We start from the raw sequence: 56,181 nt of genomic DNA, 5'->3' as shown, positions 1-56,181 counted from the left end.
CTGCGTTTTGCCGTGGCGGGTCCGCAGTACCCGGACGATATCGACTGGCCCGCGAACGTCGAACGGATCGAGCACCTGCCCCCTGCCGAACACGCCGCCTTCTACAATGCCTCGCGCATGACGCTCAACGTCACCCGCGCGGATATGATTGCTGCCGGCTGGTCCCCGTCGGTCCGGCTCTTCGAGGCGGCAGCCTGCGGCACGCCGATCCTGTCGGACCGCTGGGATGGTATCGAAAGCCTGTTCGTGCCCGGCAGCGAGATCGTTCTTGCCGATACGACGGAAGATGCCCTTGCCGCTTTGGACGCAGACCAGCGCCGCGTCGGCACGGCGGCACGGCAGCGCGTGCTGGAAGCGCACACGGCGGCCCATCGCGCAGCCGAACTCGAGGCGCATCTGCAGGAAGCCAGCCAGAAGAAAAAAGGTCGAGCCAAGGAGACGATGACCATGAAGACTGCCGATCATCAGCCGCTCACGCTCGTCGCCGGGGGAGCCGGCTTCATCGGCTCACACCTGTGCGCCGAACTCCTGGCGCGAGGTCACCGCGTCCTGTGCCTCGACAACCTTCAGACGGCTCGACCCTCGAACCTCCGGCTGCTGGAAGGCCACCCCAACTTCGCGTTCATCGAAGGCGACATCGTCAACCCGCTGCCGGCCGCAGTGATCGAGCGTACGAACGAGATCGGGCGGATCTACAATCTCGCCTGCGCCGCTTCGCCGCCGCAGTACCAGGCCGATCCGGAGCACACGATGCTGACCTGCGTGGTCGGCACGGACCACCTCCTCCGCCTGGCCGAAGCTTCGGGCGCGCGCTTCCTGCTGACCTCAACGAGCGAAGTCTACGGCGACCCCGAAGTCCATCCCCAGCGCGAGGACTATCGCGGATGGGTAAACTGCACCGGCCCGCGCGCCTGCTACGACGAAGGAAAGCGCGCCGCCGAAGCCATGGCTTTCGACTTCGCGCGCATGGGCCGCGCCCAGGTTCGCGTCGCGCGGATCTTCAACACTTTCGGCCCGCACATGCATCCCGACGATGGCCGCGTGGTATCGAACCTCATCTGCCAGGCGCTGTCGGGCCGGGATGTCACGATCTACGGCGACGGCACACAGACGCGCAGCTTCTGCTATGTCTCTGACATGGTCGAAGGGCTGATCGCGCTGATGGAGAGCGACATCGACGGCCTGGAGCCGATCAACCTGGGCAACCCGGAAGAACGTACGGTCTCCGAACTGCTGGAGGCGATCGTCGATCTGGTCGATCGGCCGGTCACGGTCACGCATCTGCCCCTGCCGGTCGATGACCCCCGCCGCCGCCGCCCGGACATCTCCCGCGCCCAAGCACAGCTGGGCTGGACGCCGCGGACGCCCCTTCACGAAGGCCTCGCCCTCACCTGCGCCTGGTTCGCCGAGGAGATCGGCGCTACGCCTTCGGAAGACCAGCCGACCATCTCGGTCGCCGCCGAGTAAGCGGCACCTGCCGCCTTCACCTGGCGGCGGAGATGAACGGGATATTCAACGCCCTGCCACCCCGGTGTGCGGGGCGTTCCTGCGCAAGGATCAGGCATTCGCGCCGCGTCCGCTGGGGCGATACTTGCAGCAGGTTAGCATCGGTGCCGCGACATGGCTCCGCGCGCTGCGCTAGCCAGACCCCGTACTTGATTCGGGGAGAAGAGCACCAATGAAGATCGACAACAGCCTGGCCGCAGTCGTCACCGGCGGCGCATCGGGCCTCGGCCGCGCGAGCGCGCAGGCGCTGGCCGCCGCAGGCGTCAAGGTCGCCATCTTCGACATCAGCGAAGAAGCCGGTGAGGCCTTCGCCAAGGAAATCGGCGGTGTCTTCTGCAATGTCGACATCACCAACGAGGAAAGTGTCGAAGCCGGCTTCGCCAAGGCCCGGGAAGCTCACGGTCAGGAGCGCATCGTCGTGCATTGCGCCATCGTGGCGGGCGGTGGCAAGACTGTCTCTTTCGACAAGAAGACCGGCGGCTACAAGCGTACTCCGACCGAGCAGATCGCCAAGTCTGCGGAAGGCATCTTCACCGCGTCCTACCGCATCGCTTCCATCGCGGCTCTGGGCATGGCCACCGCCGACCCTCTGAACGAAGACGGCGAACGCGGCACGATCATCCTGACGTCGTCCGCTGCGGCCGAGGACGGCCAGATCGGCCAGGTGGCCTACGGTGGTGGCAAGGGCGCCGTGAACGCCATGGTCCTGCCCATGGCCCGCGACCTCATGGATCTCGGCATCCGCGTGAACGCCATCATGCCCGGCACCTTCGCGACCCCGCCGATGCTGCGCGTCAAGGAACACGCCCCCGAAGTGTACGAAAACCTCGGCAAGGCGGTCCCCTTCCCGCGTCGTCTGGGCAACCCGGAGGAGTTCGGTTCTCTGGTGCTGGAGCTGGTGCGCAACATCTACTTCAACGGCCAGTGCATCCGCCTCGACGGCGCGATCCGCATGCCGCCCAAGTAAGCGCGCTTCACCACACCGCCTGAAGTATCAGGGCCGCGCAAGATAAAGTGCGTGGCCCTTCTTTTCGGGTCGGCTCCGCGTCGGCGCGGTCAGGCCGTCAGCTCCTCGCCGATCGCACGGGCCAGGATGACCATGAACTTCTCCGACCCGTCGCAGAAGCGCTGCAACGGCTCCCACCCTCCGGCGAGAAGCAGCGTATCGGCGCTTCGCGGATCGTACTTGTGGCTGTTTTCCGTGTGGATCGTTTCGCCCGCCCGCATCGTGAAACGGCGGCCACAGACGTCGAACGCGATGTCGCGGGTGGTCTCGATGTGCATCTCGATCCGGGCCCGGGCATCGTTCCAGATGGCACGGTGAACCAGCGCGTCCAGCGGTATGGTGCCGCCCAGTTCCTGATTGATCCGCGCCGCCAGGTTCAGGTTGAACGCGGCAGTCACTCCTTGCGCATCGTCATAGGCGGCGACGAGTTCCCGCTCGTCCTTGATGCGATCGAAGCCGATGAGCAGCAGGCTGTCCGAACCCAGAGTCCGGCGCATGGAACGCAGGAGGTCCGTTGCCGCCATCGGCTCCATGTTGCCGATGGTGGAACCGGGGAAGAAGCCGAGGCGGGGATGCGCTCCGACTTGCGGTGGCAGTGTGGCGCCTTCCATGAAGTCCGCCTCGACCGGATAGATCGGCAGGTCCGGGTAGCGCTGCGCCAGGGTCTCGCAGGACTCGCTCAGGAACTCGCCCGAGATGTCGATGGGCACGTAAGCCGCTGTCCAGATCGCATCCAGCAAGAGCGGCGTCTTGGTCGCGCTGCCCGCGCCGAACTCCACCACCACGTGATGCCTCGCGCCGATGAGCCTGCCCAGCCGCGTGGCGTGCGCCATGAGAATGCTCGTCTCGGTGCGTGTCGGATAGTATTCGGGAAGTCGGGTGATCTCCTCGAACAGCTCGCTGCCTCGGTGATCGTAGAACCAGCGCGCCGGGATCGCCTTCGTCGGCTGGGAAAGGCCGGTCAGGACGTCGCGGCGGAACTGCGCACGCAGCGCGTCGCGATCCGTATCGACAAGGTCGTGGATTGCCGTTGCCATGCTCTAGAGATCCTTTGCAAGCCGCACGCCGGTAAACTGCCAACGCTTCTCGGGAGGAAAGAAGTTCCGGTACGTTGCCCGGGCATGGCCGCGCGGGGTCGCGCAGCTGGCTCCCTTGAGAACGCACTGGCCCGACATGAACTTGCCGTTGTATTCACCCACTGCGCCCGCCGCCGGCCGAAACCGCGGGTAGGGAAGATAGGCCGAACGGGTCCACTGCCAACCGTCGCCGAACAGGCTCTGCGAGCCGGATGGATGTACGGCCGCCGCTTCGTCCAGCTGGACGCCACCGGCCGGATCGTGCCCACGCGCGGCGGTTTCCCACTCGAATTCGGTTGGCAGGCGATGGCCGGCCCAGGTGGCGAAAGCGTCCGCCTCGTAGAAGGAGACGTGCGTGACCGGGGCGTCCGGCTCCCGGTGCTGCATCCCGGCCAGCGTGAAAGCCTCGTCCTCCCGCCAGTACAGCGGCGCATCTATGGCGCTTGCCTGAACCCAAGCCCAGCCGTCCGACAGCCACAGGGAGGGATCGCGATAGCCGCCGTCGGCGATGAAATCGGCCCACTCCTGATTGGTGACCAATCCGGACGCCAGCGCGAACGGCTCCACCACGACCTCGTGGCTTGGCCCTTCGTTGTCGAAAGCAAATCCCTCTCCCGCATGACCGATCCGCATGACGCCGCCTTCGCACGTGTGCCAGCCGCTCGATCCTCGCGTCGTCGGACGCCGGACGGGCGCGCTGTAGGCGGGCTTCAGCGGATTGAGGGAGAGCGCGTGCTTCAGGTCCGTCAGCAACAGTTCCTGATGCTGCTGCTCATGGTTCAGGCCAAGCTCGATCAGTGCTGCCAGGTCGGCCCGGCCCAGCACCCGCTCGACATGGCTGTCCACATGCCGGCGGTAGGCCAGCACGTCCTTGAGCGAGGGACGCGAAAGCATGCCCCGCATCGGCCGGGCGTGGCGCGGGCCTTCCGCTTCGTAGTACGAATTGAAAAGGAACGGCCAGCTCTCGTTGAAGAGGCGGTAGCCGGGACAATTATCACGCAGGACGAAGGTTTCGAAGAACCAGGTCGTATGCGCCAGATGCCACTTCGCCGGAGAGGCATCTGGCATGGACTGGAGCGTGGCGTCGGCATCGGAAAGAGGAGCGACGAGCTGTTCCGACAGTTCCCGAATAGAGCGGTATCGCTCCTCCGTCAGCGTGACGGGCCGCGCGGGTGGACGGTCGCTCGTGGTGGCCATGCCGTCCTAACGAGCCGAAGCCCGTCAGGATGCATGGTCCCGTCAAATATAATCGCTCACGCCGCCTGCTTGTGCCGCTCGGTGGCTTCGAGGTTGAGGAGGTCGGCCATTTCAAACGCCAGCTCGATTGACTGCGCCCCGTTGAGACGCGGGTCGCAGTGAGTGTGATAGCGATCGGCCAGCGCCTCATCGGTGATGGCAATCGCGCCGCCGGTGCACTCCGTCACGTCCTGGCCGGTCATCTCGATATGGATGCCGCCCGCGTGAGTCCCTTCGGCCCGGTGGACCGCGAAGAAGCCTCGCACTTCGGCAAGGATGCGGTCGAACGGGCGGGTCTTGAAGCCGCTTTCCGACTTGATGACGTTGCCGTGCATCGGGTCGCACGACCAGACCACGGGATGACCTTCGCGCTTGACCGCCCGCACCAGCTTGGGCAGCCCTGCTTCCACCTTGTCGTGGCCGTAGCGGCTGATGAGCGTCATGCGGCCCGGTTCGCGACCCGGGTTCAGCGTGTCGAGCATGCGCAGCAGCGCATCCGGCTCCAGGCTGGGGCCGCACTTCATGCCGATCGGGTTGCCGACGCCGCGCAGGTATTCGACGTGCGCCGAACCTTCGAAGCGCGTACGGTCCCCGATCCAGAGCATGTGGGCCGAACAGTCGTACCAGTCGCCCGTCAGGGAATCGCGGCGGGTCAGCGCCTGCTCGTAAGGAAGCAGCAGCGCTTCATGGCTGGTGTAGAAGTCCGTGCCCTGCAGCTGCGGAACGCTGGTAGGGTCGACGCCGCAGGCGGCCATGAAGTCCAGCGCCTCACCGATGCGGTCCGCCATCTGCGCGAACCTCTCGCCCCAGGGGCTGCGGCCGATGTGGTCCAGCGTCCACTGGTGGACCTGCCGCAGGTTCGCGTAACCGCCATGCGCGAAGGCGCGCAGCAGGTTCAGCGTGGCGGAAGACTGCGTATAGGCGCGCAGCATCCGCTCCGGGTCGTTCCGACGGGCAGCGGCGTCGCCTTCGATCCCGTTGATGATGTCGCCGAAGTAACTCGGCATTTCGACGCCGCCGACAACTTCGGTCGGAGCGGAACGGGGCTTGGCGAACTGCCCGGCCATGCGGCCCACCTTCACCACCGGCTGCTTGCTGGCGAACGTCAGGACGACCGCCATCTGCAGCAGGACACGGAACGTGTCGCGGATGTTGTCGGCGCTGAATTCGGCGAAGCTTTCCGCGCAGTCGCCACCCTGCAGCAGGAAACCCCGCCCGGCCGCCACTTCGGCAAGGTCGGATTTCAGCCCGCGAGCTTCACCGGCAAAGACGAGCGGCGGAAACTTCGCAAGCGTGGCCTCGACCTCACCCAGTTTCGCCTGATCGCCATATACCGGGAGATGGCGCGCCTCATGCGTCTTCCAGCTCTCCGGTGTCCAGTTGCTCGCCACGTCATGTACTCCTATCGCCGCACCCCGCGTGCGGACTTTCCATGCGCCGCAAGTCCTCCAGGCGGCGCAAGCAAGAGGCGGCCCATAGCCGCTTCAAGCAACTTTTGCAAAAGCAGGTTTAGCGTTCAGTGTAATCGGTTGCGCCGGACACGTCCGGCGCCTGCCGGAAATTGCCCGCTTAACGAGTTCCGGGCTTCTCCTTAGCTTCCGGCATGACCTCAAGCCGCCACGAGTGATCGCGGCCGAGATATCGCGCCGCCAGCGCCTGCATCGCCTGCGGCGTGGTGACGGTGTAATCGGTGAGAACCGAACGTACCGTCCCGATGCGTGAAGGATCGGTCGTGGCGCCCTCAAGCTGGCTCATGAAAAAGGCCGTGCTGGACGCTGCGCGCGTCACCTGCTGGCGCAGCGGCTCCGTCACCAGTGCCAGTTCGTCCATCGAAGGCGGATTGGCGATAAGGTCCTGGGCTATGTCGTCCGCCGTCTGGAAGAATATAGGCACTGACTTGGGGTCGAGCTGCGCCATCGCCGTGATCGAGCCGCCAGCGGCCAGGTCGACCGGCCAGGTGGAATAGACGTAGGGTGCATACGACACGCCCAGCTTCTCACGCACGGCGTTCATCAGACGGTTGGTGAAAAGCTGCGTCAGTATTTCCAGCTGACGCGACTCGGGTATGCCCATGGTGCCGCCGCCGGTTGGCCAGGACACCACCGCAGCGGCCTGATCGGCATCGCCATGGTGGATCAGATGGATCGGCTGGTCCGAGGGGGGCAGCGTGTTGATCCGCGTTGCTGCGGCAGTAACCGGCGCAGGCTGGCGCGACTTCAGTGCGCCAAAGGTCCTTTCCAGTGCCGCGATCGCGCTTGCCTTGTCGAAGTCGCCGAAGATCTGAACCTCGACCGGCCCTTCTTTCAGGGCCTTGCCCCAGACGCGCTTGAAGCCTTCAGGCGTCGTCGCCTCCAGCTGGTCCGGCGTCGGGGTGGCGAAACGCGGATCCTTACCGCGTTGATAGTATTGCAGGTCCCGACTCAACACGCCCTGGGGCGATGTGGAGAACGTGGCGTACTGGATCGCGGCTGCCGCCTTGGCGCGCGCGATCGGCTGCGGATCCCATCGTGGAAGATCGAGCTTCGCTGCGAAGAGATAGAGCTGGTCCGCCAGATCCTGCGGCCGCGTCTCCGCCGAGAACTCGAAGGAGGCATCCTGGACTTCGAAGTTGAAGCCCATCTTCCGGCCGGTCGATATGCGATCGAGATCGTCCTGACCCAATGTCGCCAGACCCGACCCGACAAGCGCGTAGTTGCCCAACGTGATGTAAGCGGCGTCCTTCGGATCGATCGAGCGATAGCCGCCGCCGAAGCGCGCCTTCACCATGACGCGGCCCGGCTCCTCGGCCACCGGCCAGAGCATGCCCTTGACGCCGTTGGCGAAGGTGAGCTGCTCGATTTCCAGCAGCCCGGTAGAGGCGGTCTCCACCGGCTTCTGCGGCGCGCCAATGGCTGGCAGCTTCTCGAACGACACGGGCGCAGGCACCTGACGCACGCTGGCATCAGCCTCGACCGGCTCGGCAAGCGCCCGCCGGAGAGCCTCGTCGGTAGCCACCCCCGGCTTCTGCACGGTGAACAGGGCACGGGTGACGGTGCCGGTGAACAGCTTGCGCGTATGTTCGAGCACCGCTTCGGGCGTGAACAGCGGCTTCGATTCCTGGAAGATCCTCAAGACATCCTGTGGTGCCGCCACCGTCTCGCGGATGTCGAGGGCGTTGACGAGATCGTCCGCGATCTTGCTGCCGGGCAGAATCCGCTGCTGCTCGACCGGCACCTGGAAGGCGACCTCCATCTCGGCGATTTCGCGGTCGATCTCCGCCTGGCTCGGCGCGCGCGTCAGGGCATCCGCGATGACGGCCCGCACATCGCGAAGGGCCGCCTGCCAGTCATCGCCGAGCGGCGTCACGGAAACGAAAGTCGCATCGGCCGACCGGGCCACGTCGTCCTGGTTCACCGATGCCGACAGGAAGCTTCCCCCTGCCCGCGCCTTCGATTCAAGACGACGGTTGATGATCGCCTGGCCCAGAGCGTCGGTCATAAGCCCCTGGTTGTAGGCGATGTTGTCTGTAACCTGCTGCCACGGGCGCAGGACGGCGTACATGAGCGAGGGCGGCAGGTCCGGTTCGACCAGGACCCGGGTCTGCCCGACGGGGTTCTTCAAATCCGCATCCGGCGGCGCCACCGGATCGCCGAAGTCGGGAGCGGCCGGCTTCTGCCCCTTGGCCGACCAGTCGGAGAACCACTTCTTCACATAGCCTTCCAGCATCGCCGGATCGGCGTCTCCCGCAACGATCACGGCGACGTTATCCGGCCGGTACCAGCGCGAATAGAAGGCCCGGACGCTTTGCGGCGTGGCCGCCGTCAGGGATTCCTGTGTGCCGATCGGCTCACGGTCAGCCAGCAGCAAGCCGGAATAGAGCGTTTGCTGCATTGCGTCCTGCACCCGCTTGGCGGCGCCCCCCCGCTCCCGCATCTCGGCCAGGACGATCGGCAGGTCGGCCTTGAGGTTCGAGGCGGAAAGCGTCGGCGCGGTCACCATGCCGCTCATCAGCTTGAACGTCTCGTCCAGTGTGGCTGCGGTGGCGTTCGGCAGATCGAGCTTGAACACGGTCTGCGTGGTCGACGTGACGGCATTCGTGTCACTGCCGAACGTTGCCCCAAGGCGCTGGAAGGCCGCGATGGCCGTGCCTTCGGGCAGGTACTTCGACTGGCGGAACAACATGTGCTCCAGAAGGTGCGCATATCCCCGCTCCTTGTCAGTCTCGTAGAGAGAGCCGGCATCTACGCGGATGCGAATGGACACCTGCCCGGGCGGCACGCCATTTTTGCGCACGGCATACTTCAGACCGTTCGCAAGTTCGCCGAAGTGCCACTCCGGATCACGCGGAATGTCGCTGCCACGGTACAGCCACGGATCCGTCTGACCTATGGTCGGCGCGACGATGGGGGAGCCCACAGGCGCCGGGGCGGCTTGAACCCTGGCCTCCTGCGCAAGCAGGGGCGGGATCGGTGCCTGGGCAAGAAGGAGCAGGCAGGCGAGCGAGCGGGCGGCGCGCGTGGGGGTCGTCATTACGCAAGATATAGGGAGGCGAAGGATGAAGGGCTAGTGAATAGCAGCAAACACATGTCCAGAAATGAACGCACGGAGGATGCACGGCAATTTCATGCTCCCTTGCGCAGGCAAGGTGGTCTTCGCAGGCTTGACCCTCCCGAGACTTCACCTACATCGCGACCATCATGTTCATCGAAACCGAAACGACGCCCAATCCCGCGACGCTCAAGTTCCTGCCCGGCCGGCAGGTCATGCCGTCCGGCACGCGCGAATTCACCTCGCCGGAAGATGCAGCGGCATCGCCCCTGGCCGAAGCTCTCTTCGATCTCGGCGACGTGACCGGTGTGTTCTTCGGCACCGGGTTCATCTCGGTTACCGCAGCGCCAGGGGTAGAGTGGGCGTCGCTTCGGCCGCAGGTCGTCTCGATCCTGCTCGATCACTTCGTCTCGGAAGCGCCGCTGTTCAAGGGCGGCGACGCCAGTGGGATTTCCGTCCCGCCGGAGGAAGACAACTTCGGGGACGACCCGGCCGACGCCGATATCGTCGACCAGATCAAGGATCTGATCGAAAGCCGCGTGCGGCCGGCCGTCGCCAACGATGGCGGCGATATCATCTACCGTGGCTTCCGTGACGGTGTCGTGTACCTCTCCATGCAGGGCGCCTGCTCCGGCTGCCCTTCGTCCTCGGCAACCCTGAAGCACGGCATCGAAAGCCTTCTGAAGCACTACGTTCCCGAAGTGACCGAAGTGCGCGCGGCCTGAGCTACGCCATGATCATGCGAAGCGGGTGCTCCCGTGATGGCTGACGCCGGTTCGGATCGCAGCGCCGCCTCCCCGGTCGAGACGACGACCCTCGTAATCGATAGCGCCACCGATGCCTGTTCGGTGGCGCTCTTCGCAGGTGACGCGTGCGTTGCCGGGGACTACCGGATGCTCGGCCGAGGCCACGCCGAAGCGCTTGTGCCGATGATCGCGGCGCTGCCGGACAAGGGCCGCGCCGACCGGATCGCCGTCGCGCTTGGGCCGGGCAGCTTCACTGGCGTCCGGGTCGGCCTCGCGGCGGCACGCGCGCTTGCCCTTGCCTGGGGGGCGACGCTGGTCGGCTACCCCACCCTCGCGCTGATCGCCGCCATGGCGCGCGAGAGCGAAGGGCCGCAAGGACTCGGCGTCGCGACGACAGGCGGCCACGGCGAGTGGTTCGTCGAGAGCTTCGACGCGGACGGCGCGACGCGCTCCGCCCTGGCATCGCTGCGCCCGGATGCGGCAGCGGCCGCCGTAACTTGCGAACTCGTGGCCGGCAACCAGGCGCAGGCTCTGGTGGCGGCGCGTGGCCACGGGCGCGCCCTGCCCCTGTGGCCGGACGCACGCGCCTTCGGGCTGCTTTCTTCCAGCATCTTGATGCCCGAGGCCCTGCCACTCTATGGCCGTGGTCCTGACGCGAAGTTGCCTGCGGGAGCCGCATGAACGACGATATCGACCTGATCATGGCCGTCATGACCGCAGCGTTCGACCCGATCTACGGAGAGGCGTGGAACCGCCGGCAAGTCGAAGATGCGCTCGGCTTCGGAAACTGCCACTACTGCGTGCTGTCATCACAAGGCCAACTTCCGGCGGACAGCGAACAGGGCGCCGGGTTCTTCCTTTCGCGCACCGGTTACGAGGAAGAGGAACTCCTGCTTCTCGCAGTCTGCCCGGAATACCGAGGAAAGGGCCTCGGCCGCATCTTGCTCGACCGGCTTCGGCTCGGCGCTTCCAGTCGCGGAGCGCGACGACTTCTTCTGGAAATGAGAAGAGGAAATCCGGCAGAAGCACTCTATACCAACTTCGGCTTCTACCCCATTGGCGAGCGGCGCGAGTATTACCGCACCCCAAGCGGACGCCGGCTCGACGCGGTTACTTTTGCCTGTGACATAGCTTAAAGCGTAATCGTTATTTTTCCGATTACTGCAATTGGAAGTGCTTTTTGATCACAACGCCCCAATCAACTTGCACTTGTGACCGAAATCGTCCAATGGACCGACCAGAAGGCCTACAGGCCTCCCGGCTTTCAAAAAAACTGGTCGCACCTAAGGACAAGACAGAACAATGGAAAATATCCAGACCGACATGAACGAGACGCTGATTACGCTGACCTCCGACATTGTCGCCGCTCACGTCAGCAACAACAACGTCACGGTCGAGGATCTGCCTTCGCTCATCACCAATGTCTATGGCGCACTTGCCGGCCTTGGCGGAGCTCCGGTTGTCGAAGAAGAAAAGCCTGAGCCGGCCGTGTCGGTCCGCGCTTCGGTGAAGCCGGACTACATTGTCTGCCTTGAGGACGGCAAGAAGCTCAAGATGCTGAAGCGCCACCTCATGACGCACTACAACATGACCCCGGAAGAGTACCGCGCGCGCTGGAACCTGCCGGCCGACTACCCGATGGTCGCACCGAACTACGCCGAGAAGCGTCGTGAACTGGCCAAGAAGATCGGCCTGGGTCGCAAAGCGGACACCCGCCGTGGCCGCAAGCCCAAGGTGGCCGCCGCCTGATCGGCGCGGCACTTTCGGAGACATGATCCGGGCCGGCGATGACGCCGGACGGTGATAGCGGGAAAGCCGTTTTTCCGGGGACAAGTCACGCGCTTGCCTGCCGTGCCCCCCGGACGAATCCCCATCGCTGTTGTGATCGCAGGCGCGCCACCTTATCTAGGCGGCGCGCCTTTCTCTTTCTACTTACAGGTCCATCGTGAGCCAACCAATCGACATCGAAGCCCTTTGCGCCGAGCGCGGACTGCGGATCACCGAACAGCGCCGCACCATCGCGAAAGTGCTTTCGGAGAGCACGGACCATCCGGACGTCGAAAAGCTGCACGAGCGCGCGACGGCCATCGACCCCGGCATTTCCATCGCGACGGTCTACCGCACCGTGCGCCTGTTCGAGGAAGCGGGCATCCTCGACCGGCATGACTTCGGTGACGGCCGCGCCCGCTACGAGGCGGCTCCCGAAGCGCATCATGACCACATGATCGACGTGGAAAGCGGCCAGGTCATCGAATTCGTCGATCCCGAACTGGAAGCCCTTCAGCGGCAGATCGCGGAACGCCTCGGCTTCCGTCTCGTCGACCACCGCATGGAACTGTTCGGCGTGAAGCTCGAACGCGAAGATGGTGAGCCCGTCACCCGTCGCTGAGGCGCCGGTGGCAGCAGAAGCCTTGCGAACCGACCAGCGGATCAGCCCATGGGGCTGGCCGCTGATCGCGGTCCGGCTCACCGTGCTGCTAACGTGGCTGATCGGCTGTCTGCTGCTCCATCATCTTGTTGCCCTCTTTTCTCCCTCCAGCCCAATCCCGCGCCTGTTTCTACGCGGGGCGGGCATGATTGCGGGGCTGCGGGTGCGGACACATGGGAAGCGCACCGATGAACGCACGTTCCTGCTTTCCAATCACGTGAGCTGGCTGGACATCCCCGCACTTGCGGGCAGCACCGGCACAGCGTTCGTCGCGCATGAGGGCCTTGCCCGCGTCACCCTTCTCCGCTGGCTGTGCAAACTGAACGATACGGTGTTCGTAGCGCGCGAGCGGCGCACCAGCGTTGCCGAACAGGTCAGGCAAGTGCGCGATGCCCTGACCGAGAGCGGGGCGCTCACGATCTTTCCGGAGGGCACGACGTCCGACGGCACGGGCACCCTGCCGTTCAAGTCCTCACTGCTTTCAGCCCTCGAAGGCGACGCGGGCGTCGCTGTCCAGCCCGTCTGGCTTGATTACGGGACCGAGACGCCCGGCATCGCCTGGATCGGTGAGGAGAGCGGCCTTCATAACGCGCTGCGCCTTCTCGCCCGCGTCAGGCCGATACATCTTGATGTCCATCTGCTGACGCCGCTTTCGCCTGACGAACGGGCGGACCGCAAGCGCATGGCCAGGGCCGCGCATTCCGCAATCGCACGCGCTCGCGCCGGGCAGCACCGGACGCCACCCGTCACCGAGTGACGCAAGGCGGGGATCCTCCGTCCGCCCGCTTCTGAAGGGCGAGACGGAGGTCTGCATCAACGGGTGGCGTTGTAAGCCAGCTGACCGTCGTCGAGCTGGAAGCCGACCAGCACCTCGAACGAGGCTCGTGCAAGGGCCGCCTTCACTTCAGGATCGGCCAGCGGGTCCAGGGCGGCGTCGGTGTCGCCGGCCTTGCGCTTGCGGGTGATACGGTCGCGAATCTCCTGCGGCAGCGTTGCCGCGCCGCGATCAATGAAGGCGTTGCCCGTGACGGTCGCCTGCGCGCGCGGCTCTCCATCCGCGAAATTGAGAGTCACCGTGCCGACGCGCTTGCTCACCACCGAATTGCCGCCCTGCAGCACGCTCACGAAGTAAGGCAGCGTAACCTGCCGCGCGCCCGAGGTGTCGCTCCGGCGACCGAGAACCTGGAATGTCACGGTCGAAGTCACCTTGTCGCCGGCAGCCGCGGCAATGTCCGCCTCGTTGCACTGCGCGCGCACACCGGTGAGAGCGGCCACGACATCGATGTTGTCCGCCGTTTTCGCCCCGGCGTTGCGGAAGGTCGTCACGTCGCCGGTGTATTCGGGGATGCCGACGGCCGGGCACGTCGAGCGCACCGCCGTGATGCCGACTCCCTGGTCAACCACGATCTCGCCCTTGGTCTTGCACCCGCTGAGCGCAGCGAGCGCAGCGGCGGAGCACAGGACAGTTGCGGTCAGGCGGCGTGCATTCATCGTGAACTTCCTCGAATGGCGTGCGCTTGCCCTAGCGATGCGCGCGGCAAAGCGCTAGAGGGCCGTTCATGAACGCGCCCTTTCAGTCCACGCCGCCGATCAGCCCGGACCAGCCGATCCGCCTCCTGATTGCCGCTCCCCGAGGCTTCTGCGCCGGCGTCGACCGCGCGATCGAGATCGTCGAGCGGGCGATCGAAATCTACGGCGCGCCGGTCTACGTGCGGCACGAGATCGTTCACAACAAGTTCGTGGTGGACAATCTCAAGGCCAAGGGCGCGATCTTCGTCGAGGAGCTGGACGAAGTGCCTGACGGTGTGCCCGTGATCTTCAGCGCGCACGGCGTTCCGAAGTCCGTTCCGGCTGCCGCCACGGCACGCGGGCTCGACTGGCTCGACGCCACCTGCCCGCTTGTCAGCAAGGTTCACCGGCAGGCCGAACGCCAGATCGAGGCGGGCCGCCACATCATCTTTATCGGCCACGCCGGTCATCCCGAGGTGATCGGCACGTTCGGCCAGGTGCCGGAAGGGAACATGACCCTGGTGGAGACGGTCGACGACGTCGCGCAGCTGGACTTCGCGCCGGGGACCCAACTGTCCTACCTGTCGCAGACCACGCTTTCGGTCGACGACACGCACGCCATCATCAAGGCCCTCGAAGCCCGCTTCCCGGAAGTCGCCGCCCCCAAGGCCGAGGACATCTGTTACGCGACATCGAACCGGCAGGCGGCGGTCAAGCAGATCGCGTCCGAATGCGATGTCGTGCTCGTCATCGGATCGCCCAAGAGCTCGAACTCGCTGCGGCTGGTGGAGGTCGCGCAACGGGCGGGTGTCGCCGCTCACATGATCCAGCGCGCGAACGAAATCGATCCCGAATGGCTGGTGGGCGCGCGGACGGTGGGTCTGACCGCCGGTGCTTCGGCGCCTGAAGAGCTCGTCAACGAAGTCGTCGCTCACATCCGGACGATCCGCGAGGTGGCGATGGAAGAGATTGTGACGACCGAGGAGCGCATGACGTTCAAGCTGCCGCGCCAACTGGTGCGCTGAGCCCATGGCGGTCTACACACGCCTCGGCGCCGAAGAGATGGCCGGCATCATCGCCGCATTCGATGTAGGCACGCTCATTTCGGCCAAGGGCATCGCGGAAGGGGTTTCGAACAGCAACTGGCTCATCGAGACGGAGCAGGACGGCACCGGACGGCGCTTCATCCTCACGATCTACGAAAGCCGGACCGAAGTGGCGGAACTGCCGTTCTTCCTCGACCTGCTGGACCATCTGGCGGCACGCGGCGCACCTGTTCCGCGCACCATGCACGACACCACCGGCGCCAGCCACCGCCTGCACCGAACTGCGGAAGGCGACAAGGCGCTGGCGCTGATCGAATTCCTGCCCGGCGTCTCGGTTTCCGAACCTACCCCAGGCCAAGCCGAGGCCGTGGGCGGCGCACTGGCGCAGATCCACCTGGCCGCCGCGGATTTCCCCGGCACCCGCGCCAACACGATGGCGCTGCCCGCCTGGCAGCAGCTCCTGAAGGATTGCGGGCGCGAAGGCCTGGAATCGCTGCACCCCGACCTTGGCGCGCTTGTCGAACGGGAACTGGCGCAGCTTGCACAGTCCTGGCCGGCGGATCTGCCCCGGGGCGTGATCCATGCCGACCTCTTTCCCGACAATGTCCTGATGCTGGGCGAGAAGGTCACCGGCCTCATCGACTTCTACTTCGCCTGCACGGATCTGTTCGCGTACGACGTGGCGGTCACGCACGCCGCGTGGTGCTTCGGCGCCGACGGCTCCCGGTTCGACCCTGCCCTCTCCGAAGCGTTGCTGCGCGGCTATATGGCGGTCCGCCCGATGAGCGAAAGCGAACGCCGTGCGCTTCCCCTCCTCGCCCGCGGCGCGGCGCTGCGCTTTCTGGCGACGCGCGCGTACGACTGGCTCAACACCCCGGCGGATGCGCTCGTCACGCCCAAGGACCCCATGGCCTTCGCACGCCGGCTCCAGTTCTATGCGGACCCCGCGAATGCCGACCTGTTCGCACAGAAGATGCCGGTATGAAGCAGGTGGAAATCTTCACGGACGGCGCCTGCAAGGGCAATCCCGGCCCCGGCGGCTGGGGCGTCCTGCTGCGCATGGGCCCGCACGAGAAGGAAATGGCCGGCAGCGAAGCCGACACGACCAACAACCGCATGGAGATGACGGCCGCGATCAAGGGTCTGAACGCGCTGATCGAGCCTTGCGAGGTCACCCTTTTCACAGACAGCAAGTACGTGATCGACGGCATCACCAAGTGGGTCCACGGCTGGAAGAAGAAGGGGTGGGTCAACTCCAGCCGGCAACCTGTGCGCAACGCCGATCTTTGGCACGAACTGATCGAAGCCGCAGGGCGCCACAAGGTCACCTGGCAATGGGTTCGGGGACACAACGGTCACGTCGAGAACGAACGCGTGGACAAGCTGGCCAGCGACGCCGCAAAGGCCGCCGCCTGAGGGTGCCCCTCCGTTCCCCGGCCGCGAGCCTCGTTGGAGGCCCGCGCCAGTGACGGTCTCCCGCTCGCCCGGTGCCGCGCGAACGCTGCGCGGGGAACTGCGCGCCCTCGTCACGCCAGGGCCGCGCATGGCGGACGAATGGGCCTGTGTCGCTTCGGTGCTCCTCGCCATCCTGCTGGCGCACATGCTCGGCGCCACGATGGTGGCATGGGCGGCCTTTACCGCATTCGTCCTGCTGAAGAGCGACGTCGGCGAAACGCTGCTGCGCGGCGTCATGCGCATGACCGGCACGCTGATAGGATCGCTGCTGGCGCTGGCGGTGGTGCCTTATGCATCGGGTTCCGTGGCCGTGTCGATGACGGCGGCCGCGCTGGTCGGCGCGGTCGGTCTCTATGGGATGATCACAGCCCGGCGCGCCTACGCCTGGCTGCTGTTCGGCCTGACGTTCGAGATGATCCTGCTGGACAAGATCGCCCGGCCCGACCTCGACACCCTTGATTTTGCGCGCACGCGGCTGCTGGAGGTGGCGGCGGGAACGATTGCCTGCACCCTGGTCAGCCTTGCGGTCGGCGCCATGGCCGGGAAGCGCTGGTGGATGGATCGCAAGCCGCCGCCCGACAGGATGCGCTGGCATCCACAAGCCGCCCGCCACGCGGCCCAGGCCGGGCTCGCCATCGCGACGCTGCCCCTCCTGCACGCGCTGTTCCGCATTCCCGAGCTGCCGCAGGCCGCGGTGACGATCATGGCGGTGATGATCGTGCCTGTAGCGGGGATCGGCAAGAGCGGCTTCGTTCCGGTCACACGCCGCCTTCTGCACCGGGCGGTCGGCTGCCTGGCGGGGGGCGCACTTGCTCTGGCGGTCCTGCTGCTTGCCCAGGGCAGCGTCCCGGTCCTCGTCGCCGGAACTTGCCTCGGCATCGTCATCGGCCGCCACATCGAGAACGGCTTGCCCGAGGTGACGTACCTGGGGCTCCAGTTCACCCTGACGGTGCTCGTCGTCCTCGTGCCCGACAGCTACGCCGATGCGCAGATCTGGCCCGCCATCCAGCGCCTGATCAGCGGTCTCGTTGGCATGGCGGTGCTGGAACCCGTCCTCCTCGCCTGGCATCTGCTCGTGCCAAGGCACAAGACCGACGCCCGTGCGGCGGATGCACCGAACAACGAGTGAGACGGCGTCTCAGGCGCCGCTGAACCGTCCAGGCGCGTAAGGCGTGGGATCCACCACCCCCGGTCCCTCGCCCAGCAGCAGCCGTGCGGCAAGGTCCGCCGCAGCCGGCGCCGTCTGGATGCCGAAGCCGCCCTGCCCCGCGAACCAGAAGAACGAAGGATCTCCCTGCGCGAAGCCATAGACCGGCAAGCGGTCGGGCGCGAAGGAGCGCAGGCCGGCCCAGCGATGCTCCACGCGTTCAACCTTCGTGTCCAGCACCTGCTCAAGCCGGTCGATGGCGAGAGCCACATCGAACTCTTCAGGCGCGGCGTCGCAGGGGGCGCTTGGCGTCTCGTCATGGGGGCTCAGCCAGAGGCGGCCGTTCTCGGGCTTGAAGTAGAACTGTCCGGCAATGTCGAGCACCAGCGGCAGATCATCCGGAACGTCGCTACCGATGGCGACCTGCGCGATGGTGCGGCGATAGGGCGCTATCCCCAGAGGGGAATGGCCCGCGAGCCGCGCAACTCCGTCAGCCCAGGCGCCTGCGGCGTTGACGAGGACGGCCGCGGCCACGTGCCGCCCGTCCGCCAGCTCCAGCCGCCATGCCCCGCCCTCGCGCCGCGCGGCGGCAAGACCCGCCCGGCACCGGATCTCCGCGCCCGCCCGCCGCGCCTCTTTCAGATAATGCTGGTGCAGCCGCGCCACGTCGATGTCACAGGTGCTGGGCTCGAAGGCGCCGCAGGTCCACATTTCACGGAGGCCGGGCACACGCTCCACCAGCGCCTCGCGGCCGAGAAGGTGCATCTCCACGCCGATGGCACGAAATTGCTCCGCGAAGTGCGCTATTTCCAGTTCCTGACCGGCGCGCCCCAGCGTCAGGGCTCCGCGGGCTCTCAGGACACCCAGATCCTTCAGCCGTGGTCCCGATGCCGTGGTCAGCGGCTGCACGCCCGGCCCGCCGTAGCTTTCCGTCCAGAACGCGGCCGACCGCCCCGTTGCGTGATAACCGGGCCTTTCTTCTGCCTCCAGCACGAGAACCCGCGCGCGCCCGGCGATCGTGGCGGCAAGCGAGGCTCCGGCCATGCCGGCACCGGCGATGACGATATCGTACGCTGCTTCCATCCTGCTCACGCCCTAGCGGCGGCGTGACGATCGAGGAAGTCCCTGATGGCCGCCAAGGCCCGATTGCGCACGGGATCGGCCTCGCGAAGGATCTCGTGCCGGCATTCCGCACCGAAGGAGACGAGCTCGCCCAAGGGCAACCGTTCGGCTGCGCGGCGGATCGCCGGCCAGGAGACGAGCCCGTCGATGCTCGTGCCCAGCAGGAGGCACGGCGTCATGATGGCCTCCAGCGTCCCAGGCTGCTCGAGCCTGCAGATCGAGGCCAGAGCGCGCTCGACCCAGCCCCAACTGGCAGGGCCCATCCCGAGGGCCGGCCGCTTCTGCCGCCACCACTGCTCATCCTCATAGCGGCTGTCGTCGTGCGTCAGCAGCAGGCTGCGCGCCTGCGGAGCGAGCGATCCCGGCAGGCTCGGCCTCTCGCTCGCCTTCCATGCGGGACGGCGCGGATCGCCCAACCGGACGATACCACGCGCCATCCGGTGCAGCAGGCGGGAAGGAAGCCAGCTCGGATGAAGGCCGAGCATGGGCGCGGACAGCACGATCGCGTCCGGAACAACCAATCCTTCAGCCACCGCGCGCAGCACGATCTGCCCGCCCATCGAATGGGCGATGGCGACGTGCGGCCCGGGGGTGGATGCGGCCCATGACGCATAGAGGGCGGCGTAGTCCTCCACCCAGAGACCGAAGTCAGGCACATGCCCGGTGGTGGCATCACGCCCCATCCGCCCCGAACCGGCCTGTCCGCGCCAGTCCGCCGACACAACTCCCCAGCCTTCCTCATGCCAGCCGTCCAGCGTCTCCAGCCATTTCTCGTAAGCGTCGCCCCGGCCCGGCATGAAGAGGATCGAGCCCCGCCCGCGCCCCGACCAGTCGATGCGGCGGAGCAGATGCCCGTCGGGCAGTGCCCAGCGCGTTTCCGCTGCCGTAGGCGGTATCGCCCGACGCGCGGGGGATCGACGCAGGGTTTCAAGGGAAGAGGTCATCGCCGGGAGAGCCTCGGATGGTGGTTACTGTTTGGTAGCGGTTGGCAGGCTAGACCGCTTCAATCGAATGGGACGAAGCATGACGGGCGCTGTATTTTCCTACGCACTGCTGGCCGCATTGGCAACGGCGCTGCTGATCGCGGCGCTGACCGATCTTCGCGCCCGCCATATCGGCAACCGCCTCACCGCGGCGGTCGCGCTCGCCGCGCCGCTGTGGTGGCTGGCTTCGGGGCTCACGCCGCAGGACATGGCGCTGCAGGTTGCCCTCGCCGGCGCAACTCTGGGCGTCGCCAGCCTCCTGTTCGCCATCGGCCAGATGGGCGGCGGAGACGTGAAGCTGCTGTCGGCGCTGGCCCTCTGGTTTCCTCCCGTACCCTTCCTGCAGGTGATCATCCTGATGGCGGTTCTGGGCGGCGGCGCATCCGTAGCGATGGCGGCGCTCAACATGACCACCGGACGCAGCGAACGGTTTCGCGACATTCTCGCCGCGCTCGCCGCGCTCGCCTGGATCTGGTGCGCTGGCGCCGTGCTCTTCGCCCTCGCCTTCGACCGGCCGATCGTCTCGCCCTCGGGCGCACAGGCTCTCGTCACCATGGTGCCCGCCTTCTGGATCATCCCGGTCGCGGGGTTGGCGGCGCTCATCGTGGTCTTTATCGGCCTTCGCCACATGATGGGCCGGCAGAAGTCGAGGATCGAGGTGCCCTACGGCATCGCAATCACGACAGCATCGCTCTGGGTCCTGGGCTCAGTCGTTCTGCCAACCGTCCGATTCGCGCCTCTCGCCACGTGAAGCACGCGCCGAAACCTCGTCTGCGCCCATTGGGAGGGTGCCAAAATGCCCCGAAATCCGGCTTGAACCCGATGTTAACCATTTCGGCTCACAACGCTGAACAACAGGGATTTTCAGAGGGCCTTCAATAGCCATGGACAGGAAGAAAGTGGTGCTGCTCGCGGTCGCACTGCTCGTCGCGGCCTTCACCGCGTTCGTTGCAAGGACGATGCTGGCGGGAGGTTCTGCACCGCAAGCCGGGGCGGTTCCGGCTGCCAATCCCACCGGCCCCAAGGTGCTTGTCGCTCAACGCGCCCTCCCCGTCGGCACGATCATCACCGCCGATTCGGTCGCCTTCCAGAGCTGGCCGGACAATCTCGTGCAGGACGCCTACTACATCGACGGCCAGGCAGACATGTCCAAGCTGCTGGGCACGGTCGTGCGCTTCCCGATCACGGCCGGGCAGCCGCTGACGCAGGGTGCGCTGGTGGCGCCGGGAGACCGGGGCTTCCTTGCGGCCGCGCTCGGCGCGGGCATGCGCGCCGTCACCATCTCCGTCTCGGCTGACGCCGGGGTCGGCGGCTTCGTCTTCCCGGGCGACCGCGTGGACCTGGTCCTCACGCAGGATGTGAAGGGCGACGGCGACCCGCTGCGCACGGCCGAGACGATCCTGCGCAACCTGCGCGTGCTCGCCACCGATCAGGCCACCACGAGCCAGGTCGAGGACGGCAAGACCGTTGTCCAGGGCTTCCGCACCGTCACTCTCGAAGTTACCCCGCGCATCGCCGAGAAGGTCGCCGTCGCTCAGCAGATCGGCCAGATCAGCCTCTCACTGCGCTCCATCGCCGACAACCAGGGCGAGTTCGATCGCGTCCTCGCCAGCGGTGACGTGAAGCTTCCCGAGGGCGCGACCCGCGAACAGGAAGAGAAGTTCATGAGCCAGGCCATGAACCAGCCGCTCGACGGGGCCACGACGTACGTGACCGGGGCCGACGTCTCGCGTTTCCAGCGGGCGACTCGCCCGCCGCAGAACACCGGCGGCTCGATGCCTTCGGCCGCTCCGATGGCTGCGCCGCAGCCGCAGACGGCGGGCGGAGCACCGGCCGCGCCGGTCTTCCGCGGCCCCGTGGTCCGCGTCACCCGCGGCAACGAAACCACCATCGAACCTGCGGGCAAGCACTGATGCGCGCGTCCGCCGCACGTCCTTCACTCTTCGGGGGCACCACGATGAAGTTCAGCCTTCTCAAATCCATGCTGATCGGAGCGACCGCGCTTGCGCCGCTGGCAGCCCTGAGCACCTCGGCCGATGCGCAGACGGGCAGCTCGGTGTCGCGGCCGGCGCAGGAACTGGTCCTGTCGATCGGCAATGGCCAGCTTGTCACCGTTCCCGGCAACATGGCCGACGTCTTCATCTCGAACGACGCGGTGGCGGACGTCCAGGTGAAGTCCCCCAAGCAATTCTACGTGTTCGGCAAGGCCGGCGGCACCACGACGGTCTATGCCAGCAACGCGGCCGGGACGATCCTCTGGTCGGGTACCGTGCGGGTGGGCTCCAACCTCGACAGCGTCGACGCGATGCTGCGCCTCGCGATGCCTGAGGCGAGCATCGGCGTGTCAACGATGGGGGCGAATACCTTCCTCCTGACCGGCACGATCAAGAATCCCGAGGATGCCGCCGAAGCCGAGCGTCTCGTGCAGGCCTACGCCGGAGCCGAGGCGAACGTCATCAGCCGCCTGCGGATCGCTACCCCGCTTCAGGTGAACCTGCAGGTCCGCATTGCGGAAGTCAGCCGCACGCTCGTCAAGTCGCTGAACTCCCGCCTGTCCACGCTCGACAACACCGGGGGCTTCAAGTTCGGCATCGGTCAGCGCCCAACCACCGGCGCCTTCGTACCGGGGCGCGTCCTTGGTGTGGGAACAGGGGCCACCACTCAGATCGGCATTGACCCTGTCACGGGCGAAATCGCCGAGCTTGGCGGGTCGAACATCGCTGCCACCGCCACCGGCACCACGCTCGGCTTCGCGGGGCGCCTGCTTGGCCTCGACATCCTCGGCGCTCTGGATGCCGGTGAGACGGTCGGCCTCGTCAGCACGCTGGCCCAGCCGAACCTCACGGCGCTTTCGGGCGAAACCGCGGACTTCCTGGCCGGCGGCGAATACCCGATCCCAATCAGCGAAGGTCTCGGCACCACGTCGATCGAGTACAAGCGCTACGGCGTGAGCCTCAGCTACACGCCCACGGTGCTGACCAGCGGCCGCATTTCCATGCGCGTGCGCCCCGAAGTTTCGGAACTTTCGAGCGAAGGCGCCGTAACCCTCAACGGGTACGAGATCCCGGCCCTCACCGTGCGCCGCACGGAGACGACCATCGAACTCGGCTCCGGCCAGAGCTTCATGATCGCGGGCCTTCTCAGCACGAACGCGCAAAACACGATCCAGAAGATGCCGGGCGCGGGCGATCTGCCGATCCTGGGCTCGCTGTTCCGGTCCACCGGCTACCGGCGGGGCGAAACGGAACTCGTGATTATCGTGACACCGTACATCGTGCAGCCCATGAACTCGTCGTCGAAGGTCGTCCTGCCCACCGATGGCTTCAATGCGCCTAACGAACTCCAGCGCCTGCTTGGCAACATGTCGAACGATGGCGTGAGCGGGGAGAAGCGGCCCGGTCCGACCACTTCGAACCCGGCACCCGCACCCGCCCCGCTACCCGGGCCGGGGCTCGGCGCGGGCGAAGCGCCGGCCAAGGGCAAGAAGTCGAAGCGCGCCGCCTCCGACGAATCTGCCAAGCCCGGCTTCAGCCTCTAAGTGTTCAAGGTGATTTCCATGCGCAATCTGCCTTTCGCCACCGCTGCTCTTGCTGCAACGCTCGGCGCTGTCCTTTCGGGTTGCGCCGGCGTGCCGACCAACCGCTCGATGTACTCGGTTCATCAGCCGGTAGTCGAGAAGACCAGCTATTCCCTGGACCTGACCACGGCCGGCGGTGGCCTCGCCTATGGCGAACAGGCCCGTCTCGCCGGCTGGTTCGAGACGCTCGGCCTCAAGTACGGTGACCGCATCCTCGTGGACGATCCGGACATGGACCCGACCACCCGCAACGCCGTGGCCATGGCCGCACAGCAGTTCGGACTGGTCATCGACGATGCCTCCGCGCCGACCGGCACCGTGCCCTCGGGCGTCGCCCGCATCACCGTCTCGCGCGCGATCGCGACGGTGCCGGGATGCCCGGACTGGTCCGTCAAGAGCGATGGCAATCCCAACAATGGCCTGTCGTCGAACTATGGCTGCGCGACGAATTCTAACCTCGCGGCGATGGTCGCGGACCCCGAGGATCTGGTGCGCGGCCAGAACGACACGGGCTCGACCGCGGCGATGACGTCGAACCGCGCGATCAGCGCGTACCGCACCGCTCCGGCCACGGGCCAGGGCAACACGGTCTCACAGACCTCCACTTCCAGCACCGGCGGAGGGAACTGACGCCATGAATGCCCCCTGGAAATCCGGTGGTTCCGCCGGTCGCGACCAGTTCGCCTCCTTCATGTGCGACGAAGCCTCGCTCGAGGTTCTGCGTCCCATCGTCGAGGAGATGGGCTGGCAGCCGGAGAAGTGCTTCAAGGGCGGCCTGCGCAACGCCGTGCAGACGCTGTCGGTGACCGCGAGCCCCAATATTCTGCTCGTCGACCTTTCCGAAAGCGGCGACCCGCTGAGCGACATCAACGCTCTGGCCGAAGTCTGCGAGCCGGGCACGGTTGTCGTCGCTGTGGGCCAGGTCAACGACGTGCGCCTCTACCGCGACCTCGTTGCCAGCGGCATCCACGACTACCTGCTGAAGCCGCTGCAGCCCGCGACCGTTCGCGACGCGCTGGCACAGGCGCAGGCCGTGTTCGCAGCACCGCGCACGGTGGACCCCTCCGCGGCCAAGAACCACGTGGCCGCCGCCATCATCGGAACGCGCGGCGGCGTCGGCGCTTCGACCCTCGCTACCTCGCTCGCCTGGCTGTTCAGCACCGATAACAAGCTGGCGACCTCGCTGCTCGACCTCGACATTCATTTCGGCACCGGCGCCCTCACCATGGATCTGGAGCCCGGGCGCGGCCTGACGGACGCAATCGAGAACCCCAGCCGTATCGACGGCCTGTTCCTCGAGCGCGCGATGGTCAGGGTGAACGACCATCTGGCCATCCTCTCTGCCGAGGCGCCGATCAGTTCGCCGCTCCTCACGGACGGCTCCGCCTTCGTCCAGCTGGAGACCGAGTTCCGCCAGGCGTTCGAAGTGACAGTGCTCGACCTGCCGCGCAACATGCTGATCAACTTCCCGCAGCTTGCGCCCAGCCTGAGCGTGGCCGTGCTGGTGACGGAGCTGACGCTGGCCTCAGCGCGGGACACCATCCGCCTGCTGTCGTGGTTCAAGTCCCAGGCCCCGCAGGCCCGGTTGATCATCGTCGCGAACAAGGTGCAGCCCAACTTCACCGAGATCAGCAAGGCCGACTTTGAGGCGTCGATCGAAACGCCGATCGACTTCACGATTCCCTACGATCTCAAGGCCGCATCCATGGCCGCGAAGCTGGGGCAGACCTTTGCCGAGGCGAACACGGCCACCAAGGGCGCCAGCGTCATTCGCGAGATCGCCCGCGAGATCATCGATGTCGGCGTTGACGTGGTCCCGCCCAAGCCATCGCTTCTGGGCAAGTTCGATCTGAAGGCGATGATGCCAAGAGCGAAGAAGAAGGCCCAGGCGCCTTCGTAAGGTCGGGTAAGGACTATGAACTACCTGCAGGTCATCATAGTCGCGGCCGGTCTCTCCGGCGTCGCGCTGCTCCTTTGGGCGCTCTTCTCCGGACCTTCGCCGAGGAAGGAGGCCACCCGGCGCCTCAAATCGGTGCGCTATCGCCACGCCTCCAGCGCCACCGATCGGCTGGAAGCCCAGATGCGGCGCGCCGTCGCCGCGCGCAAGCCCCGCATCCATCAGATCGCCGGCTCGGCCTCCCGCGCGGAAGCCCTTGCCGTCCGGCTGGACCGCTCAGGCCTGAAATGGACGATCCCGCAGTACGTCTACGGTTCGCTGGGTCTCGGCGCATTCGTGACGCTGCTGGTTTTCCTGCAGACCGGAGCCTTGCTCCTTGCGCTGGCCTTCGGCATCTTCGTCGGCGCGGGATTGCCGCACTTCGTGGTGAACACCTTCATCAAGCGCCGCAACAACGCCTTCACCGCCAAGTTCGCCGATGCCATCGACCTTCTGGTGCGCGGCCTGCGCTCGGGGCTTCCGGTGTCGGAGACGCTCGCCCTCGTCTCCCAGGAGGTGCCGGGCCCGGTCGGTGAGGAGTTCAAGCTTGTCACGGATCGCATGAAAGTGGGCAAGACCATGGAAGACGCGCTCCAGGCCACGGCGGACCGGCTGGCGATGCCCGAGTTCAACTTCTTCGTCATCACGCTTGCCATCCAGCGCGAGACCGGCGGCAATCTGGCCGAGACTCTCGCCAATCTGTCGGACGTGCTGCGCAAGCGCGCGCAGATGAAGCTCAAGATCCGCGCCATGAGCTCGGAATCCAAGGCATCCGCCTATATCGTCGGCTCCCTGCCGTTCATCGTCTTTGCCATGATCTACTGGATCAATCCCGAGTATATCGGGGAGTTCTTCATCGACGAGCGCCTGATGGTGGCCGGGGTCGGAGGTGCCATCTGGATGGGCATCGGCGCTTTCATCATGGCCAAGATGGTCAGCTTCGAGATCTGAGGACCGCACATGCTCAACCAACCCGCCGGTCCCACCCTCCTCGGTTTCGACGTCACAACCGTCGGAACGCTGCTCTCCGTCATCGCCGCTCTGGCGGTCTTCGTCGCGATCTACTCGGCCGTCACGATCCGCGACCCCATGCAGAAGCGGGTCAAGGCACTCAACGATCGCCGTGAGCAGCTCAAGGCCGGCATCATCAACGCGCCCCGCAAGCGCCAGAGCGTCGTGCGTCGCAACGATGCAACCGACAAGATGGGTGCATTCCTCGGCCGTGCGCGGATGCTGCAGGACAGCCAGATCACGGAGATCCAGCAGAAGCTGGCGCAGGCCGGCATCCGCAACAAGGAATGGGCCGTCGCAGTGGTCCTCGCGCGGCTCGTGACGCCGATCGTGCTCGGCGGCATCGCAGGGCTGGTCATCTACGGCATCGACTATTTCCCGGACTGGTCCGCGCTCAAGAAATTCATGGCCTTCGCCGTCGCCGTGCTGGTCGGCTACAAAGGACCCGACATCTATATCCAGAACCTGGTTACCAAGCGCACGGACGCCATCCGCAAGGGGCTACCCGATGCGCTGGATCTTCTGGTCATCTGCGCGGAAGCAGGTCTGACAGTCGACGCGGCGTTCGATCGGGTCGCGCGCGAACTGGGACGGGCCTATCCCGAACTGGGGGACGAGTTCTCGCTGACCGCGATCGAACTCTCGTTCCTCACCGAGCGCCGACACGCCTTTGAAAATCTCGCCTATCGCGTGAACCTCGATGCCGTGCGCGGCGTCGTCACCATGATGATCCAGACCGAACGCTACGGTACGCCCCTCGCCTCCTCGCTGCGCGTCCTTTCGGCCGAGTTCCGCAACGAGCGCATGATGCGCGCCGAGGAGAAGGCCGCGCGCCTTCCCGCGATCATGACCGTGCCGCTGATCCTCTTCATCCTGCCGACGCTGTTCGTCGTCATCCTTGGACCGGCCGCCTGTTCCATCGCCGACGCCTTTTCGGGCGGCGATCCGCAGCCGCCGAACGGCTGACGGGCAGTCCCGCTCAGGCCGGAAGGCATCCCGCCGGTTCGAGGAAGGGCATGACGACCGCTTTCGCCCGCTCCACATAAAGCGCCTTTTCGCCTACTGGCGCGACGTAGTGCATCGCCTCGAGCGCGTCAGGCAGCGAAGCGCCTCGTGCGATCATCCAGGTCGCCAGATACTGCGAGGCAAGGCAGCCCCCCGCCGTCGCCACGTTGCCGTGGGCGACGAACGGCGCATCGATGACGTTCACGCCCGCCTCGATCACCCAGGGCTTAGTGGTGAGGTCGGTACAGGCCGGAAGATCGCCGATCAGCCCCAGCCGGGCAAGCAGGAGCGTTCCCGAGCATTGGGCCCCGATCAACTGGCGCGAAGGATCCAGACGGATGCGCGTCAGCAGATCGCCGTCCCCTGCGATCTCGCGCGTTCTGACGCCGCTCCCGATCAGCACCGCATCAGCCTCTGCCGCGAATTCAAGCGGACGTTGCCGCTGAACGGTCACGCCGTTCATCGAAGTCACCTGTTCGGTGGGAGACGTGATGAAGGCCGCCCATCCCCTCGTCTTCATGCGATTGAGGATCGCCGCCGCGACGAACGAATCCAGCTCATTGAAGCCGTCAAACGTCAGAACCGCGATGTGCATGAATGCCTCCAAGGCCAAATGGTATGCGGCCATAGCGCAAGTGCGCGGCTTTGGCAGCAGTCATCCACGCGAATTGCGCTACGGCCTGACGCCGCGCGACTCAGGCCTCGCTCTCGACCAGTTCCACAACTTCGAAGGCGTAGTTCTTCCATCCGCGCATCCGCGCCGCTTCTGCAAGCGCGGTGCGCTTCTTCTTCGCTTCGGCGAGCGAGCGCGTGTGCCCCCAGAAAACCTCGGTCTTGCCGTTTTCCAGGTCTGCCACCACGCGCCAGTAATGCGTAAAGGGATCGGCTGTGGGGCCGATCGTCTTCACGTAGCCGTCCGCCATGGTGGCGGTAAGGTAACGCTTCCTTCGCCGGGCCATCAGCGTGCGAGGATGCCCGCCATGATGATGTCGATCGTATGCTCGCGATAGCGGTCGCGAAGTTCTTCGGTCAGCGTGTCCTGATTGAAGCAGTGTTTGAGCACGAGCCTGGCCGAGAAGAAGCGATCCACCGCTCCGGTCACGGTGAAGTAGAACAGCTGGGGGTCCACCTCACGGAAGACACCCGCGCGCACGCCATCGCCTATCAGCTGTTCGTACGCGCGGTAGATCGGCGAAAGGTAGCAGTCGGCGATGCGCCGCGCGCCGGCATCGTCACTTTCCCTGACCATGCGCATAGTGAGGCGGTTGAGGTACGGCACCTCGTAGAAGGTGTCGACCACCTTCCACAAGTGCCGCCGCAACTTGGCCTCCGGCTCCCACCCGTCCTTCGCGACGAGGGCGTCCACGCTCGCCACGATGGCCTGCCAGTCGCGGTCGAGCAGTGCCTTCAGCAGACCGGCCTTGTTGCCGAAGTAGTATTTCACCAGCGCCGAATTGAGCCCTGAGCGCAGACTGAGCTCCGAGAGGGAGATGTCGATGACGTCTCCATCCCGCATGATCGCGCTTGCGGTGCTGAGGAGGAGTTCGCGCGCGCCTGCATGAGTACCGTCCACGGCAGCGGGCGCAGAGGCGGCGGTGTTCTTCATGCGGGCTTACTTCGGTCCCATGCGGATGGCGCCGTCGAGGCGGATCGATTCCCCGTTGAGGTAATCGTGCTCGATCATGAACAAGGCAAGCTTGGCGTATTCCTCCGCCTTGCCCAGACGCTTGGGGAACGGCACCATCGCGGCCAGCGCATCCTGCACCGTCTGCGGCATTCCGGCCATCATCGGCGTCTCGAAGATGCCCGGCAGGATGGTGTTCACGCGGATCCCGTCGCCCATCAGATCGCGTGCCACCGGCAGCGTCATCGCCATGACACCGCCCTTCGACGCGCCGTAGGCGGCCTGCCCTATCTGGCCATCCTGCGCGGCCACGCTGGCGGTGTTGACGATCACGCCACGCGAACCGGCAGCGTCCACCGGGTCCAGCGCCGCCATGCCGGCCGCCGCCTTGGACAGACAGCGGAAGCTGCCGACCAGATTGATCGCGATCGCTTTCTCGAACAAGGCCATGTCGTGCGCGCGGGTCTCACCCGTTTCCCGGTTCCGGCCCACCGTCTTGGCGGCCGGCGCGATGCCCGCGCAATTCACCAGCACCCGCTCCTGTCCGTGCGCGGCGCGCGCCTTCTCGAAGCCAGCCACGACGCTCTCCTCGTTCGTGACATCCACGGCGCAGAACACACCCCCGATTTCACCCGCCAGCGCCTCTCCAGCCTCGGCATTCAGATCGAAGATGGCCACCTTCACACCCTTGGCCGAAAGCGCCCGAACCGTAGCCGCCCCGAGACCCGAAGCCCCGCCGGTCACGACTGCTGCCACGGTATTGTCCAGTATCACGTGTTCTACCTCCCCAAGAACCAGTTCCGGCAATCGGAACCGTCGCCGCCCTGCCGACCGGACGTTAACTGCACGGTTAAATGAGCGCTCCGGGGGCGTCAATCCGCCGAGGCGGTGATTACACCCGGAAGCTGTTGCCCGCCCGGCGTGACGCGACATACCCGTCGAAACGAACCGCCCTCGCACGATGGTCTGCGCCCCGCGCCATGCTTTTCCCGGTGCGTCAGCCCTCGGCTCGCGAGCGGCGAACGGTTTCAGGCAACGCGCTCAACATACAGAATGCTGCGTCCAGTATAACTGATCGGAATGATCAGGACGCCGCATGTTGCCTGATGTTGTTGCACCGTTGCCACGGCATCGTCAAAAATTGCGCAGCGTGGCCATTTTTAGTTGCGGATCGGGGCAGCATGGGCACGATGCCATTCTTCTCGATGCATTTTCAGTCGAGAGCGGCGGGTCTTTCCGGGTCTGCCATCAATCAAGGGGACACAAAAATGAAGTCTGGAAGAAGCGGGCTGCTTCTGAGCTCCGCATTCATTCCTGCCGCCGCATTGCGCGGCGCTGCCGGCCTTTCGGCCCTGGCACTGATGTGCGGCACGGCTTACGCTCAGGACGCCGCTCCTGAGACCGCCCCGGCAGACGCGGGCGAAGCGATTGTCGTTACCGGCTCGCGTATCAGCACGCCGAACCTGCAGTCTGCCAACCCGGTCGCGATCGTCACTGGCGAGCAGATCTTCAGCAGCGGCAACCTTTCGGTGGGCGACCAGCTGAACGAGCTGCCGCAGCTGCGCAGCACGTACAGCCAGGCGAACTCGACCCGCTTTCTCGGCACGCGCGGCCTCAACCTGCTCGATCTGCGTGGTCTGGGTACGTCGCGTACGCTCGTTCTTGTCAACGGCCGCCGTCACGTCGGCAGCGACGTTCTCGTCAACGGCACGTCGGTTGACGTCAACACCATTCCGGCCGATCTGATCGACCGCGTCGATGTCGTCACCGGTGGCGCGTCCGGCGTCTACGGTTCGGACGCGATTGCCGGCGTTGTGAACTTCGTCCTCAAAGACGATTATGATGGCCTGAAGCTGCGTGCGCAGAACGGCATCTCGGACTACGGTGACGCTGGCAAGCAGTTCGTGTCGGTTCTGGCCGGCAAGAACTTCGCCGACGGCCGCGGCAACATCACCTTCTCGGGTGAGTATTCGCACTCCGACGACTTCTACGCTTCGGGCCGCCCGGGCCTGGCACGCAACCAGGGGTGGGTCGTCACTGACACCGATCCTGCCGGCGCAGTCAACGGCGCAGACGACGTGTTCGACCGCACGTTCTACACCGACATCCGCTCGGCCACCATCTCGCTCGGCGGCCTGATCGCTCTGCGTCAGAACTCCTCCGCGCCCTGCGGCAGCGGCGGCGGCTCGGCCTACACCTGCACGTACCTGTTCCAGCCGGACGGTTCGCTCATCCAGCAGACGGGTGATCGTGTCGGCATCGGCCCGAACGGCAGCTTCCAGGGCGGCAATGGCGCCACCAACCGCGAAGGCCAGCTCGTCGCGCTTGCGCCTGACCTCAAGCGCTACACCGCGAACCTGACCGGCCACTACGAAATCACGCCGGCGCTGGTTCCCTTCTTCGAAGCCAAGTACAGCCGCACCGACGCGCGCGGTTCGCAAAGCGGGCCGTTCTTCTCGCAGGGCACCACCCTGGGCGATCCGGGTGGCCGTGAGCGTATCCGCCTCGACAACCCGTACCTGAGCGGCAGCGCACGCACCACGCTGACGCAGGCGATCCTCGCAGCAGGCGTGGACCCCAACTCGAGCGCCGGAACGGCTCCTGCTCTCACCGCTGCGCAGATCGCGGCCATCAACGATGGTTCGTTCCAGCTCAACCTGCGTCGCAACTGGGTCGACTTCGGCATGCGCGACGAAGAGATCAAGCGTGAGACCTATCGCATCGTCGGTGGCCTTCGTGGCGACTTCAACGATGACTGGCATTACGAGATCTCGGCCAACTACGGCGAGCACAAAGAGCGGAACATCATCAAGGGCAACGTCAACGTTCAGCGTTACCTGCTCGCCCTCGATTCCACGACGGACGCCAGCGGCAACATCGTATGCCGTTCGCAGATCCCAACTGCGACTGCTGCCCAGACTTCCTACGTGACCGGTGGCGGCGTCTCGACGGATCCGCGTCTCGCAGGCGACATCGCAGCATGCGTTCCGCTCAATCCGTTCGGCCAGGGTTCGGTGAGCCAGGCGGCAAAGGACTACATCCTCGTCGACTCGCTTGCCGTGGGCAAGATGTCGCAGACCGATGTGATGGGCTTCGTGTCGGGTGACACCAGCGAGTTCCTGAACCTGCCGGGCGGTCCGATCTCGTTCTCGGTCGGTGGCGAATACCGTCGCGAAACCGTTTCGTACGACCTCGACGACCTCACGCAGGATGGTTACGCCTTCTACAACGCCATCCCGGCATTCTCCGCGCCTTCCTTCGAAGTGAAGGAAGCCTACGGCGAAGTCCTGCTGCCGATCCTGTCGGACACCCCGTTCTTCGAGAAGCTGCAGGCGCGCGCCAACGGCCGTATCTCGGATTACAAGGGTGCGACCGGGACCGTGTACACCTACGGTGGCGAGCTGATCTGGAGCCCGGTCAGGGACGTCACGCTGCGCGGCACCTACGCCCGTGCAGTCCGTGCGCCCAACCTGAGCGAGCTCTACTCGGAAGCGGGCATGAACTACGCTCCGGGCTTTGTTGATCCTTGCTCGCAGCGGAACATCGCGACGGGTAGCTCCTACCGTGCCGCAAATTGTGCCGCTGCCGGCATTCCGACGAATTATGACTTTGTCTACAGTCAGTCGCTGGAGATCGTGAGCGGTGGCAATCCAAACCTGAACGAGGAAACCTCGGACTCCTACACCATCGGTGTGCTGCTGCAGCCCCGCTGGGTCCCGGGTCTGTCGATTTCGGTCGACTACTGGAACATCCAGGTGGACAACGTGATCTCCTCGGTCTCCGCCCAGCAGATCGCGAACCTGTGCTATGACTCGCCGACGCTCGACAATGTGTTCTGTGGCTTGTTCCAGCGCGCCGGTGCGAGCGGCGGTCCGGATGGAGAAGTTGCCAACCAGATCCTCGAAGGTTCGCTGCTGCAGTCTTCAGCAAACTTCGCGAAGCTGAAGGTTCGCGGTATCGACACGCAGATCAACTACGATCACACGTTCGATTTCGGTCGCCTCAATCTGGCAGCGTACTGGACTCACTACCTCCAGAACGATTCGTTCACGAACCCGGCTGATCCGACCTTCGCCAACCGTTTCGTGAACGAGTTGAACGATCCGTCGGACGAGGTCACGTTGAACGCGACCTTCCAGACCGGCGCATTCCAGTTCAGCTATGGCATGCGCTGGCTTGATGCGATGTACCTGAACACCTGGGAAGACTATAACTCGCTCAACGGGCTTCCCCCGCAGAACGCGGACTATGCTCCGATCAAGAAGTACGACGATGTGTTCTACCACGACATCAAGGCTGCCGTGGATCTGAACAAGGAGTTCACGTTCTACGTCGGCGTTGACAACGTGTTCAACAAGATGCCGCCGTACGGCCAGACGGGCGTCGGCGCCGGCTCGGGCGTGTACCCGAACCTGGGCCGCTACTTCTACGCAGGTATCACGGCCAACTTCTGATCGTTTCGATCACAGTGGCTTTCGAGGGGCGGCGGGTTATCCCGCCGCCCCTTTTCTTTGCAGCTTCCAGAGGTCAGAACGAACGTCATGACTCAAGCTCGTGATCGCGCCCAAGCCGCGCTGGACAACGGTCGGCATCAGGATGCTGTCGCCATTGCAGAGGACGCCGCCGCGCGTGGCGATGGTGAATGTCTCAGCCTGCTTGCGCGGTGGCGGCTGATCGGCAGGCCATTGCCGCGCGACCTTCCCGAAGCGCGCCGCCTGCTGCGCCAGGCGACTCTCTCCGGCAACGCTGATGCGGCACTGACGGAGGCCGCCCTGACGGCCAACGGAACGGGCGCCCGGCCCGACTGGCAAGGCGCGGTGAAGATCCTGAAGGAGGCGGCCGACCTTCACGGAGGCGTGGCCACCCAGGATCTTGCCCTCCTCTCGCGCATGGACCTCGACGAAGCCGGCTACCCGCGGCAGATGCCGGAACCGGAGCGCATGGGTGAAGGGTATCAGGTAAAGCGGTGGCGCCAGTTCCTCACGCCCGAAGAGTGCGCCCATCTGGCGATGTCGGTGCACGACCTTCTTGCGCCTTCTACAGTGGCCGATCCCCGCACAGGGCGCTTGAGACCCCATCCGGTCCGCACATCATCGGCGGCTGTGGTGGGGCCAACGCGGGAGACCCTTCCCCTGCAGGCCCTTATGCGCCGGATTGCTCAGGCGACGGAAACAGGGGTTGAACAGGGCGAACCGCTCAACGTGCTCCACTACGCACCGGGACAACAGTATTTGCCGCATATGGACACTCTGCCCCACGTCTCCAACCAGCGGATCGTCACCGCCCTGGCTTACCTGAACACCGGATACATCGGTGGCGAGACCTGCTTTCCCGAACAGAACCTTTCTATCGCGGGAGGCGGCGGAGACCTGGTGGCGTTCGCCAACACGTTGCCTGACGGCTCACCCGACACGCGCAGCCGCCATGCCAGCGCACCTGTTCGCCAGGGTGCCAAGTGGGCAGCCACGCGCTGGATCAGGGCAAAGCCGTTCGACGTTTGGACTCAATCCTCAGCCTAGAATACGACGACGGGGCCGCGACCAGCGCGGCCCCGTGACTGCATTGCTGCCGCCGGCCGCGTTACTCACTCCACCGTCATCACCAGGGCGCCGTCGCCGTCTTCGATCCGGACGTGCGAGCCATCGGGGATTTCGCCGGCGAGGAGCTTTTCCGCCAGCGGGTCCTGAAGGTAGCGCTGCACTGCGCGCTTCAGCGGGCGGGCACCGTAGACGGGGTCGTATCCAACGCGCCCGAGCCAGCGCTTTGCTGATTCCGACAGGTCGAGGACGATCTTGCGGTCCTTCAGCAGTTTCTGGACACGGTCGACCTGGATGTCGACGATCGGCGCCATGTGCTCCTGGCCGAGCCGGTGGAACAGGACGATCTCGTCCAGGCGGTTGAGGAACTCAGGCCGGAAATGCCCGCGCACGACCTCCATCACCTGCGGCTCGACCGTGGCCACGTCCACGCCCTCGTCCAGACCTGCCAGGTACTGGCTGCCCAGGTTGCTGGTCAGGATGATCAGCGTGTTGGTGAAATCCACCACCCGCCCCTGCCCGTCCGTCAGCCGTCCGTCATCAAGCACCTGCAGCAGCACGTTGAAGACGTCGGAGTGCGCCTTCTCCACCTCGTCGAAGAGGACAACCTGATAGGGCCGCCGGCGCACCGCTTCGGTCAGCACGCCCCCTTCCTCGTAGCCGACGTAGCCCGGCGGCGCGCCGATCAGGCGGGCGACCGCGTGCTTTTCCATGAACTCCGACATGTCGATGCGCACCATCGCGGTGTCGTCGTCGAACAGAAAGCCCGCCAGCGCCTTGGTCAGCTCGGTCTTGCCCACACCCGTCGGGCCCAGGAACAGGAACGAGCCGAGCGGACGGTTCGGATCCTGAAGGCCGGCACGCGCGCGCCGCACCGCCTTGGAGACGGCCGCCACCGCGTCCTTCTGCCCGATCACGCGCGCGCCGAGCACTTCCTCCATCTTGAGGAGCTTTTCGCGCTCGCCCTCCAGCATCTTGTCCACCGGCACGCCGGTCCAGCGGCTGACGACGCCGGCGATGTCGTCCTCGGTGACTTCCTCGCGCAGCAGAGCGTTGCCGGCAGAGGCCTGCGCCTCGGCCAGCTTGGCCTCCAGCTGCGGGATCGTGCTGTAGGACAGTTCGCCCGCGCGGGCATAGTCACCACCGCGCTGGGCCTGTTCCAGTTCGTTGCGTGCAGCGTCCAGCTGTTCCTTCAGCTTGCCCTCGGCGGCGATCTTGTCGCGCTCGTTCTGCCAGCGGGTGGTCAGCTCGCTCGACTGCTGTTCAAGATTCGCCAGTTCCTCCCGCAGGGTGGCCAGGCGGTCCTTCGATGCTTCGTCGGTCTCTTTGCTGAGCGCCATTTCCTCGATCTTGAGCTGGATGATGCGGCGATCCAGCTTTTCGATCTCTTCGGGCTTGGACTCCACTTCCATGCGGATACGGCTGGCGGCCTCGTCCATGAGGTCGATCGCCTTGTCGGGCAGGAAGCGGTTGGTGATGTAGCGGTTGGACAGCGTCGCCGCCGCCACGATCGCGCCGTCGGTGATGCGCACGCCGTGGTGGAGCTCGTACTTCTCCTTGAGCCCGCGCAGGATCGAGATCGTGTCCTCGACTGTCGGCTCGCCCACGAAAACCGGCTGGAAGCGGCGCTGCAGGGCGGCGTCCTTCTCGACGTACTTCTGGTATTCGTCGAGCGTGGTCGCGCCGATGCAGTGCAGCTCACCGCGCGCGAGGGCGGGCTTGAGCAGGTTGCCTGCGTCCATGGAGCCCTCGGACGCGCCCGCCCCGATCAGCGTGTGCATCTCGTCGATGAACAGGATGATCTGGCCTTCGGCACCCTTTACCTCGTCAAGCACGGCCTTCAGGCGTTCCTCGAACTCCCCGCGGTACTTGGCGCCAGCGATCAGGGCCCCCATGTCGAGCGCCATCAGCTGGCGGTCCTTGAGGCTGTCAGGCACGTCGCCGTTGGCGATGCGCAGCGCGAGGCCCTCGGCAATGGCGGTCTTGCCGACGCCCGGATCGCCGATCAGCACGGGGTTGTTCTTGGTGCGCCGCGCGAGGATCTGCACGGTGCGGCGAATTTCCTCGTCCCGGCCGATCACCGGGTCAAGCTTGCCGTCGCGCGCGGCCTGCGTGAGGTCGCGGGCGTACTTCTTCATGGCGTCGTAGGCGTTCTCCGCACCGGCGCTGTCGGCGGTACGGCCGCCGCGCAGTTCGGTGATCGCCGCTTCCAGCGCCTGGGGCGTGACGTTCGCCGCCTTGAGCGCCTGGCCGGCTGCCGTGGTGCTCGCAAGAGCAAGACCCAGAAGCAGCCGCTCCACGGTGACGAAGCTGTCGCCAGACTTGGTCGCTGCCTGCTCCGCCGCGTCGAGAACGCGCACGGCGTCATTGTCGAGGCCGGGGGCACCTGCAGCACCACCGCCGGAGACGGCCGGAATTTTCGCGAGCGCCCTGTCGAGTTCCTGCGTAGCATAGGTGGCATTGCCCCCGGCGCGCTTGATGAGCCCTGCCGCCATGCCTTCGGAATCGTCGAGCAGGGCCTTGAGGATGTGCTCGGGTGCGATGCGCTGGTGGTTCAGGCGAATGGCAACGGTCTGCGCGGCCTGAAGGAAACCTTTTGCACGGTCTGTGAACTTTTCGAGATTCATAGGATAACTCGCCTCCTGAACTCGTAATATAGTGTTGCAGATTTGCAACACAAGTGACCTTAGCGCAGTTTTCGCAGTGTCGCCCGATCGGATCGTATCCCGCTCAAGAGAAGCTGCCGGAACCGGCCTGTGGCAGAAGATGGGAGCACCACGAAGAAATGCCAGAGGCTTCGCGGGGGCGGTAATGATCGGCGGCCGGTTATCAGGGCGTGGCGCAGGTGGATTGGGTGGCCTAGCCTTGGGGCAACAGAACCAAGGGACGAGGCGCATGGCGAAATTCACACCTCAACAGGCTGCGGACGTGCTGGCTATCAAGCAGGCCATTTACGAATGGGGCGATGAGCTCGACATCAACAACGGCCTGCATATGCGCGCGGCGAACTGCCTGGCGGAAGATGTCCGCTACAACGTGGGTGGCCAATGGCGCGAAGGGTTGAAGGACGTCGAAGCTTTCTACCAGGGACGCGCCGAAACCATGAAGGCCGGAGCGGGCCTGATGACGATGCGCCACATCATCACCTCCCTGCGGGTCAGCTTCGATGACGCCGACCACGCCCGGGTGGGCTACCTTCTCGTCTTCTTCGCGGCGCTGGGCGAAGGCCCGTTCGACAGCTACTGCGATCCGCTCGCCGTTGCCGACGTGAAGATGGAATGCCGCCGCGATGAGGACGGCGAATGGCGCATCACGATGTTCGATTCCGGCCAGATCTTCAAGCGCGGCTGACGGGGAAGTGCCCCGGTTCGTTATCGGGGCCACCACGAGACTTCCTGCTGGTCACGAAAGAACAAGCTGCTAACCTCGGCTCATGCGATCCGTCACACAGTCGAGCGTCACCGCTCTTGCCGCCGCCCTTCTTCTTTCCGCCTGCACCACTTCGCCGAACGGCCGACCGGCGGCCTCGGCAGAAGCGCCCCCTGCCCCCGGCCTTGCGCCCGCCGCCTCGCCGCAGGAACTGGTCGCGAAAGTCGACATCCCGTATGAAAAGTTCGTTCTCGCCAACGGCCTGACGACCATCGTCCACACGGACCGCAAGGCCCCGATCGTAGGCGTGACGCTGTACTACAAGGTCGGCTCCAAGAACGAACCGCGCGGCAAGACCGGGTTCGCCCACCTCTACGAACACCTTTTCTTCGGCGGTTCGGCCAACGTCCCCAATTTCGACATTCCGCTGGAAGGTGCCGGTTCGACATCGACCAACGGATCGACCTGGTACGACCGCACGAACTACGTCGAAACCGTCCCGACCGGTGCGCTCGATCTTGCACTGTTCATGGAAAGCGACCGCATGGGCGCGCTGCTGCCGGCCGTCACCCAGGACAAGCTCGACAAGCAGAGGGGCGTCGTTCAGAACGAAAAACGGCAGGGCGACAACCAGCCCTATGGGCTTGCGGAGTACCTGACCGCCGAAGGCCTCTTTCCGGTGGGCCACCCTTACCGCCACTCGACGATCGGCTCGATGGCCGATCTCGACGCCGCCACGCTGGCGGACGTGCAGAAATGGTTCACCGACCACTACGGTCCAAACAACGTAGTGCTGGTCCTTTCCGGGGACATCGACGCGACAACTGCGCGACCGATGGTGGAAAAGTGGTTCGGAGCCATCCGGCGGGGGCCGGAGGTGGCGCCCGTCGCAGCCGGACCGGTAACGCTCTCCGCCCCTGTCTCGCGCGAGATGACCGATCAGGTTCCGGTGCTGCGCATCAGCCGCGACTGGAGCGGCCCGGGCCTCAACGACGCGGACGCCGTCGCCCTGCGCATCGGCATGCACATCCTGGGCGGGCTTTCCAGCTCCCGGCTCGACAATGCACTGGTGCGCGGCAACCAGATGGCGGTTTCGGTGCGCGCGTCCGCCATGGTGTTCGAGCAATCGAGCTTCCTGAACGCGACGATGGACGTGAAGCCCGGCGTTGACCGGGCGGCGGCAGAAGCCGAACTGGACCGGGTGATGGCGGAATACATCGCCAAGGGACCGACCGAGGACGAAGTACGGCGCGCCGTCACCAGCGTCCTCTCCGGCGAGATCGGCGGCCTTGAACAGGTCGGCGGGTTCTCCGGCAAGGGCGCAACCCTTGCGGAAGGCGAAGTCTATTCGGGCGACCCGGCCAAGTACAAGGCGGACCTCCAGGCCATCGCGGCACTCAGCCCCCCCACCGTGCACGCGGCGCTGCGCAAATGGCTCGGCCGCCCCGTCTACAAGCTCGCCGTCGTCCCGGGTGTCCGCACCGAAGACGGCGCGACGATGGGCGGGTGGGGGGATGAGGATACCACCCCCCGAAAGGCGGTCGCCAAATCCGCGAAGGCGGCGAAAATCGGCCCTGCTCCGAGGCGCACGGCTCCGCCCGTCGCGCCCGTGGGCGCACTGGCGTTTCCCTCGATCGAGCGGACGACCTTGTCCAACGGCATCCCCGTTGCGCTCGCCCGCAGGACCGGCGTGCCCAAGCTCGTCATGGCCATCGACTTCGACGCCGGCTTCGCGGCCGATGCCCTCGATACGCCGGGCACGCAGGGCCTCATGCTCGATATGCTCGACGAGGGCACGAAGACGCGCAACGCCACTCAGATCGCGGAGGAGCAGGAACGGCTCGGCGCGTCCATCCGGACCGATGCCAGCCTCGACAGCAGCAGCCTTGTCGTGAGCGCTCTCTCCGCCAACCTCGCGCCGTCGCTTGCGCTCGCGTCCGACATGCTCCTCCACCCGGCCTTCGCCCCCGCCGACTTCGAGCGGGCGCGCGGGCAGGCCATGGCCGAGCTGGCCCAGGCCCAGTCGACCCCCAGCGCACTTGCCGGGCGCACCCTGAATGCGGAACTCTTCGGCGATCATCCCTACGCGCAGCCAGGTGACGGCCTGGGAACGGAAACCTCGCTTGCCGCCCTCACTCCGCAAGCGCTGAGCGCAGCCCATGCCAAGTGGGTGCGGCCGGACCTCGCCCGCATCACCGTGGTGGGGGACGTGACGATGGAGCAGCTCAAGCCGCTGCTGGAGCAGTCCTTCGGCGCATGGAAGGCGCCCGCCGCACCCCGGCCGAACAAGCCTCTGGACGCTGCCGTGCCGGCGCCAAGCGCGCGCGTCGTCCTCATCGACCGACCAAACTCGCCGCAGTCGGTGATTCTCGCCGGCCGTGTCCTGCCGCTGACGGGACGCACACCGGGTGAGGAGCCGCTGATGCTGGCCAACGACGTGGTGGGCAACGGCTTCCTCTCGCGCTTGAACGCCGACATTCGCGAGGACAAAGGCTGGAGTTACGGCGTGCGCTCCGGCGTGACTCAGAACAGCGGGCCACGGGTGATAGAAGTCATGGCACCCGTACAGGCGGATAGGACAGGCGATTCCGTGCGGGCCGTCATCCAGAACATGAGCGCCTTCCCCGCCCGCAGCCCAATCACGACCGCGGAATTCCAGCGCGTGACCGAGGGTGCCATCCGCGCCCTGCCCACTCAGTTCGAAACCAACGCCGCTGTCCTCTCGGCCATCATCCGGAATGACCGCCTCGGCCGGCCTGAAGATTATTACGTGCGCCTCGCGCAGACCTATCGCGGGATCGATGCCGAGCGGATCGGCGGTGCCGCCCGGCAGTACCTTCAGCCGAACGATCTCACCTGGATCATTGTAGGTGATCGCAAGATCGTGGAACCTCAGCTAAAGGGCCTCGGTTTGCCCGTAGAAGTTCGCCCCGCCCCCACGGGCGGCGACGACGCCACGGACGGCGAATAAGGAGATCAGAATGTCTGTTGCAGGTACTTACGATTGCGTCACCAACACCCCGCTGGGGCGCAAGAAGGGTGTTCTCACCGTCACGCCGAGTGGTGACGGCCAGTTCACCGGCAACATCACCGGCGATCTCGGCACGATGGACATCAAGGACGGCCGCGTTGACGGCCAGGCTCTCAAGTGGTCCATGCGCATGACCTCGCCCATGCCGATGAACCTCGACTGCAAGGCCACGGTTACCGGGGACGCGCTGACGGGAACGATCAAGGCGGGCATGTTCGGGTCAATGGAACTGACCGGCACCCGGCAGACGGCCTGAATACCGGACGGAAAAAGCCCGGCACCGCGCGCAGCAAGGCGCAGTGCCGGGCCCTCTCACCCCCCCAGGTGAGCCCTTGACGCGGCGCCTGCAGCGCCAGCCGTCGTTGCACGAGAGGCAGCGCTTTCGCCCGGCCTCTTTTCAAGACGCCCCTGTTCCCCGCAACTAAGGGATAACACGGGACGGAATGATGGCAAGACGATTATCGTTAATCGCACTTTAAGCCTGCCTCTACATGGGGCTACCAAAGAAAAACCCCGCGGAGGCTTTCGCTTCCACGGGGTTTTTTCTTGTCAGGAGGCGAGGCGTCAGCCCAGTTTCGCCTTGAGGATCTCGTTGACGACCTGCGGGTTCGCCTTGCCCTGCATCGCCTTCATCGTCTGGCCGACGAAGAAGCCGAACAGCGCAACCTTGCCGTCCTTGTACTGCGAGACCTTGTCCGCGTTGGCGGCAAGGATCTCGTCCACCTTCGCCTCGATGGCGCCGGTGTCGCTTTCCTGCTTGAGCCCTTCGCGCTCCACGATGGCGCCGGCGCTGTCGCCGGTTTCCAGCATGATCTCCAGCACCTGCTTGGCGATCGAGCCGGAAATGGTGCCCTTGCCCACCAGCGCCAGCAGCTCAGCCGCCTGTTCGTGGCTGACCGGAGAATCGTCCAGGCTGCGGCCGAGCTTGTTAAGGGCGCCGAAGAACTCGGAAATCAGCCAGTTGGCCGCCTGCTTGGCCACCTCCGCCGGCGCCTTCCCCTGTGCCGAGGCCGCTTCGGAGAGGAGCGCCTCGAACCAGCCCGCGGTGTCGACATCGGCGGTCAGCACCGCCGCGTTGTAGGCCGAGAGGCCAAGATCGCCGACATAGCGCGCGCGCTTCGCATCCGGGAGTTCCGGCAAGGAGGCGCGGCACTCCTCCAGGAACGCATCGTCCAGCACCAGCGGCAGCAAGTCCGGGTCCGGGAAGTAGCGGTAGTCGTGCGCGTCCTCCTTGGAGCGCATCGAGCGAGTGGTGCCTGTATTCGGGTCGAACAGGCGCGTTTCCTGCACGATCTTGCCACCGCCTTCGAGCACGTCGACCTGACGGTTCGCCTCATGCTCGATCGTCTGCATGACGAAGCGCACCGAGTTGACGTTCTTCGTCTCGGTGCGGGTGCCGAATTCCTCGCCGGGCTTGCGCACCGATACATTGACGTCGCAGCGCATCGAACCCTGGTCCATGTTGCCGTCGCACGAGCCGACATAGCGCAGGATCGTGCGCAGCTTCGACACGTAGGCACCGGCCTCGGCGGGCGAGCGCATGTCGGGGCGGCTGACGATCTCCATCAGTGCCACGCCCGAACGGTTGAGATCGACGTAGGACATGGTGGGATGCTGGTCATGCATCAGCTTGCCCGCGTCCTGCTCGACGTGGATGCGCTCGATGCCGATGACCTTATCCTCGGGAATGCCGGCCTTCTCGTCCGCCTCGATCGTGATCGAACCTTCACCAACGAGCGGGTGGTAGAGCTGGCTGATCTGGTAGCCCTGCGGAAGGTCGGCGTAGAAGTAGTTCTTGCGGTCGAACCGTGACCACTTGTTGATCTGCGCGTCGATCGCCATGCCGGTGCGCACCGCCTGGCGGATGCACTCCCGGTTAGGGACCGGCAGCATGCCCGGCATTGCCGCGTCGATCAGCGAAACCTGCGTGTTCGGCTCGGCGCCGAATGCCGTTGCCGAGCTGGAGAACAGCTTGGAATTGGACGTGACCTGCGCATGGATTTCGAGGCCGATGACGACCTCCCAGTCCCCGGTGGCGCCCTGGATGCGATACGTGCTCATATTACCACCACTTCCCCGGCTTGGCCGTGAATCCTGCGCGGCTCTCAATCGCGAGGCCGGCGTTCAGAACGCCCTGCTCGTCCAGCGGGCGGCCGATGATCTGCAGCCCGAGCGGCAGGCCCTGCGCGTCCAGCCCTGCAGGCACCGACATCGCAGGCAGGCCGGCGAGCGAGGCCGGGACCGTGAACACGTCGTTGAGGTACATCGCAAGCGGATCGTCGACGTTCTCGCCCAGAGCGAAGGCGGCGCTCGGCGCAGTGGGAGTCAGGAGGACATCGACCTGCTCGAAGGCCCTGGCGAAGTCCTGCGAGATCAGCGTGCGCACCTTCTGGGCCTGCGTGTAGTAGGCGTCGTAGAAGCCGGCGGACAGCACATAGGTGCCGATCAGGATGCGGCGCTTCACTTCGGGGCCGAAGCCGGCGGCACGGGTGGCGGCGTACATGTCCTGCAGACCCGCGCCATCCGGCAGATCGCGCAGGCCGTAGCGCACGCCATCATACCGCGCGAGATTGGACGACGCCTCGGCGGGCGCGATGATGTAGTACGTCGGCAGCGCGTACTTGGTGTGGGGCAGCGACACCTCGACGACTTCGGCGCCGGCGTCCTTCAGCCATGCGATGCCCTGTTCCCAGACGGCGTCGATCTCGGCCGGCATGCCATCGGCGCGGTATTCGCGCGGGATGCCGACCTTCTTGCCCTTCATGTCCGCCGAAAGCGACGCGGTCCAGGCCGGCACGGGAAGATCGAGGCTGGTCGAATCCTTGGGGTCGAAACCCGCCATGGCTTCGAGCATGATCGCGCAGTCGGTAACGTCGCGGCCCATGGAGCCGGGCTGGTCGAGCGAGCTGGCAAAGGCGACCACGCCCCAGCGCGAGCAGCGCCCATAGGTCGGCTTGATGCCGGTCGTGCCGGTGAAGGCCGCCGGCTGACGGATCGATCCGCCCGTATCGGTGCCCGTGGCCGCAGGCGCAAGGCGCGCCGCGATCGCGGCCGACGAGCCGCCCGAGGAACCGCCGGGCGTCAGCTGGGCCTTGCCGTCGGGACGGCGCCAGGGCGAGATGACGTTGCCGAAATGGCTGGTCTCGTTGGAGGAACCCATGGCGAACTGGTCGAGGTTGAGCTTGCCCAGCATGCCCGCGCCCGCGTCCCACAGCTTCTGCGACACGGTGGATTCGTACTGCGGCACGAAGCCTTCGAGCATGTGGCTGGCCGCGGTCGTCTGTACGCCAAAGGTCGCGAACAGGTCCTTCATGCCGATCGGCACGCCGGCCATCGCACCCAGCGCCTCACCGGCAGCGCGCTTCGCATCCACCGCCCTGGCGGCTTCGACAGCCTTTTCGGGCGTCACGACGATAAAGGCGTTCAGCGCGTCCTGCGCCGCCGCGACATTGGCGTTGAACGCCTCGGCCACCTCGACCGCAGAGAACTGGCCGGCGGCCACGCCGTCGCGAAGGGCGGCTACGCCCAGGTCGGTAATGTCACTCATTATTCGATCACCTTGGGCACGCCGAAGAAGCCGTGTTCGGCGGCGGGGGCATTGGCAAGAACGGCGTCGCGCTTGTCTCCGCCGGTCAGCGGATCGGCATCGATCACGTCGTCGCGCAGGCGCAGGGTGTTGGGGATGACGGCGGTCATCGGCTCCACGCCGCTGACGTCCACTTCGCCCAGTTGCTCCACCCAGGCGAGAATGCCGTTGAGTTCGGGCACCATGGCCTCGAGCTCCGGCTCGCTCACCTTGATGCGCGCGAGGCTGGCGATCTTCGCCACGGTTGCGGTATCGACCGACATGGCTTTCCTTCACGGTTGAGCCCGCCAATGGTAGGCGCGGCGGGCGGAAATTCGAAGCCGCCCCAGCTAGCAGCGAGGCGGCCCGGCTTCAAGCACGGCGCAATGCGGCTGCGCCCGTCCCCGAACCGCCGGGAACGGGCGATCCGGGACGGGAGGGCGGCCGCCGCCGAGCTACTTCGCTTGTTGCGGCTCTGCCGGAGGGTTCGCGGCTTGCGCGCGCATCTGCGCCATCATCGCCTGAAGCTCCGCAGCGGTCTTGAAGTCAATCAGGTCGACTTCGAAGATCAGCGTCGAGTTGGCCGGGATCGGACCCGATGCCTCTGCGCCGTAGCCAAGCTCGGGCGGGATGGTCAGGCGGTAGCGGCCGCCGCGCTCCATCTGGACGATACCCTGCGCAAAGCCCGGCACCACTTCATCCAGTGCCATGGGCACACGGTCTGCCTGATCGAAGACGGTGCCGTCCGTCAACATGCCCTTGTAGTTGATGAGCACGAACGAGTGCTCCGGCGGCCTTCCGCCCACCCCGGCGGACAGGGTCTCCACCTTCACCTGCGCAGCTGCGGGGGCAGCGGCAGGCGCGGCCTGCGCGAAGGCTGCCGAGGGCAGCGTCAGCGCCAGCAGCGCCGCAAGTCGAAGCATGGTCACGCCGGTCAGGGCTGCGCCGGTGCCGGAGCGCCCGGGACTGCTCCCGGAGCGCCACCCTGCTGCATCTGCTGAAGCTGCTGCAGGATCTGCTGCTGCTGGCGGATTTCAGCAAGGCTCTTGTAGTCGATCAGTTCGACTTCGAACTTGAGATCGGCGTTGGCGGGAATCGGCGAACCTTCCGGCGGCGTAGCGCCATACGCGAGTTCGGACGGAATGATGACTTCGTACTTGCCGCCGCGCTGCATCTTCTGGAGCGCCTTGGAGAAGCCCGGCACGAACTGGGCAACCGGATTGGGGTAATTCTTGTTCTGATCGAACACCGTACCGTCGGTCAGCATGCCCTTGTAGTTGATGAGCACCACGTCATCCATCGTCGGCGATTCGCCCGTTCCGGCGGTCAGCGTCTTGACGGTGGGGGTCGGCGGCAGCGCCGCATAAGCGACACCGGCGGAAGCCAGGGCGATCGCCGCGATTCCGATCCAGAGCTTGGAGACAGCGCCCTTGGCAATCGGCTGAAGCGGGACGCGGGTGATCTCTGTCATCGTCTGTGGCCTCGTACTCGGAAAATGGAACGCCCGAACGGCAGATGCACAAAGGGCGCGGAATGGTGATTCCGCGCCCTCATGGCTCAACCCGGCGCGGCATTCAAGCCGCTCACCGAGATTTAGAGGCGCCCTGCGCAGATGCGCAGGAAAGCGCGCTTACTTGGAGCCGTCACGCTCGGCGCGCTTGCGCTCAAGCTTGCGAGCGCGGCGAACGGCGGCAGCCTTTTCGCGAGCGCGCTTTTCCGAGGGCTTCTCGAAGTGACGGCGCAGCTTCATTTCACGATACACGCCCTCACGCTGCAGCTTCTTCTTGAGAGCCCGAAGAGCCTGATCGACGTTGTTATCGCGGACGAGAATCTGCATAAACCGAAACACCTCACAAAAATAGACGGGCCGCCACGCATCCGGTCTGGCGTGGCGAGCCGCGAATCCTGAGCCAAAAAAGGGCCGCCGCCGGACTCGGGGGCAGCTGATTGACGGGCCCGTTAGCAAAAGGAGGCAGGCAAGACAAGGCCCAAGCCCTCTTTCGCGCCGTTCCGTGTGCGCAGCCGTTGGAAATTGGCGCATTCGCGGCTAAGGCGAGCGCCATGCCCCAACCTTCCTTTTTCATGGCCTCGCTTTACGTGGCCCTCGGCGGCGCGTTCGGCTCCTGGCTGCGCTTTCTCGTCGGGCGCGGCTGGACCGCGGTGCTTGGTCCCATGCGCGCAGGCGCTTTTCCTTATGCCACACTCAGCGTCAATGTCGCGGGCAGCCTGCTGATGGGCCTCCTTGCAGGCTGGCTCGCGCGGTTCGGCAACAATGCCGAAGGGACGCGCCTTCTCCTCGGCATCGGCGTGCTGGGCGGTTTCACGACTTTCTCTTCCATGAGCCTCGACTTTGCGGTTTTGATCGAGCGTGGCGAGATCGCCACCGCCGCTCTCTATACGGGCCTTTCTCTTATCGCCGGATTCGGCGGCCTCTTCCTTGGCCTACTCATGATGCGGAGCCCGGCATGAACGATATCGTCCGTCAATTCACGGTCGGCCACGACGACGATGGCGTGCGCCTCGACCGCTGGTTCAAGCGCCACCTGCCCCAAGTCGGCTTTGCCATGGTGTCCCGCTGGGCGCGCACCGGCCAGATCCGCGTCGACGGCAAGCGCGCCGACGTCGATACACGCCTCGAAGCGGGCCAGGTACTGCGCGTGCCGCCCGGCGGCGAGGCGAAGGCGGGCGGAACCGCCCCGCGTCCGCGCCGCGAACTCACCCCGGCCGAGATCGAGCTGGCCGATTCGATGGTCCTGACGCAGGACCGCGCCGCCATCGTCCTCAACAAGCCGCCGGGCCTCGCCACGCAGGGCGGTTCGGGCATGCAGGAGCACGTCGACGGCCTGCTCGACGCCTTCGCCGACAAGGGCCCGCGCCCGCGCCTTGTCCATCGTCTCGACAAGGACACCTCGGGCGTCCTGCTGATCGCCCGCACGCCGGGCAGCGCGGCGTTTTTCTCCAAGCGCTTCTCCGGCCGCTCCGCCAAGAAGATCTACTGGGCACTCGTCGTCGGCGTACCGAGCATCGAGGACGGGATGATCGAACTGCCGCTGGCCAAGCAGCCGGGAACCGGCGGCGAAAAGATGCACGTCGATGAGAAGGAAGGTCAGAGCGCCCGCACCCGCTATCGCGTGATCGATCGCGCCGGGAACCGTGCCGCATGGGTCGAACTGCACCCGCTGACCGGCCGCACTCACCAATTGCGCGTCCACATGGCCGCCATCGGGCATCCGATCGTGGGTGACGGCAAGTACGGTGGGCAGGAGGCGTTTCTTACCGGCTCTATCAGCCGCAAAATGCACCTCCACGCACGCCGCCTGCTGATCGAGCATCCGGACGGCGCGCCGCTCGACGTCACCGCTCCGCTGCCCGAGCACTTCGCCAACTCGCTCGAATCGCTCGGCTTCGTGGAGTCTGAGGGCGACGTCGAGATCGAGGCGCCGGTCGAGTTCACCAAGGAAGACCAGAAGCGCGCCGCAAGGCAGCACGCCAAGGAATACCGCAAGGAACGCCGTGGCGAGCGCCGCAAGCGCAGCGATGGTCCGCCCTCGGGCCAGACCCGGCCGAACAAGCCAGCCGGCAAACCCAGCGGCAAGCCAGGCGCGCGGGCGGGGACGAAGCCGGGCGCCAAGCCCTTCGGCAAACCGGCGCGTCCGGGCAGCGGCAGGCCCTCCGGCCCGCGCGGCGGCGCCCGCCCCGGCCCGAAGCCCGGCGGCGCCCCGCGAGGGCGTAGCCGGTGAAGCTGGCGGTCTTCGACTGCGACGGTACTCTGGTCGACGGTCAGGCGCCGATCTGCGAGGCGATGGAGCTGACGTTCGAGGCTTTCGCGCTCACCCCGCCCTCACGCGGAGCGATCCGCCGCGCGGTCGGCCTGTCGCTGCCGCAGGCGATACGCCAGCTCCTGCCCGCCTCGAACGCGGAGCAGCAGCAGGCGATGGCCGAGGTGTACAAGCAGTCGTTCCGCACCGCGCGCGAACAGGGCCGCGTGGCGCAGCCTCTGTTCCCCGGCGTCGGGGACACTCTGCGCGCGCTTCAAGCGCAGGGCTGGACGCTTGGCGTGGCCACCGGAATGTCGGACCGCGGCTTGAGCTTCTGCCTTGCGGCCAACGGCATCACCGACCTGTTCGTGACGCTCCAGACGGCGGATCGCCACCCGTCCAAGCCGAACCCGGCCATGCTGCAACACGCCCTCTTCGAAGCGGGCGCCGATGCGACGCAGGCCGTGATGATCGGTGACACCGCCTACGACATGCAGATGGCCGCAAGCGCCCATGTCCGGGGCATCGGGGTGGACTGGGGTTACCACCACCCGCGCGAGCTTATCGCCGCAGGAGCGGAGGTCGTGGTCGAAAGCCCGGCGCAACTGCTGGAGCACCTGCTGCGATGAGCGAACGGGATCCCGCAGCCGCACGGTTCGCGATCATCAACCTCGTGCGCCTTGCCGGCGTTGGCTTCGTCGTGCTCGGCATTCTTGTGGCGAATGGCCGCATTCTTCCCGACGCACCCGACTGGGTGGCTTATCTGCTCGTCGCCAACGGGCTGGTGGACGCCTTCGTCATTCCCGCTGTTCTCGTCAGAAAGTGGCGCACTCCGAAATGAAGCGTTTCTACAAGCAGGCCGCCGCCGAACGCTGTGACGGCGGGTGGCGCGCAACCCTCGACGGGCGGCCGATCCGCACCGCCGGCGGGAGACCGCAGATCGTGCCCAGCCAGGCCCTCGCCGAAGCTCTCGCCGCCGAATGGCAGGCGCAGCGCGAGGAGATCGACCCGGCCTCCTTCCCTTACCGCGACTTGGTGGACTTCACGATCGATGCCGTCGCACCTGCGCCGGATGCGGTGATCGCAGAACTGCTGCCTTACGCAGAGACGGATACGCTTTGCTATCGCGGCGATCCGGATGAGGCGCTGTACAAGCGGCAGCTGGAGGTGTGGGAGCCGCTTCTTGCGGCGGCGGAAACGCGGCTGGGCGTCAGCTTCTCGCGCATCTCGGGCATCATGCACAAACCGCAGCCGCCCGAAACCCTTGCCCGCCTTCGTACCGAGCTTGAACAGTGCAGCGCGTTCGAACTGGCGGCGCTCAAGATGCTGGCCAGCCTTGCCGCTTCGCTGGTGATCGCGGTCGAGGCGATCCGGCCAAGCGCCGATGCGGATACCTTGTGGGAGGCGGCCGAGCTCGAGGCCGACTGGCAGGTCGAACTCTGGGGTGAGGACTGGGAAGCGGCCGAGCGCCGCACGGCCCGCTTCGACGCGTTCAAGCTGGCCATGCGGCTGGCGCAGCTCTCGCGCGGATAGCAGGAGGCGGGTCCGAAGAACGGACCCGCCCTTACGCCTGCATCAGAACTTCGCGCCCAGCGCCACGACGGCGTTGTGCCGGCTGAAGTCGGCCTCGTAGTTCGAGTAGCGGTACTCGACCCTGGCGAAGAGGTTGCCGCTGAGGTCGTACTGCGCACCCGCGCCAAGACGGAACCCGTCGGCGTTCTCGCCCACATCGGCGCTGTTGACGCCGTCCGTGTAGGTCAGGCGCAGGCGGGCATTGGTGTAACCGCCGAGCACGTAGAGCTGGCTGCGGTCGCCCATCTGCGTACCGAGGCGAACGACGGCAGCGAGGTCACGGCCAGTGCGCAAGCAGAGACGCTCCGCTCCCGCGGCGGCGCAGCTTTTGGTGCTGCTGTCGGCGACGGTGCCCTGAATGCCCACGAACATCCCGCCTGAAAGCGGCATATCGTAGCCGGCGCTCACGCCGTAGTATACGCCTTCCTCGGAATCGCCAGCCGCCGAAAGGGAATCGAGGCCGGTTTCCGCCTGCACGAAGGCCTGTGCCTGTGCAAGGGCCGGAACGGCGAAAAGCCCGGCGACGAGACCGAGTGCTGCAAATGTCCTCATGAAATGCTCCTCCAAAGTTTTATCTCCCAGCTTCCTTGGACGGCAGCAGGGAGGCGCCCTGTAGCTTTGGAGATTATGAGGAGAAACCAATAAGATGCCTGTCCGAAACAAACAGGACACAGTGTGATACATTAGTCACTGCGCGCTTGGAGGCCCGGCCCCGCCAGCGCCGATCTTGCGCCGCTTTCCCGTTCCCGTCCTATCGGGGATGGAGCCGCCCAAAGTATTTTGGGCAGCTCAGCCCAAGTATCGGCCTTGCGATCGGCCGCTGCCGTCCTAACCCTTGATCCAGTCCGCCACCTGTCGCGCCACGTCGTTGGTGGCGCGATTGAGCGCGGCCCCGACTGGCTTCGCCTTGGCCTCGACACCGTTGACCACGGACTCGAAGCGGCGCGTCTGAAGCGGCCCGGTGCCGCGTTCCGAACGCACCGCGTCAAAGCGCACCACGACGGCGCTGCGCTGGGCGTCGTAGCCCATCTGCAGCAGGCGCCCACCGATGAGCGTCCTGCCCGTGACCTCGAAGTCACCGCCTTCTACCACGAGCTGGCCCGTCCGCGCGCGCAGCGTCTCGGCGAGCAGCGCCCGGAACTGGCGCGTCGGCTTCTCCACCCAAAGCGCGTCCTTGAGGTAGGCGACCCTTGAGGCATCGACGGTCACAGGCACGCGAAGAACGTCGAGCCCGCGATCCGCTTCGGGATCAAGGACCACGATCGCCTCGCTCAGCTGCGCGGTGGCTGTGCTGCCGGCGGGTGCGCTTTCCTCGGCCGTGAGCTTGAGCAGCTCGTCCGGCGGCTTGGTTCCGAGGCTGACGCAGCCGGCAAGACCGGTGGTTAGCGCCAGTGCTGTGGCCGCAGCAAGCAGGCCATGGCCGACACGGTTCATTGCGATACCCCTCATGGCTCGTAGTCGGGCAGCTTCTGCCCCTTGAGCAGGGCACCCGCGCCCTGTTCGTCGATACGTTCGGTCAGGCTGCGCAGAGCCTTGCTCGTGGCGCGCAGGTCGCGGATGGCGCTTTCGGCCGCGGGCAGCGTCTGTTCCGTCACCTGGCTAAGGCCGGGTTGTGCGCTCTGCAGCGTACGGTCGAACTGCTCCATCGACTTCTGCGCGGACGCCAGCGTCCGTCGCAGCTGGTCGGCAAGCGAGCTGCCTTCATCCCCGAGCAGGTCATCGGCCTTGTGCGCCACGCCCTCGAACGCGGCGAGCGTCTGCGTCGCCTGGCGAAGGCTGCCCTGAAGCTCGGTCATTGTGGCGCGCAGTTGCGGCGTCGCGTCCGAAATATCCCTGGTCATCTTGTTGGTGTTGGCCAGGATTCCGGTGATCGACTTGCGATTTTCCGCACTGAGCAGCTGGTTGAGGTTTTCGGTCAGAGTGGCCAGCCGCTCCAGCAGCAACGGCGCGTTCGAGAGGATCTCGCCGAAACCGCCACGCTTTGTCGGAATGACAGGCACGCCCTCCGGCCCTGGCTCGGTAAGCAGCGGCGCGCCTTTCACGGCGCCCTCCAGCTGGATGTCGGAGACACCGGTAAAGCTTGCCTGGATCGTCGCCGTCGTGCCTACGGTGATCGGCACCTTCTCGTCGACCTTGACGCGCACCCGCACGAAGCTGGGATCCTGTGGCCACAACTCGATCTGCGTGACCTGCCCGGAAGGAACGCCCGCGTAGCCGACTTCCGAACCCCTTGCCAGGCCATCGACCGACTGCTTGAAGAAGATGTCGTACTCGTTCTGGGCACCCTCACCCAGCCGCGCAATCCACATGACGAAAGCCGCGAGGAGCGCCAGCAGTATCAGCGTGACGGCTCCGACCCAGACGTGATTGGCCCGTGTTTCCATCGCCGTGACCTATGCCCCCGTCCTGTCGCTGTCCATGCTCCGGCCTGCAGGCGGCGGAGCGGAAGATGAATCAACGGCTTGCGCCGTGTCGTGTTCCGGCGTCACCGCCGGGTCGTCCTTCGCGGCAAGCGCCGCACGGCCGCGTGGGCCGTTGAAGTATTCCTGAATCCACGGGTGATCGAGCGCAAGCAGCTCCGGGATGGTGCCGACCGCGATGACTTTCCTGTCCGCCAGCACCGCCACACGGTCACAGATGGCGTAGAGCGTGTCGAGGTCATGCGTGATGAGAAAGACCGTGAGGCCCAGCGTCTCCTTCAGTTCGCGCGTCAGCGTGTCGAAGGCGGCTGCGCCGATAGGGTCAAGCCCGGCGGTAGGTTCGTCGAGGAACAGCAGCTCCGGATCGAGCGCCAGCGCGCGCGCCAGGCCGGCGCGTTTCTTCATGCCGCCCGAAAGCTCGCTCGGGTACTTGAACGCCGCGTCCTCCGGCAGACCCGAGAGGCGCACCTTGAAGCGCGCGATCTCCGCCCGGAGTTCGTCCGATATCTCGGGGAAGAACTGCTTGAGCGGAACTTCGACGTTCTCTCCGACGGTGAGCGTGGAGAACAGGGCACCGCCCTGGAACAGAACGCCCCAGCGGGAGCGCAGATCGACCGAATCCTCTTCGGTCGCATCGCCCATGCGGTGGCCGAGGACGGTGATATCCCCTCCCGTCGGCTGCTGCAGCCCGATGATCGAGCGCATCAGGACGGACTTGCCCGTGCCCGATCCTCCGACCACGCCGATGATCTCGCCCCGGCGCACCTTGAGGTCGAGGCCGTCGTGGATGACGTATTCTCCGAAGGCGTTGTGCAGACCCTTCACGACGATGGGGTAATCCTCCGCGTCGCTGCGGGTCTGCGGGTCCGTGGCAGGTGTGGTCGACGTGTCGTTCATCGTCATGCGAGACCCATCACTTCCAGCCGATCTTCGTGAAGAAGATCGCGAAGAAGGCGTCCAGGACGATGACGGTGAAGATCGCGGTGACCACGGCCTGCGTGGTACGCGCGCCGACCTCCTCCGCGTTGGCGGTCACCTGCATGCCCTGGTAGCACCCCGCGAGCGCCACGATCAGCGCGAACACGGGGGCTTTGATGAGCCCGATCCACAGGTCAGTCATCGGCACGACTTCCTGCGTGCGCTGGAGGAAAGTCCAGAACGGTATGTCAAGCGCAAACCCGGCGATGGTGGCGCCACCGATGATCGCCAGCACCGAGGAATAGAAGCCCAGGAGCGGCATCATCAGCATAGAGGCCAGAACGCGGGGCACGACCAGCGTTTCCATGGGAGACACGCCGATGGTGCGCATGGCGTCCACCTCCTCGGTCAGTTTCATGGTGCCGATCTGCGCGGCGAAGGCCGAGCCGGACCGGCCCGCCACCATGATCGAGGTCATGAGAATGCCCAGCTCTCGCATGGAGAGGCGGCCGGTCAGGTTGATCGTGTAGATCTCCGCCCCGAACTGGGCGAGCTGCACCGCACCCTGCTGCGCGATGACGATGCCGATGAGAAAGCTCATCAGGCCGATGATCCAGAGCGAGTTGATGCCCACATACTGCATGTGGAACATCAGCGCCGTCCCCCGCAACCGCGACGGGTGCCGGATCATCACGCCGAACGCGAGGATGAGTTCGCCAAGGAACCCGAGCATCTTGCGAAGGCCGACGCCCCAGCTGGCGACCAGATCGCCCAGTTCACCGACCGTGCGGATCAGCAGCGAAGGACGCCGTTCGGGCTCCGCCTCATGTTCGGAAAGATCGCCGATGGCTGCGATGAGGCGGCGGGCCTGTTCGCTTTCGCCGGTGATCTCCAGCCCCCGTTCACGGGCATGGCGGGCCACCAGCCAGGCGCCGGTCGTGTCGATGTCCGTGACGCCGGACATGTCGATCCGGGTGTAGTCGCCATCGAGCCCGGCCAGCTTTGCGTCAAGGTTCCCGAGCGAATGCACGCGCAGCGGTCCCTTGAGCGCCAGCACGTGATCGCTTCCTTGGTCGTTTTCCGACAGGGTGAATTCAGCCCATTCCCGCATGTTTTCTCGCAATGGTGCAAAAAGCACGTACCGGCAAGATGTTCCGCTCGGGCGACGAAAGGCCCGGATCGCTGGATCGCACGCGCTTGCGGCAAAAGCGAGGCAATGGCTTCTTGCGCGCGAACCCGCCCGCTGGCATGGCGCGGCGCCATGACCGAACAGAATGCCGGCGCGCCGACCGAACCCGCTCTCGACAAGACCTTCGACCCTGCCGGGATCGAGGCGAAGTGGTATGCCCACTGGGAAGACAAGGGCCTTTTCCGGCCCGAACGCCCGGACGCGCAGCCCTTCACCATCGTCAACCCGCCGCCGAACGTGACGGGCAGCCTGCACATCGGGCACGCACTCGACAACACGCTGCAGGACGTCGTGATCCGCTACGAACGGCTGCGTGGCAAGGATGCGCTGTGGGTCGTCGGCACCGACCACGCCGGCATCGCGACGCAGATGGTGGTGGAGCGCCAGCTCGAAGCGAAGCAGGACAAGCGCACCAATTACACGCGCGAAGCGTTCATCGAGAAGGTCTGGGAATGGAAGGCCGAGAGCGGCGGCACCATCACCGGGCAGCTGCGCCGTCTCGGCTGTTCGATGGACTGGAGCCGCGAGCAGTTCACGATGGACCCGCACTTCACGCGCGCCGTGGTCAAGGTTTTCGTCGACCTGCACAAGCAGGGCCTCATCTACCGCGACAAGCGGCTGGTGAACTGGGATCCCAAGCTCAAGACCGCGATCAGCGACCTCGAGGTGGAGACGCGCGAGGTTCAGGGCCATTTCTGGCACCTGAAGTACCCGCTCTCCGACGGTTCGGGCCACATCCACGTCGCGACCACGCGCCCGGAAACGATGCTGGCCGACATGGCCGTGGCGGTGAATCCCGAGGACGAGCGCTATAAGCCGCTGCTCGAGCGTGGCGCCACCGTCACCCTGCCGATCACCGGGCGCGAGATCCCCATCGTCGCGGACGAGCACGCGGACCCGGAACTGGGCTCGGGCGCGGTGAAGATCACGCCCGGCCATGATTTCAACGACTTCGAAGTGGGCAAGCGCGCAGGCATCAAGGCCGCCGACATGCTCAACATGCTCGATGCGGAGGCGAAGGTCTGCCAGACGGCGGATGGCCTGATCCCGCACGAGTTCCTCGGAATGGATCGCTTCGATGCCCGCAAGCGCGTGATCGAACTGCTCGACGAGGACGGCCTGCTGGAGAAGGTCGAGGACCGCGTGATCCAGACGCCTTACGGCGACCGCGGCGGCGTGGTGATCGAACCCTGGCTGACCGATCAGTGGTATGTCGACGCCGCCACCCTCGCCATCCCGCCGATGGAAGCGGTGCGCAGCGGCGCCATAGAAATCGTCCCGAAATCGTGGGAAAAAACCTTCTTCAACTGGATGGAGAACATCCAGCCCTGGTGCGTCAGTCGCCAGCTCTGGTGGGGCCACCGCATCCCGGCATGGTACGCCGAGGACGGCGAAGTCTTCGTGGCGGAGACGGAGGAGGAGGCGCAGGCCCTTGCCGGGAACAAGGCGCTGACCCGCGACAACGACGTGCTCGACACCTGGTTCTCCTCGGCGCTGTGGCCCTTCGCCACGCTCGGCTGGCCGGACGAGGACGCGCCGCTGCTCAAGAAGCACTACCCGAACGACCTGCTCGTCTCCGGGTTCGACATCCTGTTCTTCTGGGATGCGCGCATGGCGATGCAGGGCATCCACTTCATGAAGGAAGTGCCGTGGAAGCGGCTTTACCTGCATGGCCTCGTGCGCGCGGCGGACGGGCAGAAGATGTCCAAGTCCAAGGGCAACGTCGTCGATCCGCTGGGTCTCATCGACACGTACGGGGCCGACGCGCTGCGCTTCTTCATGACCGCCATGGAAAGCCAGGGCCGCGACGTGAAGATGGATGAGAAGCGCGTCGAGGGGTATCGCAACTTCGCGACGAAGCTGTGGAACGCCGCGCGCTTCT

53 protein-coding genes (2 of these 53 running past the window's edge) are annotated in these 56,181 nt (G+C 65.8%); 30 read left to right on the top strand and 23 right to left on the bottom strand.

Features of this window, described 5'->3' with window-relative positions; genetic code table 11:
* Positions 1–1,467: the 3' portion of a bifunctional glycosyltransferase/UDP-glucuronate decarboxylase gene (locus tag C2R25_RS21290; protein ID WP_369825695.1), read on the top strand. Its footprint begins 633 nt before the window's first position; 1,467 of the gene's 2,100 nt are visible here — the last part of the coding sequence; its start codon lies beyond the left edge, outside the window; the stop codon is at positions 1,465–1,467.
* 211 nt (positions 1,468–1,678) lie between these two features.
* Positions 1,679–2,473: an SDR family oxidoreductase gene (locus C2R25_RS07035; protein ID WP_103728465.1), complete on the top strand. Its 795-nt coding sequence runs from the start codon at positions 1,679–1,681 to the stop codon at positions 2,471–2,473.
* A gap of 89 nt (positions 2,474–2,562) precedes the next feature.
* On the opposite strand, the gene egtD is transcribed toward C2R25_RS07035, so the two are convergent.
* From egtD to C2R25_RS07015, 4 genes are all read right to left on the bottom strand, one after another.
* Complete coding sequence (gene egtD, locus C2R25_RS07030) at positions 2,563–3,549, bottom strand: L-histidine N(alpha)-methyltransferase (RefSeq protein ID WP_103728464.1); 987 nt, start codon at positions 3,547–3,549, stop codon at positions 2,563–2,565.
* A 3-nt stretch (positions 3,550–3,552) separates the two neighbouring features.
* Positions 3,553–4,785 (bottom strand): ergothioneine biosynthesis protein EgtB, encoded by a 1,233-nt coding sequence (egtB, locus tag C2R25_RS07025; protein ID WP_103728463.1) that lies wholly within the window; start codon positions 4,783–4,785, stop codon positions 3,553–3,555.
* 56 nt (positions 4,786–4,841) lie between these two features.
* Entirely contained in the window at positions 4,842–6,215 is a 1,374-nt protein-coding gene (locus C2R25_RS07020) for a class II 3-deoxy-7-phosphoheptulonate synthase (RefSeq protein WP_103728462.1), read from the bottom strand.
* 178 nt (positions 6,216–6,393) lie between these two features.
* Positions 6,394–9,333, bottom strand: coding sequence for a pitrilysin family protein (locus tag C2R25_RS07015; protein WP_103728461.1), 2,940 nt, complete (start codon positions 9,331–9,333; stop codon positions 6,394–6,396).
* 167 nt (positions 9,334–9,500) lie between these two features.
* On the opposite strand from C2R25_RS07015, the gene C2R25_RS07010 reads away from it, so the two are divergent.
* The 6 genes from C2R25_RS07010 to C2R25_RS06985 all read left to right on the top strand — a co-directional run bounded on the left by C2R25_RS07010 (position 9,501) and on the right by C2R25_RS06985 (position 13,282).
* Positions 9,501–10,076, top strand: coding sequence for a NifU family protein (locus tag C2R25_RS07010; RefSeq protein WP_103728460.1), 576 nt, complete (start codon positions 9,501–9,503; stop codon positions 10,074–10,076).
* Between the two features lie 36 nt (positions 10,077–10,112).
* Positions 10,113–10,778 carry a tRNA (adenosine(37)-N6)-threonylcarbamoyltransferase complex dimerization subunit type 1 TsaB gene (gene tsaB, locus C2R25_RS07005; RefSeq protein ID WP_103728459.1) on the top strand — a complete coding sequence of 222 codons (666 nt, stop codon included), beginning with the start codon at positions 10,113–10,115 and terminating at the stop codon, positions 10,776–10,778.
* Positions 10,775–11,233 (top strand): GNAT family N-acetyltransferase, encoded by a 459-nt coding sequence (locus C2R25_RS07000; RefSeq protein WP_103728458.1) that lies wholly within the window; start codon positions 10,775–10,777, stop codon positions 11,231–11,233. Before tsaB ends, C2R25_RS07000 begins: the two co-directional genes overlap by 4 nt.
* A gap of 166 nt (positions 11,234–11,399) precedes the next feature.
* Positions 11,400–11,846 carry a MucR family transcriptional regulator gene (locus tag C2R25_RS06995; RefSeq protein WP_103728457.1) on the top strand — a complete coding sequence of 149 codons (447 nt, stop codon included), beginning with the start codon at positions 11,400–11,402 and terminating at the stop codon, positions 11,844–11,846.
* Positions 11,847–12,042: 196 nt separating this feature from the next.
* Complete coding sequence (locus C2R25_RS06990) at positions 12,043–12,486, top strand: Fur family transcriptional regulator (protein ID WP_103728456.1); 444 nt, start codon at positions 12,043–12,045, stop codon at positions 12,484–12,486.
* Complete coding sequence (locus tag C2R25_RS06985; protein ID WP_233203797.1) at positions 12,464–13,282, top strand: 1-acyl-sn-glycerol-3-phosphate acyltransferase; 819 nt, start codon at positions 12,464–12,466, stop codon at positions 13,280–13,282. Before C2R25_RS06990 ends, C2R25_RS06985 begins: the two co-directional genes overlap by 23 nt.
* A gap of 56 nt (positions 13,283–13,338) precedes the next feature.
* Here C2R25_RS06985 and C2R25_RS06980 read toward each other — a convergent pair whose 3' ends face one another.
* The gene (locus tag C2R25_RS06980; RefSeq protein ID WP_103728454.1) at positions 13,339–14,016 is read right to left on the bottom strand and encodes a hypothetical protein; all 678 of its coding nucleotides are present in this window, start codon (positions 14,014–14,016) and stop codon (positions 13,339–13,341) included.
* 68 nt (positions 14,017–14,084) lie between these two features.
* Between C2R25_RS06980 and ispH the strand changes: the two genes are divergently transcribed.
* Genes ispH through C2R25_RS06960 form a run of 4 tightly spaced genes read left to right on the top strand, consistent with a single transcriptional unit; the run spans position 14,085 to position 17,664 of the window.
* Positions 14,085–15,059 carry a 4-hydroxy-3-methylbut-2-enyl diphosphate reductase gene (ispH, locus tag C2R25_RS06975; RefSeq protein WP_103728453.1) on the top strand — a complete coding sequence of 325 codons (975 nt, stop codon included), beginning with the start codon at positions 14,085–14,087 and terminating at the stop codon, positions 15,057–15,059.
* A gap of 4 nt (positions 15,060–15,063) precedes the next feature.
* Entirely contained in the window at positions 15,064–16,065 is a 1,002-nt protein-coding gene (gene thrB / locus C2R25_RS06970) for a homoserine kinase (protein ID WP_103728452.1), read from the top strand.
* On the top strand, positions 16,062–16,496 hold the full coding sequence (gene rnhA / locus C2R25_RS06965; RefSeq protein WP_103728451.1) for a ribonuclease HI: 435 nt from the start codon (positions 16,062–16,064) through the stop codon (positions 16,494–16,496). Before thrB ends, rnhA begins: the two co-directional genes overlap by 4 nt.
* 49 nt (positions 16,497–16,545) lie before the next feature.
* On the top strand, positions 16,546–17,664 hold the full coding sequence (locus C2R25_RS06960; protein WP_233203796.1) for an FUSC family protein: 1,119 nt from the start codon (positions 16,546–16,548) through the stop codon (positions 17,662–17,664).
* A gap of 9 nt (positions 17,665–17,673) precedes the next feature.
* Here C2R25_RS06960 and C2R25_RS06955 read toward each other — a convergent pair whose 3' ends face one another.
* Together C2R25_RS06955 and C2R25_RS06950 are read right to left on the bottom strand one after the other, a co-directional pair.
* A complete protein-coding gene (locus C2R25_RS06955; RefSeq protein WP_103728450.1) occupies positions 17,674–18,765 on the bottom strand; it encodes an FAD-binding oxidoreductase in 1,092 nt (363 codons plus the stop codon).
* Positions 18,766–18,770: 5 nt separating this feature from the next.
* The gene (locus C2R25_RS06950; protein ID WP_103728449.1) at positions 18,771–19,748 is read right to left on the bottom strand and encodes an alpha/beta fold hydrolase; all 978 of its coding nucleotides are present in this window, start codon (positions 19,746–19,748) and stop codon (positions 18,771–18,773) included.
* 79 nt (positions 19,749–19,827) lie between these two features.
* On the opposite strand from C2R25_RS06950, the gene C2R25_RS06945 reads away from it, so the two are divergent.
* From C2R25_RS06945 to C2R25_RS06915, 7 genes are all read left to right on the top strand, one after another.
* Positions 19,828–20,538, top strand: coding sequence for a prepilin peptidase (locus C2R25_RS06945; protein WP_103728448.1), 711 nt, complete (start codon positions 19,828–19,830; stop codon positions 20,536–20,538).
* A gap of 133 nt (positions 20,539–20,671) precedes the next feature.
* Positions 20,672–21,700, top strand: a complete 1,029-nt coding sequence (gene cpaB / locus C2R25_RS06940; RefSeq protein WP_103728447.1) for a Flp pilus assembly protein CpaB — start codon at positions 20,672–20,674, stop codon at positions 21,698–21,700.
* A 44-nt stretch (positions 21,701–21,744) separates the two neighbouring features.
* A complete protein-coding gene (locus C2R25_RS06935; RefSeq protein WP_103728630.1) occupies positions 21,745–23,325 on the top strand; it encodes a type II and III secretion system protein family protein in 1,581 nt (526 codons plus the stop codon).
* An 18-nt stretch (positions 23,326–23,343) separates the two neighbouring features.
* Entirely contained in the window at positions 23,344–23,994 is a 651-nt protein-coding gene (locus tag C2R25_RS06930; protein WP_103728629.1) for a CpaD family pilus assembly protein, read from the top strand.
* A 4-nt stretch (positions 23,995–23,998) separates the two neighbouring features.
* Positions 23,999–25,264, top strand: a complete 1,266-nt coding sequence (locus C2R25_RS06925; protein ID WP_103728446.1) for a pilus assembly protein CpaE — start codon at positions 23,999–24,001, stop codon at positions 25,262–25,264.
* A 15-nt stretch (positions 25,265–25,279) separates the two neighbouring features.
* Entirely contained in the window at positions 25,280–26,251 is a 972-nt protein-coding gene (locus C2R25_RS06920; RefSeq protein WP_103728445.1) for a type II secretion system F family protein, read from the top strand.
* Between the two features lie 9 nt (positions 26,252–26,260).
* Positions 26,261–27,277: a type II secretion system F family protein gene (locus C2R25_RS06915; protein ID WP_103728444.1), complete on the top strand. Its 1,017-nt coding sequence runs from the start codon at positions 26,261–26,263 to the stop codon at positions 27,275–27,277.
* A gap of 13 nt (positions 27,278–27,290) precedes the next feature.
* Here the strand turns inward: C2R25_RS06915 and C2R25_RS06910 are convergent, their stop codons facing one another.
* The 4 genes from C2R25_RS06910 to C2R25_RS06895 all read right to left on the bottom strand — a co-directional run bounded on the left by C2R25_RS06910 (position 27,291) and on the right by C2R25_RS06895 (position 29,714).
* Positions 27,291–27,911, bottom strand: a complete 621-nt coding sequence (locus tag C2R25_RS06910) for a DJ-1/PfpI family protein (protein ID WP_103728628.1) — start codon at positions 27,909–27,911, stop codon at positions 27,291–27,293.
* Positions 27,912–28,011: 100 nt separating this feature from the next.
* Entirely contained in the window at positions 28,012–28,275 is a 264-nt protein-coding gene (locus C2R25_RS06905; protein ID WP_103728443.1) for a hypothetical protein, read from the bottom strand.
* Positions 28,275–28,922, bottom strand: a complete 648-nt coding sequence (locus tag C2R25_RS06900) for a TetR family transcriptional regulator (RefSeq protein ID WP_103728442.1) — start codon at positions 28,920–28,922, stop codon at positions 28,275–28,277. Before C2R25_RS06900 ends, C2R25_RS06905 begins: the two co-directional genes overlap by 1 nt.
* A 6-nt stretch (positions 28,923–28,928) precedes the next feature.
* Positions 28,929–29,714, bottom strand: coding sequence for an SDR family oxidoreductase (locus C2R25_RS06895; protein ID WP_103728627.1), 786 nt, complete (start codon positions 29,712–29,714; stop codon positions 28,929–28,931).
* Positions 29,715–30,208: 494 nt separating this feature from the next.
* On the opposite strand from C2R25_RS06895, the gene C2R25_RS06890 reads away from it, so the two are divergent.
* The gene (locus C2R25_RS06890; protein ID WP_233203795.1) at positions 30,209–33,394 is read left to right on the top strand and encodes a TonB-dependent receptor domain-containing protein; all 3,186 of its coding nucleotides are present in this window, start codon (positions 30,209–30,211) and stop codon (positions 33,392–33,394) included.
* A gap of 87 nt (positions 33,395–33,481) precedes the next feature.
* Positions 33,482–34,459 carry a 2OG-Fe(II) oxygenase gene (locus C2R25_RS06885; RefSeq protein WP_103728441.1) on the top strand — a complete coding sequence of 326 codons (978 nt, stop codon included), beginning with the start codon at positions 33,482–33,484 and terminating at the stop codon, positions 34,457–34,459.
* A gap of 65 nt (positions 34,460–34,524) precedes the next feature.
* Here the strand turns inward: C2R25_RS06885 and clpB are convergent, their stop codons facing one another.
* Positions 34,525–37,104 carry an ATP-dependent chaperone ClpB gene (clpB, locus tag C2R25_RS06880; RefSeq protein ID WP_103728440.1) on the bottom strand — a complete coding sequence of 860 codons (2,580 nt, stop codon included), beginning with the start codon at positions 37,102–37,104 and terminating at the stop codon, positions 34,525–34,527.
* Between the two features lie 268 nt (positions 37,105–37,372).
* On the opposite strand from clpB, the gene C2R25_RS06875 reads away from it, so the two are divergent.
* From C2R25_RS06875 to C2R25_RS06865, 3 genes are all read left to right on the top strand, one after another.
* Entirely contained in the window at positions 37,373–37,828 is a 456-nt protein-coding gene (locus C2R25_RS06875; RefSeq protein ID WP_103728439.1) for a nuclear transport factor 2 family protein, read from the top strand.
* An 82-nt stretch (positions 37,829–37,910) separates the two neighbouring features.
* On the top strand, positions 37,911–40,817 hold the full coding sequence (locus C2R25_RS06870; protein ID WP_103728438.1) for a pitrilysin family protein: 2,907 nt from the start codon (positions 37,911–37,913) through the stop codon (positions 40,815–40,817).
* A gap of 10 nt (positions 40,818–40,827) precedes the next feature.
* Positions 40,828–41,133 carry a hypothetical protein gene (locus tag C2R25_RS06865; RefSeq protein ID WP_103728437.1) on the top strand — a complete coding sequence of 102 codons (306 nt, stop codon included), beginning with the start codon at positions 40,828–40,830 and terminating at the stop codon, positions 41,131–41,133.
* Between the two features lie 308 nt (positions 41,134–41,441).
* Here C2R25_RS06865 and gatB read toward each other — a convergent pair whose 3' ends face one another.
* The 6 genes from gatB to rpsU all read right to left on the bottom strand — a co-directional run bounded on the left by gatB (position 41,442) and on the right by rpsU (position 46,279).
* Positions 41,442–42,938, bottom strand: coding sequence for an Asp-tRNA(Asn)/Glu-tRNA(Gln) amidotransferase subunit GatB (gene gatB, locus C2R25_RS06860; RefSeq protein ID WP_103728436.1), 1,497 nt, complete (start codon positions 42,936–42,938; stop codon positions 41,442–41,444).
* Between the two features lies 1 nt (position 42,939).
* The gene (gene gatA / locus C2R25_RS06855; protein ID WP_103728435.1) at positions 42,940–44,424 is read right to left on the bottom strand and encodes an Asp-tRNA(Asn)/Glu-tRNA(Gln) amidotransferase subunit GatA; all 1,485 of its coding nucleotides are present in this window, start codon (positions 44,422–44,424) and stop codon (positions 42,940–42,942) included.
* Positions 44,424–44,726 carry an Asp-tRNA(Asn)/Glu-tRNA(Gln) amidotransferase subunit GatC gene (gene gatC / locus C2R25_RS06850; protein WP_103728434.1) on the bottom strand — a complete coding sequence of 101 codons (303 nt, stop codon included), beginning with the start codon at positions 44,724–44,726 and terminating at the stop codon, positions 44,424–44,426. The genes gatA and gatC overlap by 1 nt, the downstream gene beginning before the upstream one ends.
* A 171-nt stretch (positions 44,727–44,897) precedes the next feature.
* Entirely contained in the window at positions 44,898–45,365 is a 468-nt protein-coding gene (locus C2R25_RS06845) for an FKBP-type peptidyl-prolyl cis-trans isomerase (protein ID WP_103728433.1), read from the bottom strand.
* Between the two features lie 11 nt (positions 45,366–45,376).
* Positions 45,377–45,913, bottom strand: a complete 537-nt coding sequence (locus C2R25_RS06840) for an FKBP-type peptidyl-prolyl cis-trans isomerase (protein ID WP_103728432.1) — start codon at positions 45,911–45,913, stop codon at positions 45,377–45,379.
* 159 nt (positions 45,914–46,072) lie between these two features.
* Positions 46,073–46,279, bottom strand: coding sequence for a 30S ribosomal protein S21 (gene rpsU / locus C2R25_RS06835; RefSeq protein ID WP_008832565.1), 207 nt, complete (start codon positions 46,277–46,279; stop codon positions 46,073–46,075).
* Between the two features lie 224 nt (positions 46,280–46,503).
* On the opposite strand from rpsU, the gene C2R25_RS06830 reads away from it, so the two are divergent.
* From C2R25_RS06830 to C2R25_RS06810, 5 genes are read left to right on the top strand one after another with little or no spacing between them, the layout of a single operon-like run.
* Positions 46,504–46,911, top strand: a complete 408-nt coding sequence (locus C2R25_RS06830; RefSeq protein WP_103728431.1) for a CrcB family protein — start codon at positions 46,504–46,506, stop codon at positions 46,909–46,911.
* Positions 46,908–48,182: an RluA family pseudouridine synthase gene (locus C2R25_RS06825; protein WP_103728430.1), complete on the top strand. Its 1,275-nt coding sequence runs from the start codon at positions 46,908–46,910 to the stop codon at positions 48,180–48,182. Before C2R25_RS06830 ends, C2R25_RS06825 begins: the two co-directional genes overlap by 4 nt.
* Positions 48,179–48,829, top strand: a complete 651-nt coding sequence (locus C2R25_RS06820) for an HAD-IA family hydrolase (RefSeq protein WP_103728429.1) — start codon at positions 48,179–48,181, stop codon at positions 48,827–48,829. Before C2R25_RS06825 ends, C2R25_RS06820 begins: the two co-directional genes overlap by 4 nt.
* A complete protein-coding gene (locus C2R25_RS06815; protein ID WP_103728428.1) occupies positions 48,826–49,041 on the top strand; it encodes a hypothetical protein in 216 nt (71 codons plus the stop codon). Before C2R25_RS06820 ends, C2R25_RS06815 begins: the two co-directional genes overlap by 4 nt.
* A complete protein-coding gene (locus tag C2R25_RS06810; RefSeq protein WP_103728427.1) occupies positions 49,038–49,733 on the top strand; it encodes an ATP12 family chaperone protein in 696 nt (231 codons plus the stop codon). The genes C2R25_RS06815 and C2R25_RS06810 overlap by 4 nt, the downstream gene beginning before the upstream one ends.
* A gap of 42 nt (positions 49,734–49,775) precedes the next feature.
* Here C2R25_RS06810 and C2R25_RS06805 read toward each other — a convergent pair whose 3' ends face one another.
* The 5 genes from C2R25_RS06805 to C2R25_RS06785 all read right to left on the bottom strand — a co-directional run bounded on the left by C2R25_RS06805 (position 49,776) and on the right by C2R25_RS06785 (position 54,221).
* The gene (locus C2R25_RS06805) at positions 49,776–50,324 is read right to left on the bottom strand and encodes an outer membrane protein (protein ID WP_103728625.1); all 549 of its coding nucleotides are present in this window, start codon (positions 50,322–50,324) and stop codon (positions 49,776–49,778) included.
* Between the two features lie 276 nt (positions 50,325–50,600).
* Positions 50,601–51,221: an ABC-type transport auxiliary lipoprotein family protein gene (locus C2R25_RS06800; RefSeq protein WP_103728426.1), complete on the bottom strand. Its 621-nt coding sequence runs from the start codon at positions 51,219–51,221 to the stop codon at positions 50,601–50,603.
* Entirely contained in the window at positions 51,218–52,156 is a 939-nt protein-coding gene (locus tag C2R25_RS06795; RefSeq protein ID WP_103728425.1) for an MlaD family protein, read from the bottom strand. Before C2R25_RS06795 ends, C2R25_RS06800 begins: the two co-directional genes overlap by 4 nt.
* Before the next feature lie 9 nt (positions 52,157–52,165).
* A complete protein-coding gene (locus tag C2R25_RS06790) occupies positions 52,166–53,089 on the bottom strand; it encodes an ABC transporter ATP-binding protein (protein WP_233203816.1) in 924 nt (307 codons plus the stop codon).
* A 16-nt stretch (positions 53,090–53,105) separates the two neighbouring features.
* Entirely contained in the window at positions 53,106–54,221 is a 1,116-nt protein-coding gene (locus C2R25_RS06785; RefSeq protein WP_103728423.1) for an ABC transporter permease, read from the bottom strand.
* Positions 54,222–54,371: 150 nt separating this feature from the next.
* Between C2R25_RS06785 and C2R25_RS06780 the strand changes: the two genes are divergently transcribed.
* Positions 54,372–56,181, top strand: partial view of a valine--tRNA ligase gene (locus C2R25_RS06780; protein WP_103728624.1) — the 5' portion only. The gene runs 851 nt beyond the window's last position; only the first 1,810 of its 2,661 coding nucleotides appear in the window; its start codon is at positions 54,372–54,374; its stop codon lies off the right edge, out of view.

The organism is Novosphingobium sp. HII-3, from assembly GCF_002916655.1.
Lineage (GTDB): Bacteria > Pseudomonadota > Alphaproteobacteria > Sphingomonadales > Sphingomonadaceae > Novosphingobium > Novosphingobium panipatense.
The sequence above is the reverse complement of the archived record's forward strand: the minus strand, read 5'-3'. Positions and strand labels throughout refer to the sequence as shown.

Excerpts from the sequence above, each read along its gene's own strand:
- C2R25_RS07035 (WP_103728465.1), top strand. The coding sequence starts at position 1,679 with ATGAAGATCGACAACAGCCTGGCCGCAGTCGTCACCGGCGGCGCATCG.
- egtD (WP_103728464.1), bottom strand. The coding sequence starts at position 3,549 with ATGGCAACGGCAATCCACGACCTTGTCGATACGGATCGCGACGCGCTG.
- egtB (WP_103728463.1), bottom strand. The coding sequence starts at position 4,785 with ATGGCCACCACGAGCGACCGTCCACCCGCGCGGCCCGTCACGCTGACG.
- C2R25_RS07015 (WP_103728461.1), bottom strand. The coding sequence starts at position 9,333 with ATGACGACCCCCACGCGCGCCGCCCGCTCGCTCGCCTGCCTGCTCCTT.
- C2R25_RS07010 (WP_103728460.1), top strand. The coding sequence starts at position 9,501 with ATGTTCATCGAAACCGAAACGACGCCCAATCCCGCGACGCTCAAGTTC.
- tsaB (WP_103728459.1), top strand. The coding sequence starts at position 10,113 with ATGGCTGACGCCGGTTCGGATCGCAGCGCCGCCTCCCCGGTCGAGACG.
- C2R25_RS07000 (WP_103728458.1), top strand. The coding sequence starts at position 10,775 with ATGAACGACGATATCGACCTGATCATGGCCGTCATGACCGCAGCGTTC.
- C2R25_RS06995 (WP_103728457.1), top strand. The coding sequence starts at position 11,400 with ATGGAAAATATCCAGACCGACATGAACGAGACGCTGATTACGCTGACC.
- C2R25_RS06980 (WP_103728454.1), bottom strand. The coding sequence starts at position 14,016 with ATGAATGCACGCCGCCTGACCGCAACTGTCCTGTGCTCCGCCGCTGCG.
- ispH (WP_103728453.1), top strand. The coding sequence starts at position 14,085 with ATGAACGCGCCCTTTCAGTCCACGCCGCCGATCAGCCCGGACCAGCCG.
- thrB (WP_103728452.1), top strand. The coding sequence starts at position 15,064 with ATGGCGGTCTACACACGCCTCGGCGCCGAAGAGATGGCCGGCATCATC.
- rnhA (WP_103728451.1), top strand. The coding sequence starts at position 16,062 with ATGAAGCAGGTGGAAATCTTCACGGACGGCGCCTGCAAGGGCAATCCC.
- C2R25_RS06955 (WP_103728450.1), bottom strand. The coding sequence starts at position 18,765 with ATGGAAGCAGCGTACGATATCGTCATCGCCGGTGCCGGCATGGCCGGA.
- C2R25_RS06950 (WP_103728449.1), bottom strand. The coding sequence starts at position 19,748 with ATGACCTCTTCCCTTGAAACCCTGCGTCGATCCCCCGCGCGTCGGGCG.
- C2R25_RS06945 (WP_103728448.1), top strand. The coding sequence starts at position 19,828 with ATGACGGGCGCTGTATTTTCCTACGCACTGCTGGCCGCATTGGCAACG.
- cpaB (WP_103728447.1), top strand. The coding sequence starts at position 20,672 with ATGGACAGGAAGAAAGTGGTGCTGCTCGCGGTCGCACTGCTCGTCGCG.
- C2R25_RS06935 (WP_103728630.1), top strand. The coding sequence starts at position 21,745 with ATGAAGTTCAGCCTTCTCAAATCCATGCTGATCGGAGCGACCGCGCTT.
- C2R25_RS06930 (WP_103728629.1), top strand. The coding sequence starts at position 23,344 with ATGCGCAATCTGCCTTTCGCCACCGCTGCTCTTGCTGCAACGCTCGGC.
- C2R25_RS06925 (WP_103728446.1), top strand. The coding sequence starts at position 23,999 with ATGAATGCCCCCTGGAAATCCGGTGGTTCCGCCGGTCGCGACCAGTTC.
- C2R25_RS06920 (WP_103728445.1), top strand. The coding sequence starts at position 25,280 with ATGAACTACCTGCAGGTCATCATAGTCGCGGCCGGTCTCTCCGGCGTC.
- C2R25_RS06915 (WP_103728444.1), top strand. The coding sequence starts at position 26,261 with ATGCTCAACCAACCCGCCGGTCCCACCCTCCTCGGTTTCGACGTCACA.
- C2R25_RS06910 (WP_103728628.1), bottom strand. The coding sequence starts at position 27,911 with ATGCACATCGCGGTTCTGACGTTTGACGGCTTCAATGAGCTGGATTCG.
- C2R25_RS06905 (WP_103728443.1), bottom strand. The coding sequence starts at position 28,275 with ATGGCCCGGCGAAGGAAGCGTTACCTTACCGCCACCATGGCGGACGGC.
- C2R25_RS06900 (WP_103728442.1), bottom strand. The coding sequence starts at position 28,922 with ATGAAGAACACCGCCGCCTCTGCGCCCGCTGCCGTGGACGGTACTCAT.
- C2R25_RS06890 (WP_233203795.1), top strand. The coding sequence starts at position 30,209 with ATGAAGTCTGGAAGAAGCGGGCTGCTTCTGAGCTCCGCATTCATTCCT.
- C2R25_RS06885 (WP_103728441.1), top strand. The coding sequence starts at position 33,482 with ATGACTCAAGCTCGTGATCGCGCCCAAGCCGCGCTGGACAACGGTCGG.
- clpB (WP_103728440.1), bottom strand. The coding sequence starts at position 37,104 with ATGAATCTCGAAAAGTTCACAGACCGTGCAAAAGGTTTCCTTCAGGCC.
- C2R25_RS06875 (WP_103728439.1), top strand. The coding sequence starts at position 37,373 with ATGGCGAAATTCACACCTCAACAGGCTGCGGACGTGCTGGCTATCAAG.
- C2R25_RS06870 (WP_103728438.1), top strand. The coding sequence starts at position 37,911 with ATGCGATCCGTCACACAGTCGAGCGTCACCGCTCTTGCCGCCGCCCTT.
- C2R25_RS06865 (WP_103728437.1), top strand. The coding sequence starts at position 40,828 with ATGTCTGTTGCAGGTACTTACGATTGCGTCACCAACACCCCGCTGGGG.
- gatB (WP_103728436.1), bottom strand. The coding sequence starts at position 42,938 with ATGAGCACGTATCGCATCCAGGGCGCCACCGGGGACTGGGAGGTCGTC.
- gatA (WP_103728435.1), bottom strand. The coding sequence starts at position 44,424 with ATGAGTGACATTACCGACCTGGGCGTAGCCGCCCTTCGCGACGGCGTG.
- gatC (WP_103728434.1), bottom strand. The coding sequence starts at position 44,726 with ATGTCGGTCGATACCGCAACCGTGGCGAAGATCGCCAGCCTCGCGCGC.
- C2R25_RS06845 (WP_103728433.1), bottom strand. The coding sequence starts at position 45,365 with ATGCTTCGACTTGCGGCGCTGCTGGCGCTGACGCTGCCCTCGGCAGCC.
- C2R25_RS06840 (WP_103728432.1), bottom strand. The coding sequence starts at position 45,913 with ATGACAGAGATCACCCGCGTCCCGCTTCAGCCGATTGCCAAGGGCGCT.
- rpsU (WP_008832565.1), bottom strand. The coding sequence starts at position 46,279 with ATGCAGATTCTCGTCCGCGATAACAACGTCGATCAGGCTCTTCGGGCT.
- C2R25_RS06830 (WP_103728431.1), top strand. The coding sequence starts at position 46,504 with ATGCCCCAACCTTCCTTTTTCATGGCCTCGCTTTACGTGGCCCTCGGC.
- C2R25_RS06825 (WP_103728430.1), top strand. The coding sequence starts at position 46,908 with ATGAACGATATCGTCCGTCAATTCACGGTCGGCCACGACGACGATGGC.
- C2R25_RS06815 (WP_103728428.1), top strand. The coding sequence starts at position 48,826 with ATGAGCGAACGGGATCCCGCAGCCGCACGGTTCGCGATCATCAACCTC.
- C2R25_RS06810 (WP_103728427.1), top strand. The coding sequence starts at position 49,038 with ATGAAGCGTTTCTACAAGCAGGCCGCCGCCGAACGCTGTGACGGCGGG.
- C2R25_RS06805 (WP_103728625.1), bottom strand. The coding sequence starts at position 50,324 with ATGAGGACATTTGCAGCACTCGGTCTCGTCGCCGGGCTTTTCGCCGTT.
- C2R25_RS06800 (WP_103728426.1), bottom strand. The coding sequence starts at position 51,221 with ATGAGGGGTATCGCAATGAACCGTGTCGGCCATGGCCTGCTTGCTGCG.
- C2R25_RS06795 (WP_103728425.1), bottom strand. The coding sequence starts at position 52,156 with ATGGAAACACGGGCCAATCACGTCTGGGTCGGAGCCGTCACGCTGATA.
- C2R25_RS06790 (WP_233203816.1), bottom strand. The coding sequence starts at position 53,089 with ATGAACGACACGTCGACCACACCTGCCACGGACCCGCAGACCCGCAGC.
- C2R25_RS06785 (WP_103728423.1), bottom strand. The coding sequence starts at position 54,221 with ATGCGGGAATGGGCTGAATTCACCCTGTCGGAAAACGACCAAGGAAGC.